This window comes from Pseudocitrobacter vendiensis, assembly GCF_943590815.1.
In the GTDB taxonomy this organism is placed as follows: Bacteria; Pseudomonadota; Gammaproteobacteria; order Enterobacterales; family Enterobacteriaceae; genus Pseudocitrobacter; species Pseudocitrobacter vendiensis.
In genome coordinates this window covers 1-57,071 of sequence record NZ_CALSBS010000010.1, presented here as the reverse complement: position 1 = coordinate 57,071, position 57,071 = coordinate 1, and the positions used below count along the sequence as shown (strand labels likewise).

Below are 57,071 nucleotides of genomic sequence, written 5' to 3'. Positions count from 1 at the left end.
ACGACCATAGTGGTATCATCGAACTGCCGGCTGATGCGCCGATCGGTACCGATATCCGTGAATACCTGAAACTTGATGACAACACCATCGAAATTAGCGTGACGCCAAACCGCGCCGACTGCCTCGGTATTATCGGGGTTGCCCGCGATGTGGCCGTACTGAACAAATTGCCGCTGGTTGAGCCGGAAATCACCCCGGTAGTTGCCACCATCAACGACACGTTACCTATCACCGTTGAAGCCGCAGACGCCTGCCCGCGCTATCTGGGTCGCGTAGTGAAAGGCATCAACGTCAAAGCGCCAACCCCGCTGTGGATGAAAGAAAAGCTGCGTCGCTGCGGTATTCGTTCCATCGACGCCGTTGTTGACGTCACCAACTACGTGCTGCTCGAGCTGGGCCAACCGATGCACGCATTCGATAAAGATCGTATCGAAGGCGGTATTGTGGTGCGCATGGCGAAAGAGGGCGAAACGCTGGTTCTGCTTGATGGTAGCGAAGCGAAACTGAAATCCGATACCCTGGTCATTGCCGACCATGCCAAAGCGCTGGCAATGGGCGGCATCTTCGGTGGTGAACACTCTGGCGTGAATGGCGAAACGCAAAACGTTCTGCTGGAGTGCGCCTTCTTCAACCCGCTGTCTATCACTGGCCGCGCGCGTCGCCATGGTCTGCATACGGATGCCTCTCACCGCTATGAGCGTGGTGTCGATCCGGCGCTGCAGTACAAAGCCCTGGAGCGTGCCACCCGCCTGCTGATGGATATCTGTGGCGGCGAAGCTGGCCCGATTATCAATGTCACTAACGAATCTACGCTGCCAAAACGTGCGACCATCACCCTGCGTCGCAGCAAGCTGGATCGACTGATTGGCCATCATATTGCTGATGACGTGGTGACGGATATTCTCCAGCGTCTGGGCTGTGAAGTGACCGTCGGTAACGACCAGTGGCAGGCCGTTGCGCCGAGCTGGCGTTTCGACATGGAAATTGAAGAAGACCTGGTAGAAGAAGTTGCGCGTCTGTTTGGCTATGACAACATCCCGAACGAGCCTGTGCAGGCCGGTCTGGTAATGGGCAGCCATAAAGAAGCTAACCTGTCGCTCAAGCGCGTGAAAACGATGCTGAATGACAAAGGCTATCAGGAAGTGATTACCTATAGCTTCGTCGATCCGAAAGTGCAGCAACTGATTCACCCGGGCGAAGAAGCGCTGATTCTGCCAAGCCCTATCTCCAGTGAAATGTCCGCAATGCGTCTTTCTCTGTGGAGCGGCCTGCTGACCACCGTGGTCTATAACCAGAACCGTCAGCAGAACCGCGTACGTATCTTCGAAACCGGTCTGCGCTTTGTTCCGGATACCCAGGCTCCGCTGGGCATTCGTCAGGATGTGATGCTGGGCGGCGTGATTTGCGGCAACCGCTACGATGAGCACTGGAACCTGGCAAAAGAGACCGTTGATTTCTATGATTTAAAAGGCGATCTCGAAGCTGTTCTCGATTTGACCGGTAAACTGTCTGATATTCAGTTTAAAGCTGAAGCCAATCCGGCACTGCATCCGGGCCAGTCCGCGGCGATTTATCTGAAAGGTGAACGTATTGGTTTCATTGGGGTTGTTCACCCGGAACTGGAACGTAAACTGGATCTCAATGGTCGTACACTGGTGTTCGAACTGGAGTGGAACAAGCTCGCAGACCGCGTGGTTCCTCAGGCACAGGAGATTTCTCGCTTCCCGGCAAACCGTCGTGATATCGCGGTTGTGGTGGCAGAAAACGTACCGGCTGCGGATGTTTTGGCCGAATGTAAGAAAGTTGGCGTAAATCAGATAGTTGGCGTAAACTTATTTGACGTGTACCGTGGTAAGGGTGTTGCGGAGGGGTATAAGAGCCTCGCTATCAGCCTGATCCTTCAGGATACCAGCCGTACACTTGAAGAAGAGGATATTGCCACTACCGTTGCCAAGTGTGTAGAGGCATTAAAAGAGCGATTCCAGGCATCATTGAGGGATTGAACCTATGGCGCTTACAAAAGCTGAAATGTCAGAATATCTGTTTGATAAGCTTGGGCTTAGCAAGCGGGATGCCAAAGAGCTGGTTGAGCTGTTTTTTGAAGAGATCCGTCGTGCTCTGGAAAATGGCGAACAGGTTAAACTTTCCGGTTTTGGTAATTTTGACCTGCGAGACAAAAATCAACGCCCGGGTCGTAACCCGAAAACGGGCGAAGATATTCCCATTACAGCCCGGCGCGTGGTGACCTTCAGACCCGGTCAGAAGTTAAAAAGCCGTGTCGAAAACGCGACGCCCAAAGAAGAGTAATCTGCACTAACCAAAAAGGCCGCTATGCGGCCTTTTTTCTTTTCCCGCACGTGGAACCACCGTAAAATCAAACACCTCTCTTGCTGGCACATGGACTACTATGCTGGACTACGTACATCTTCAGCAGCGACGCAATCGGCGCTGGCTTATGATACTAGCGCTCACGCTGCTTGTTGCGCTGACGATAAGCCTCTGTGCCGGAGACCGATGGATTGCACCTGGCAGCTGGTTTAGCGCTACCGGAAAGCTCTTTATCTGGCAGATTCGCCTGCCGCGTACCGTTGCGGTTCTCTTGGTTGGGGCCGCGCTGGCGTTGTCGGGCGCCGTAATGCAGGCGCTGTTTGAAAACCCGCTGGCGGAGCCTGGCCTGCTGGGGGTTTCTAATGGTGCAGGCGTCGGGCTGATTGCCGCCGTGATGTTAGGGCAGGGAATGCTACCCGGCTGGGCGCTCGGCCTGTCAGCGATTCTCGGGGCGCTGCTTATTACTTTTATTCTGATGCGTTTTGCCAGACGCCATCTTTCTACCAGTAAACTACTCTTAGCCGGGGTGGCGCTGGGCATTATTTGCAGCGCGCTGATGACCTGGGCCGTTTACTTCTCTACGTCTTTTGATTTACGCCAGCTTATGTACTGGATGATGGGCGGCTTCGGCGGCGTTGACTGGCAACAGAGCTGGCTGATGCTGGGTCTGATTCCTGTTATCGCATGGATTTGCCTGCAATCACAGCCGTTAAATTTACTGGCGCTGGGCGAAACGTCAGCCCGGCAGCTGGGTGTCCCCATCTGGCTGTGGCGTAAACTGTTGGTGATTGCCACCGGCTGGCTGGTTGGAGTCAGCGTGGCGCTGGCGGGCGCAATCGGCTTTGTCGGCCTGGTGGTACCGCATATGCTGCGGCTGTGCGGTCTGACCGATCATCGGGTGCTGCTACCAGCTTGCGCACTGGCAGGGGCCAGCACGTTGCTGGCGGCGGACATCATTGCGCGGCTGGCGCTTCAGGCGGCCGAACTTCCTATCGGTGTTGTGACGGCGACCACGGGAGCGCCGGTCTTTATCTGGCTATTATTGCGTTCTGGGCACTGACGTTCAGTACATATGCTAATGAGGATATTATGGAAAACGCAATTCTGAACATTGAAGTTACAACGATTGATGGTGAAAAAACGACCCTGGAACGTTTCAGAGGGAACGTCCTGTTGATCGTGAATGTGGCATCTAAATGCGGATTAACCCCGCAGTACGAACAGCTGGAAAGCCTGCAAACGTCGCTCGAATATGAAGGCTTTGCGGTGCTGGGATTCCCGTGCAACCAGTTCCTGGGACAGGAGCCTGGGAGTGAAGACGAGATTAAAACGTTCTGCCGCACCACCTACGGCGTGACGTTCCCTATGTTCAGTAAAATCGAGGTTAATGGTGAAGGGCGTCATCCGCTCTATCAGACCTTAACGCGCGCCGCGGCAAAAGCCATTGCGCCGAAGGGAAGCGAGTTTTATGAAAAAATGGCCAGCAAAGGTCGTGCGCCTGCGCAGCCTGGTGACATTCTGTGGAACTTTGAGAAATTCCTCGTTGGCCGCGACGGTCGCGTCGTCGCGCGTTTCTCACCGGATATGACCCCGGAAGATCCGATTCTGATTAATGCGATTCAGAAAGCACTGGTTCTGTAATGACAATGCTGATGCAACTACAAAACGTCAGTGAGGGAGTGCGTTTAACGCAGTTTAGCGCAGAGGTTCACGCTGGCGAGACAATCCACCTCGTGGGGCCGAATGGCGCGGGGAAGAGTACGCTGTTAACCCGCATGGCGGGGTTAAGTTCCGGTAAGGGCACCGTCACGCTAAACGGTAAACCGTTAGACGAATGGACCTCGCTGGAGCTGGCGCAAAAGCGCGCGTATCTTTCCCAGCATCAGTCGCCGCCATTCGCCATGCCCGTCTGGCATTTTCTGCTGTTGCATCAGCATGATAAAACTGAACATACGCTTTGCGCACAGGTAACGGAAGCGCTGGGCCTGGTAGATAAACTGGGCCGTCATGTTAATCAGCTTTCCGGTGGTGAGTGGCAGCGCGTACGGCTGGCAGCGGTTATCCTGCAGATTCATCCATCTGGTAACCCTCATGGTCAACTGCTGCTACTGGATGAACCCATGAACAGCCTCGATGTCGCACAGCAGGCAGCCCTTGATCGTGTGCTGGACACATTGCGTGCTCGCGGTATTGCGATAGTAATGAGCAGCCACGATCTCAATCATACGCTGCGGCATGCTAATCGGGTGTGGTTGTTATCCAAAGGGCAATCAATCGCCAGTGGAACATCGGCTGAGGTATTAACCCCTGATTTACTGTTTAGCGCCTATAATATTTCTTTCCAACGGCTGGACATTGCGGGCCATCAGATGCTGGTTGCGCAGTGAAACGGGTCTGGAAAACAATAGCGAAACATTAAGTATCACTGCTTACTTGCCAGGGAATAAGTAACCGGGCTAAATTATCGGAAAATTAAAAAGAGAGGATTCGCCGGATATGCGATTCTTGATTATTTTTATAGCGGCTTTATTTTTGGCGGGATGTAGTCACCATGCACCGCCTCCAAATCCAAGACTATCTGATTCGATAACCGTAATTGCTAATTTAAACGATCAGTTGCGCAACTGGCACGGTACGCCTTACCGCTATGGTGGGATGAATCGCCGTGGAATTGATTGTTCCGGGTTTGTCTTAACCACTTTCCGCGATAAATTCGAAATGCAGTTACCGCGCGAAACGCGTCAGCAGGCGAAGATAGGCACCGAAATTGATAAAGACGATCTGCTACCCGGCGATCTGGTTTTCTTCAAGACCGGCTCAGGGGATAGCGGCCTCCATGTTGGTATCTATGATACGGATAACCAGTTTATCCATGCATCGACCAGCCAGGGCGTCACGCGATCCTCTTTAGATAACGTATACTGGCGCAAGAAGTTTTGGCAGGCCAGGCGGATTTAATGGGTAAATGACGAAGGGGCGCGATGCCCCTTCGGCGTATTTAAATTAATGGTATTTAAAAAACAAATTACGACTCATTATTGTTTTTGTTAACAATCTGAGGGTTAACTGGGCATGGATTGTATTAATCTATGATTTTCGATTACAATCATTACATTCCAGCGAAGGAATGCAAAAATAAAACGGAAAATGAAAGCAATCCGACTAAAATCAATCGACCTAAATTTATTGTTTTGTGACTTCAGGACCCTTGAAATGACTTATCGAGAAGGGCTGTCGCAATGATTGTAACCCTTGACCGTACATGGCGTTCAGAGCTGTTATTTCTCCCAGCCCGACATGCTAATGGCAAACTGATTGGTTTGAAAGTCGTTGCACATTTTATTGGTGTAGAGAATTCTGTACGTATCCCGACGAATCTCATCCTGCCGAAACTGACGTCTGATGAGGAATTAGTGCTATTTCGCGAAAAGCTCGCGCTGCTTAATACCTGCCAGCTGTTTTTTATTCAGCAGCAACTGACGGCGTGGCTTGCTATTACACCTGCGATTGTTCACGCCTTACTCACGGATGCATTGCTGGCAGCCGAGGTTTCACGTTACCCGTTTGTCGAACTGGTGGTGAGCGAACGCTTCCCAGGGCTCAATCAGCCTGATGATACGCATCCACTCACACTTCTGGCAAAACACTTCCCGCTGGCGTTAGCAAACTTTGGTTCGGGGGAAGCCTCTACGCGCGCTGTGTTTGCTGGATTGTTTCAGCGGATTGTAATCGATCGTCAGTTTGTTCAGCGACAACTGTCTTCTGCATCCTTCGAGCCCTTTATTCGCGCCATCACCACCCAAATTCAACCCTATTGCCAAAGCATCATGATTGCGGGGATTAATACGGAATCCGCGCGTGAACGTGTATTACCTTTTGGTTTCAGCGGCATGCTGGGTGAGCTATGGCCTGCTGTACCAGAATCCTCATTATTAACGCTGGTGCAGGAATAACCCTGCAGATTGCCGGGTGTGTAAACGAGGATTAACTCATACACTACAGACAGGAGGACCTATGACCCTGTCTTTTAATACTCGCTGGCGCGATGAGCTGCCAGGTTTTTACAGCGACCTCAATCCGACGCCGCTACAGAATGCCCGCCTGATATGGCATAACACGCCACTTGCCGATGAACTCGGGATCGAACCCTCTCTCTTTGCGCCTGAACGTGGCGCTGGAGTGTGGGGCGGAGAAGCCTTGCTCCCCGGAATGAAACCGCTGGCGCAGGTGTATAGCGGCCATCAGTTTGGCGTCTGGGCGGGGCAACTGGGCGATGGCCGCGGCATTCTGCTGGGTGAACAGCAACTGGATGACGGCACGTCGGTGGACTGGCATCTCAAAGGTGCAGGCTTAACCCCGTATTCGCGGATGGGCGATGGCCGTGCTGTGTTGCGATCCACACTTCGTGAAAGCCTGGCCTCGGAAGCGATGCATTATCTCGGTATTCCCACCACGCGTGCGCTTTCCATTGTAACCAGTGATACGCCCATCCAGCGTGAAACCGTTGAACAGGGCGCGATGCTCATGCGTATTGCGCAAAGTCACGTTCGCTTCGGCCACTTTGAGCATTTCTACTATCGTCGTGAAATGGACAAGGTCCAGCAACTGGTCGATTTTGTTATTCGCCACCACTGGCCGCATCTTCAGCAGGAAGCGGATCGCTATGCACTCTGGTTCCGTGACGTGGTTACGCGCACCGGGCAGATGATCGCGCGCTGGCAAACGGTCGGTTTCGCGCATGGCGTAATGAATACCGATAACATGTCGATTCTGGGGCTGACGATTGATTACGGTCCGTTTGGCTTTCTTGATGATTACCAGCCGGGCTTTATTTGTAATCATTCAGATTATCAGGGGCGCTACAGTTTTGAGAATCAGCCGGCGGTAGGGTTATGGAACCTGCAACGTCTGGCGCAGTCGCTCTCAGCCTTTATCAATGTCGATACGCTGAATGACGCCCTGGATGGCTACCAGCTTGCATTGTTCACCGAATATGGCGCGCGCATGCGTCAGAAACTGGGGTTATTTACGCAAGAGGTGGGCGATAACGATCTGCTTAACGCGTTGTTTGCACTTATGGCGCGAGAGGGTAGTGATTACACGCGTACTTTCCGTATGTTGAGCGAAACGGAACAGTTAAGCGCCGCATCCCCGTTACGCGACGAGTTTATCGATCGTGCCGCCTTTGATAGCTGGTTTGCGCAGTATCGGGCCCGTATACAGCCTGAAGGCATCGACGATGCGAAACGGCAACAGGCGATGAAGCAGGTGAACCCGGCAATGGTGTTACGCAACTGGTTGGCGCAGCGGGCCATTGAAACGGCGGAGAAGGGCGATTATCAGGAACTCCATCGACTGCACGAAGCCCTGAGAAACCCGTGGGTTGATCGTGACGATGATTATGCTCAACGCCCGCCCGATTGGGGTAAAAGGCTGGAAGTGAGTTGTTCCAGCTGAACAACATGCCGGGGGCGCTGCGCTTGCCTGGCCTGGAAATACACAAGGTAAAAATGTACCCGTTAAATGCCTTGAATTTGTAGGCCTGATAAGCGCAGCGCCATCAGGCAAAAATGGACTCGCTATTTCGTCAATATCAGCTTTCCAGCCTGCGTCTGGCGCAGCAGATACTGCTGACCTTCATGTTCTATCACCACGCGGCCTTCATCACCTAATAACACCTCGCTGTTAACCCGGCGATCGTTATCCTGCGGACGAGGGGTATTGTCCCTGACGGTAACCTGTTCTGCGTTGTCATCCATAAGCGTCATAGAAAAGTAAAATAGTAATAAAAACAACAATGATAAGTATTATCAATAATGAGTAAGCGTGTGCAACCGTTTTTTGTGAAAAGAGATATCTGGAGGGGATAAGAAACTCCCCATCGCGGGTGCGACAGGGAGGAGGGAACTAAAGGCGAGTGGCCACCGCGGCAGCCAGTTTTTCCAGCAGCACTTCGGTATCTTCCCAGCTCAGGCAAGGATCGGTGATGGATTGCCCATAGGTGAGCGGCTGATCCGCGACAATCTTCTGCGCACCTTCGCGCAGGAAACTTTCGGCCATAATACCGGCGATCGCGGTCGAACCGTTGCGTATCTGCTGACAGATATCATCGCAAACATCCAGTTGACGGCGGTGTTGCTTCTGGCAGTTGCCGTGGCTGAAATCGACGACCAGATGTTCCGGCAAATCAAACTGATGCAGCGTATCGCAGGCCGCAGCAATATCGTCGGCGTGGTAATTCGGTTTTTTACCGCCACGCATAATGATATGCCCATAGGGGTTACCGCTGGTCTGGTAGATGGTCATCTGGCCGTTTTTATCCGGAGACAGGAACATATGACTGGCGCGCGCGGCCCGGATCGCATCGACAGCAATACGCGTATTACCATCAGTGCCGTTCTTAAAGCCAACCGGGCAGGAGAGCGCAGAAGCCATTTCGCGGTGGATTTGGCTCTCGGTGGTACGTGCGCCAATCGCGCCCCAGCTAATCAGGTCGGCGATAAACTGACCGGTCACCATATCGAGAAATTCGGTCGCGGTTGGCACGCCGAGAGTATTTACCTGTAACAGCAGTTTTCGCGCGAGCTCAATGCCGTGGTTAACCCGGTAGCTGCCGTTCAGGTCGGGGTCAGAAATCAATCCCTTCCAGCCAACAACGGTACGCGGTTTTTCGAAATAGGTGCGCATCACGATTTCCAGTTGGCCCTGATGCTTCTCGCGCAGGGTTTGCAGACGACGCGCATAATCCATCGCCGCATCCAGATCGTGAATAGAGCAAGGCCCGACAATCACCAGCAAACGACGATCTTCACCATTGAGGATCTTTTCAATCCGCTGACGAGAAGCGGTAACGCTGGCGGCAACATCCGGGGAGACGGGGTAACGCTGAGCAAGTTCAGCAGGCGTAACGAGGCTCTCAATACGAGCAGTACGCAATTCATCGGTCTTATTCATGAGTTTCTCAGAAATTTGTTTCTTCACCAGACAAAACGCCGGGAAGTGATGCACATCACGATAAACCAATCCCGGCTGATTTCAAGAGCGGGGCGTGGTGTGCATTCAATCACAGCGTTATGATAAACAAATTTTCTGCATTGTACTAGTGCGTTAGTACATTCTGCGGCTTAATCCCATGATGTCCATGATTTTGGTAGCAATTTCCTCAACGGAGTAGTTGGTACTGTTAATCCACGGGATTTGATTCTTACGATACAGCGCTTCTACTTCCGCCACTTCCATTCGACACTGGCGCATCGAGGCGTAGCGGCTGTTTTCCCTGCGCTCCTCGCGAATCGCCGCCAGGCGCTCAGGATTTATCGTCAGGCCGAACAGTTTATGCTGCAACGGTTTAAGCGACGCAGGAAGGATCAGATTATCCATATCATCGGCGATGAACGGGTAGTTGGCGGCGCGAATACCGAACTGCATCGCCAGATAGAGGCTGGTAGGGGTTTTTCCACAGCGAGAAACGCCGAGCAAAATAACCTGCGCCTGATCGAGATTGCGCAAAGATATTCCATCATCGTGCGCCAGGGTGTAATCAATTGCCGCAATACGCGCATCGTATTTCAATAGATTTCCAGGGTTTAGCCCGTGGGTTCGATGAGCAATGGGCGTCGGATCGAGCTTAAGCTCTTCCTGAAGCGGAGCAACCAGCGCCTGCACGATATCCTGACAAAATCCCTCACACTGCAAAATGATGTCGCGGATTTCCGGAATGACAATGGAGTAGAAAACCAGCGGGCGTACGCCGGTTTGCTGATAAATCGCGTCAATCTGATCTTTCACCGCGCGGGCGCGGCTTTCACTTTCAATAAACGGCAGAGTAATACTGTTGATAACCACCGGGAACTGCGACATCACCGCGTGGCCCAGCACCTCAGCGGTAATCGCCGTGCCATCAGAAATATAAAAAACCTGCCTGTCGACTGCATTTTCCATTTTAACAATCCAGAAAAGTGAGGTTAATTGTCTGAAAGCATAAATTAAATTCGCAGAAAACCCCACCGCATTTGTCTGATATCTGAAAATGGAACGCTATTTTTATTTTTTATGAAAAGTCTGGTTCATTTTTCTAAATATGCAGATTTTGTCGCGATTTATAACGACTTTCCCACAGAATCAGAGGGTTATCACATTACTGGCATCAATCCTAAAAAAGAAAAAATTAATTTGCTTGAACGATTCACCGTTTTTTTAAATTGTTTAAATATGCCAGGATAATTTGAGTAGTCAGTTGTTTCTTAATCACTGCTTTTTTAATCAAAAAAGGATTGTCTCGATGTCCAACAATGGCTCGTCACCGCTGGTGCTTTGGTATAACCAACTCGGCATGAATGATGTAGACAGAGTTGGGGGCAAAAATGCCTCCCTGGGTGAAATGATTACTAACCTGTCCGATCTGGGTGTCTCGGTCCCCAACGGATTTGCTACCACTGCCGATGCATTTAATCAATTTCTCGACCAAAGCGGCGTGAATCAGCGCATCTATCAACTGTTGGATCAAACCGATATTGATGATGTCACCGCCCTGGCGAAAGCCGGTGCTCAGATCCGCCAGTGGATCATCGACACACCTTTCCAGAGCGAACTGGAAACCGCTATCCGTGATGCGTACAACCAGCTCTCTGCGGATGATGCGTACAACCAGCTCTCTGCGGATGATGCGGACGCATCCTTTGCTGTGCGCTCTTCGGCGACGGCAGAAGATATGCCGGATGCCTCCTTCGCCGGTCAGCAGGAAACCTTCCTCAACGTGCAGGGCTACGACGCGGTACTGGTAGCGGTTAAACACGTTTTCGCCTCGCTGTTTAACGACCGCGCGATCTCATACCGTGTCCACCAGGGTTACGATCATCGCGGCGTCGCGCTCTCGGCGGGCGTTCAGCGGATGGTGCGTTCTGACCTCGCGTCTTCGGGCGTAATGTTCTCCATCGACACCGAATCCGGTTTTGACCAGGTGGTGTTTATCACCTCGGCCTGGGGCCTGGGTGAAATGGTGGTGCAGGGCGCGGTAAACCCGGACGAATTTTACGTCCACAAACCGACGCTGGCGGCTAATCGCCCGTCGATTGTACGCCGTACCATGGGTTCCAAAAAAATCCGTATGGTCTACGCACCGACGCAGGAGCACGGTAAGCAGGTTAAAATTGAAGATGTGCCGCAGGCCCAGCGTGATATTTTCTCGCTGACCAACGATGAAGTGCAGGAGCTGGCGAAACAGGCTGTCCAGATTGAAAAACACTACGGCCGCCCGATGGATATTGAGTGGGCCAAAGATGGTCATACCGGCAAACTGTTTATCGTTCAGGCGCGCCCGGAAACCGTGCGTTCTCGCGGCCAGGTGATGGAGCGTTACACGCTGCATTCACAGGGTAAAATCATTGCTGAAGGTCGTGCTATCGGTCATCGCATTGGCGCGGGCCCAGTAAAAGTTATTCACGACATCAGCGAGATGAACCGCATTGAACCCGGCGATGTGCTGGTGACTGACATGACCGACCCGGACTGGGAACCGATCATGAAGAAAGCGGCGGCGATTGTCACCAACCGTGGCGGGCGTACTTGCCACGCGGCGATCATTGCGCGTGAACTGGGTATTCCGGCGGTCGTTGGCTGCGGTGACGCGACCGAACGCATGAAAGATGACGAGAAAGTCACTGTTTCCTGTGCGGAAGGGGATACGGGTTACGTCTACGCTGACCTGCTCGACTTCAGCGTTAAGAGTTCCAGTGTTGACACCATGCCGGACATGCCGCTGAAGATCATGATGAACGTCGGTAACCCGGATCGCGCATTTGACTTCGCCTGCCTGCCGAATGAGGGCGTTGGCCTGGCGCGTCTGGAATTCATCATCAACCGTATGATTGGCGTTCATCCGCGTGCGCTGCTGGAGTTCGATGACCAGGAACCGGCGCTGCAAAACGAAATCCGCGAGATGATGAAAGGCTTCGACTCGCCAAAAGAGTTTTATGTGGGTCGTCTGACGGAAGGGATCGCGACGCTCGGCGCGGCCTTTTACCCGAAACGGGTGATTGTGCGTCTGTCCGATTTTAAATCGAACGAATACGCCAACCTCGTCGGTGGTGAACGTTACGAGCCGGATGAAGAGAACCCGATGCTGGGCTTCCGTGGCGCAGGACGTTACGTTTCCGAGAGCTTCCGCGACTGTTTCGCGCTGGAATGCGATGCGGTAAAACGCGTGCGTAACGAAATGGGACTGACCAACGTTGAAATCATGATTCCGTTCGTGCGTACCGTTGACCAGGCGAAAGCCGTGGTGGATGAACTGGCGCGTCAGGGGCTGAAACGTGGCGAAAATGGTCTGAAAATCATCATGATGTGCGAGATACCGTCTAACGCCCTGTTAGCCGAACAGTTCCTCGAACATTTCGATGGTTTCTCCATTGGCTCCAACGACATGACGCAGCTGGCGCTGGGTCTTGACCGCGACTCCGGCGTGGTCTCAGAACTGTTTGACGAGCGTAATGACGCGGTTAAAGCGCTACTGTCGATGGCCATCCGCGCCGCGAAGAAACAGGGCAAATACGTCGGTATCTGTGGGCAGGGGCCGTCTGACCATGAAGATTTCGCTGCATGGCTGATGGAAGAGGGTATCGATAGCCTCTCCCTGAACCCTGACACGGTGGTGCAAACCTGGCTGAGTCTGGCGGAATTGAATAAGTAATTGTTTCAACAAGCCCCCGGGGTTATCAACCGCGGGGGCTTTCATATTTCTAACTTATCAGACTCGCCTTAATTTGCGACCGATCACACTCCCGCGAAAAAACCAAAAAACGTAAATCTTCTGCGAAATTAGACAATTGTTGTCGCGGCAACGCTTCTGAATACTGGTTTTACTTAACCTGTTCAGGAGAAGGCTATGACCCCTGTTTATAAAGATCCTCAGCATCCTGTGAGCGCCCGTGTTGCCGACCTGCTGGCACGCATGACCCCCGAAGAAAAATTTGCCCAGATGCATGCCTACTGGCTGGTACTGTCTGAAGACGGTGAGCACCGGGAAAGAAGCGATATGAGCGATGAATTCTCCGGCGTCAGCGAGCAGGCATCGCTGGGCGAACGCTTAATGCTGGGTGTCGGTCAAATCACGCGCCCGCTGGGTACGCATATTGTGGATGCGAAAACGGGCGTGCGCGCGGCCAACCGCCTGCAAAAAATGTTGATGGAAGAGACGCGCCTTGGCATTCCGGCACTGTTCCATGAAGAGTGTCTGGTAGGCTTGTTGTGCAAAGACGCCACCTTATTTCCCTCCTCGCTGAATTACGGTTCTACGTGGGATCCTGAACTGGTCAGACGCGCTGCGCAGCAGATAGGCGAAGAAGCGCGTTCAACTGGCTGTAAACAGGGGCTGGCGCCGGTGCTGGATGTGTCGCGCGATGTGCGCTGGGGGCGTACCGAAGAGACGTATGGCGAGGACCCGTGGCTGGTGGGCGTGATGGCCTGTGCGTATGTTGATGGCTTACAGGGTGAAAAACGTGACGTGCTGGCAACGCTTAAGCACTATGTCGGCCATTCCTTTAGTGAAGGCGCGCGTAACCATGCGCCGGTACATCTGGGCTTTCGTGAGCTGAACGATACCTTCCTGTTGCCTTTCGAAATGGCGGTGAAACTGGCGAATGCGGGTTCGGTGATGCCTGCGTATCATGATATTGATAATCAACCGGGACACAGCGATGCGTTCCTGTTAACCACATTGCTGCGGGAACGCTGGGGGTTTGATGGCATCGTGGTGGCGGATTACGGCGGCGTTAGCCTGCTGCATCAGCACCATGGCGTCAGTGAAGATGCCGCGCACTCGGCAGCTCTGGCTTTCAATGCCGGGCTGGACGTTGAGCTGCCAAAAGATGATTGTGCGCGTCATCTGGCGCAAGCGCTGGAACGCGGGCTGATCAGCATGGCGAAAATTGATGAAATCGTCGCGCGGTTGCTCACCGAAAAATTCCGCCTGGGGTTGTTCGAGCATCCGTACACTGATGAAAACGCCATTTCGCTCCAGTCGCCCGCCACGCGGCAGGCGGCAAGAGAGGTCGCCACGCGGTCAATTACGCTGCTGGAAAATCGTGGCATATTGCCGCTGGCGGGGAAACCGCGCGTGGCGGTCGTGGGGCCGACGGCGGACGATCCGCTGGCGTTGTTGAGCGGCTACAGTTTCCCGGTGCATCTGATTATTAGCGATATGGTGGATAACACCGCGCAGGTCACGACACCGCTGGCGGCACTGCGCACCTATCTGGGTGAAGACAACGTTCGTTACGCTAAAGGCTGTCACATCATCAAAGAACGCCTTGCCGGTGCGCCAGTTTTTCCGGGCGACAGTTCCGGTAAGCCGATGCAATCGTCACCGGTATCTCTCGATATCTCACTGATTGACGATGCCGTAAACGCGGCGCTGGAAAGTGAGGTGGTGATTGCCTGCGTGGGGGATCTCGCCGGGCTGTTCCAGAGCGGAACCGTGGGCGAGGGGTCAGACACCGATAGTTTAACTCTGCCGGGCGTACAGCAGCAGTTGCTGGAAGCACTGGTGGCGACCGGGAAACCGGTAATTGTGGTGATGACGGGAGGACGCCCTTACAACCTGCAAGGGCTGGAGTCGAAAGTGGCGGCGTTTATGCTGGCATGGGCTCCGGGCCAGGAGGGCGGTTGGGCAATTGCTGATGTGTTGACCGGTCGCGCAGAACCACAAGGCAGGCTGGTGGTGAGCATGCCGAAAAGCGCCGGGGCAATGCCGTATTACTACAACCATAAGCTAAAAAGTGGCGGCACACCGTTCGCTTTCCATTTTGGCGCACTGTACCCGTTTGGCTACGGTCTGAGCTGGACAACCTTCGATTATGGCTCTCCGACATTGCTGAGTGAAAACGTGGATATTCACGGCGATGTTACGCTTAGCGTGGCGATAAAAAACAGCGGCGAGCGCAGCGGCAGTGAAGTGGTACAGGTGTATGTGCGCGACAACATCGCCTCAATGGTCAGGCCGCTTCAGGAACTGAAAGCGTTCCAGCGCGTGACACTGGCGCCTGGCGAGTCGGCCACGCTTACTTTCACGATACCGGTGGATATGCTCAATTTTACCAGCCATCAGGGGCAACGCATCGTTGAGCCTGGCGAGTTTGAATTGCAGGTTGGCCGATCCTCCGTGGATATTCAGGGACGAGTAACGCTGAATGTCACCGGCGAGACGCGGGTTCTGCCTGAAATGTGGCGCATGATGAGTCGATGTGATGTGAAGTGATAAAAAAAAGCCCATCGTGGGAGATGGGCAAAGACTACACACAGCAATTCATTGTTTCACTCAGGGGATGTCCATGCTTATAAATCAAGCTATTGATTTATAACCGTGTCCTAATAGTAGGCATGCGACATTTTTACGTCGATCGGATTCGTCTCAATAGTTAAAATAGTGTGAATGATTTTTAGTTAAGGCAGTTACGGATGCCATCATTTGACGGCATCCGTTAACATAACAACGGTTTATTGATAAGAAATGCTTAAGTGGGTGAGCGGGGGGAATTACGCTTTTTTCTCTCCGCTCATATCAAACTGCTGTAACTCTTCCAGAACCTGGTCCGGGTCGGTTGTCGGAGGGGGCACTTCATGCATCCATGCATCAAACAGACGCCAGGAGACTGCCAGCACCACTGGGCCAATAAACAGGCCTATCATGCCAAATGCCACCAGACCACCGATAACGCCAGACAGAATAAGAATCATCGGTAGATCGGCACCCATGCGAATCAGCACCGGACGGATAAAGTTATCCATGGTGCCTACTACGCAGCTCCACACCAGCAGCACGGTGCCCCAGGTGGTATCACCGGTCCAGTAGAGCCAGATGATTGACGGGATCAGGACAATCAGCGGCCCAAGTTGTACCAGGCAGGAAAAAATCATCACGACCGTTAACAGCGTGGCATAGGGTACGCCAGTGATGGCAAGGCCGATACCGCCGAGAATCGCCTGTGTTAACGCGGTAACCACCACGCCCAGCGCGACGGCGCGAATGGCCTGACCTGCCAGCAACACGGCGGCATCACCCCGTTTTGACGCCAGGCGGGTCGCGAAGTAGCGAATGCCAAACGCGACTTTTTCGCCCTGCCAGTAGAGTAGCGCACTAAACAGCAACATTAAGCCGCAGTGAAGCAGGAAGCGGCCAATGTGCGCCGCCTGGCCGACAAACCACGTGGTGGTAGTACCAATATAAGGGCGGACCTTCGCCATAATTGCGCTGCCGCCCATATCCAGCAGGCTGTGCCAGCCCTGATAAAGCTTCGCACCGATAAACGGAATGCTGTTCAACCACGCGAGGTCAGGCAGCTCCAGCGTGCCAGAGGTGATGTCATGCACCAAAGGGGCGCTGCCGTCGACGACGCTATTGACCAGTAAGGCGATGGGGATAACGAACAGTAAAAAAAGCAACAGTGTCATCACCAGAACGGCCAGGCTCCGGCGGCCAAAAAACATGCGCTGCAAACGAAGCAGTACCGGCCAGGTGGCGATAACGATCGTCGCAGCCCAGGCGAAGCCCAGAATAAACGGCTGAATAATCCATAAACAAGCGATGATCATCAGAGCCAAAAACAGCACCGATAGCAGTATTTGCGGTATATCGCGAGGACGTTGAAGCGTACCCATATCTCAAATTTACCTTCTTCTGTACGCCAGAACGCTGGCGCGGCGTAAACCCTTTTATTGATAATAATATCAATCCATTTAAGCGGCCGATTTTGCACTTAAATCTACCGGGCGCATAAGAAAAAAATGTGATACAACGTTGAATGCACTACGCAAACGATTAAACATGCGCTTCGCGCCCATGGCGACGCTGCGCGTGTATAACAACACTAACTATTCAGACAGGGTCAAGCGTCATGATCCCACAGATTTCTCAGGCACCGGGCGTCGTTCAACTGGTGCTGAATTATTTGCAAGCACTGGAGCAACAAGGTTTTACTGGCGATACCGCCACGCGTTATGCCGACCGACTAACCATGGCGACCGATAACAGCGTTTATCAGCTGTTACCGGATGCGGTGGTGTTCCCGCGTTCAACGGCGGATGTGGCCCTGCTGGCCCGGCTGGCGGCAGAAGAGCGCTTTCAGTCGCTCATCTTCACCCCCCGCGGCGGCGGTACCGGCACTAACGGGCAGGCGCTGAACCAGGGCATCATCATTGATATGTCCCGCTATATGAATCGCATCATTGAAATCAATCCCGAAGAGGGTTGGGTGCGGGTTGAAGCCGGGGTTATCAAAGATCAGCTCAATCAATATCTCAAACCGTACGGCTATTTCTTCGCGCCGGAGCTCTCCACAAGCAACCGCGCGACGCTGGGCGGTATGATCAACACCGACGCCTCCGGGCAGGGCTCGCTGGTGTACGGCAAAACCTCCGATCACGTCTTAGGCGTGCGCGCCGTGCTACTGGGCGGCGATATTCTGGATACCCAACCCGTACCGGTGGCGCTGGCGGAAACGCTGGCGAAAGAGCAGTCCGCCTCCGGGCGCATTTACCGCACGGTATTTGAAGGTTGTCGCGCGAATCGTCAGCTCATCATCGATAAGTTCCCGAAACTTAACCGTTTCCTGACCGGTTACGATTTGCGTCACGTCTTCAACGACGAGATGACCGAATTTGACTTAACCCGCATTCTCACCGGCTCAGAAGGTACACTGGCGTTTATTACCGAAGCACGGCTGGATATCACCCCGCTGCCGAAAGTGCGTCGTCTGGTTAACATTAAGTACGACTCGTTCAACTCAGCACTACGCAATGCGCCCTTTATGGTAGAAGCCCGCGCGCTGTCGGTGGAAACAGTTGACTCTAAGGTCCTGAATCTGGCGCGGGAAGACATTGTCTGGCATTCGGTCAGTGAACTGATCGCTGATGTGCCCGATAAAGAGATGCTCGGCCTGAATATTGTTGAATTCGCCGGTGACGATGACGCGCTGATTGAAGAGCAGGTTACCTCGTTATGCCAACGTCTGGACACGCTTATCGCGAATCAGGAAGGTGGCGTGATTGGCTGGCAGCGCTGCAATGAGCTTGACGGCATCGAGCGCATCTACGCGATGCGTAAAAAGGCGGTGGGTCTGTTGGGCAATGCGAAAGGCGCGGCGAAGCCGATTCCGTTTGCCGAAGATACCTGCGTGCCGCCGGAACATCTCGCGGATTACATCGTTGAATTTCGCGCGTTACTCGACAGCCACGGCCTGAGCTACGGCATGTTTGGTCATGTCGATGCCGGCGTGCTGCACGTGCGTCCGGCGCTGGATATGTGTGACCCTCAACAAGAGATTTTAATGAAGCAAATCTCCGATGATGTGGTGGCGCTCACCGCGAAATACGGCGGTCTGCTGTGGGGCGAGCACGGGAAAGGCTTTCGCGCGGAATACAGCCCGGCCTTCTTCGGCGATGCGTTATATGGCGAGCTGCGTAAAGTCAAAGCAGCGTTCGACCCGCTTAACCGCTTAAATCCCGGGAAAATCTGCCCGCCGGAAGGCGTGGATGCGCCGATGATGAAAGTCGATGCGGTGAAACGCGGGACTTTTGACAGGCAAATCCCGATTGCTGTGCGGTCCTCCTGGCGCGGGGCGATGGAGTGTAATGGCAACGGATTATGTTTTAACTTCGATGCCAAAAGCCCGATGTGCCCGTCAATGAAGATTACCAACGATCGTATTCATTCGCCGAAAGGGCGCGCCACGCTGGTGCGTGAATGGCTGCGTTTGTTGGCCGATCGTGGCGTAGATCCCTTATTGCTGGAGAAAGAATTACCGGATAAACGCGCGAGCTTGCGTTCATTGATTGAGCGTACCCGCAACAGCTGGCACGCGCGCAAGGGCGAATACGATTTCTCACACGAAGTGAAAGAGGCGATGTCGGGCTGTCTGGCCTGTAAAGCCTGTTCTACCCAATGTCCAATCAAAATTGATGTGCCGGATTTCCGCGCACGTTTCTTACAGCTTTATCACACGCGTTATCTGCGCCCGGTACGCGATCATCTGGTGGCGACGGTTGAAAGCTATGCGCCGCTGATGGCGCGCGCGCCGAAAACCTTTAACTTCTTTATGAATCAACCGCTGGTACGCAAGCTGTCGGAAAAACACATTGGCATGATTGATTTGCCAATGCTTTCCGCGCCGTCGTTGCAAAAGCAGATGATCTCTCACCGTTCCGCCAATATGACGCTGGAACAGCTGGAAGCGCTAACACCCGAACAAAAAGCGATGACCGTGCTGGTGGTGCAGGATCCTTTCACCAGCTACTACGATGCGCAGGTGGTGGCCGACTTCATTCGTCTGATTGATAAGCTGGGCCTTCAGCCGGTACTGCTGCCATTCTCACCCAATGGTAAAGCGCAGCATATTAAAGGTTTCGTCACGCGCTTTACCAAAACCGCACGTAAAACGGCAGATTACCTGAACCGTGTGGCGGAATTGGGCATTCCTATGGTGGGCGTCGATCCGGCCCTGGTGCTGTGTTATCGCGATGAATACAAGCAAGTGTTGGGCGATAAACGCGGTGATTTCAACGTTATGCTGGTCCATGAATGGCTGCCTCAGGCGCTGGACGGTATTAATAGCCATGAATCCGGCGGCGAGCCCTGGTATTTGTTTGGGCACTGTACCGAGGTTACCGCACTACCTTCCGCGCCAAAACAGTGGGCCACCATTTTTGCCCGGTTCGGCGCGAAGCTGGAAAACGTCAACGTCGGCTGCTGCGGGATGGCGGGAACCTATGGCCACGAAAAGAAAAACCACCAAAACTCGCTGGGGATTTATGCGCTATCATGGCAGCAGGCCATGCAACGCCTGCCGCGTAATCGCTGTCTGGCAACCGGATACTCATGTCGTAGTCAGGTGAAGCGCGTGGAAGGTAATGGCGTTCGCCATCCGTTACAGGCACTTCTGGAGATTATTGGATGATTTGGAGACGACAGACGACCCTCGATGCCCTGAATGCGATGAATGAAGGGACGATGATGGCGCTGCTGGATATTCGCTATGTTGCGTTAACCGATGATGCGCTTGAGGCGACGATGCCCGTTGACCATCGCACCCATCAGCCATTCGGTCTGTTACACGGTGGCGCATCAGTCGTTCTTGCCGAGACACTGGGCTCAATGGCGGGCTATCTCTGTACCGAAGGCGATCAAAAAGTTGTCGGGCTGGAAATCAATGCCAACCACATCCGTTCGGTGCGTAGCGGCCGGGTTCGCGGCGTCTGTAAAGCGATCCACACCGGGCGTCGCAGCCAGGTGTGGCAAATCGAAATCTTCGATGAGGAAGGGCGCTTGTGTTGCACATCGCGCCTGACCACCGCCGTGGTGTAAAACAAATGCAAAAGGCCCAAATCCCTGGGCCTTTTGCTTATTTCGCCGTATCGTCTTTAATCGTTTCGCTCGCGCCGTTCTTCTGAACGGAGGCAATACCTTTCTTCGCCGCGTCCTTGCTCGAGTACATCTCACTGGTGGCGATGGTTTCGTGATTATCGGCCTTCAGTAAAAAATACCACGGTTGCGCAACGTCTTTTTCTGACTTCTTAAGCACATAATAACCCATGATTTCTCCCGATATTGTTGAAGGGGTCATCAATGATTTAGGTCAGATTTAGCGATCCGGCAAGTTTGCGTACCAAGGGTGTGAGCTGAAAGGCACAGAGAGGCCGAAAAACTATCAAATAAATAGGTATTAGCGATGCATGTTTTATTCATCAACCACTTCCAGTAATGACCTCTTCCTAATCTATTATTTTTCAATGTGTTGTAAAAAATTATCTATCCCGGTTGCCTGCAGAATGAGGGTCTATGCTTATAAAAAGCCCTGTAAAACAGGTTCGAAGGTAATACCCCTGTTGTAGATGGGTTGAAGTGATAATCATTATCACTAACATAGTGTTATGCCTTTGATGGCTTAACCGATGAGGTAGACCAATGGAAGTAGATTCTGGAACGTTTGATCCGAATGATTTTGCCTGGCGTGGCCTGACGTTAACGCCTGCGGCAGCAACACAAATTCGCAATCTGGTCAGCAAACAACCGGGTATGCAGGGCGTGCGTCTCGGCGTGAAGCAGACCGGTTGTGCCGGGTTTGGCTATGTGCTGGATACGGTAATAGAGCCCCATGCCGATGACCTGTTATTTGAGTCTGACGGTGCAAAACTGTGGGTGCCTCTTTCGGCGATGCCGTTTATTGACGGCACCGAAGTGGATTACGTGCGCGAAGGACTAAATCAGATATTTAAATTTCATAACCCGAAAGCGCAGAACGAATGCGGCTGCGGCGAAAGTTTTGGGGTATAGGCGGTACGATTATGACGCGCAATACTGAAGCAACTGACGATGTCAAAACATGGTCCGGCGGCCCGCTGAATTACAAAGAGGGCTTCTTCACCCAGTTAAAGACCGATGAACTGGCAAAAGGGGTCAACGAAGAGGTGGTCCGCGCCATTTCAGCGAAACGCAATGAGCCGGAATGGATGCTCGAGTTTCGCCTGAATGCCTTCCACGCCTGGGAGCAGATGAAAGAGCCGCACTGGTTGAAGGCGAACTATGCTTCGCTTAATTATCAGGATTACAGCTACTACTCTGCGCCGTCCTGCGGTAACTGCGATGAAACCTGTGCCTCTGAACCGGGCGCGGTCCAACAGACGGGCGCCAATACCTTCCTCACCGATGAAGTTGAAGCAGCGTTTAACCAGCTTGGCGTACCGGTGCGCGAAGGCAAAGAAGTGGCTGTCGATGCGATATTCGACTCGGTTTCTGTGGCTACCACCTACCGGGAAAAACTTTCTGAGCAGGGCATTATTTTCTGTTCGTTTGGCGAAGCGATCCACGACCATCCTGAACTGGTGAAACAGTATCTGGGCACGGTGGTACCGTCGAACGATAACTTTTTTGCCGCGCTGAACGCGGCGGTGGCATCAGATGGCACCTTTATCTACATCCCGAAAGGTGTGCGCTGCCCGATGGAGCTGTCGACCTATTTTCGTATTAACGCCGAAAAAACCGGTCAGTTTGAACGCACGATCCTGATTGCCGATGAAGGCAGCTATGTGAGCTATATCGAAGGATGTTCCGCCCCGGTGCGTGAAAGTTATCAGCTTCACGCGGCGGTGGTGGAGGTTATCATCCACAAAGATGCGGAAGTGAAATACTCCACGGTACAAAACTGGTTCCCCGGCGATAACAACACCGGCGGTATCCTGAACTTTGTCACCAAGCGCGCCCTGTGCGAAGGCGAAAACAGCAAAATGTCCTGGACCCAGTCGGAAACGGGTTCCGCCATTACCTGGAAATACCCGAGCTGCATTTTGCGCGGTGATAACTCGATTGGCGAGTTCTTCTCGGTGGCGCTGACCAGCGGCCATCAGCAGGCCGATACCGGCACCAAAATGATCCACATTGGTAAAAACACCAAATCGACGATCATCTCGAAAGGGATCTCCGCCGGACACAGCCAGAACAGCTATCGCGGGCTGGTGAAAATCATGCCGACCGCGACCAATGCGCGTAATTACACCCAGTGTGACTCGATGCTGATTGGCCCGGACTGCGGTGCGCACACCTTCCCGTATGTCGAATGCCGCAACAACAGCGCACAGCTGGAACATGAAGCCACCACTTCGCGAATCGGCGAAGATCAGCTGTTCTACTGCCTGCAACGCGGGATCAGCGAGGACGATGCGATCTCGATGATCGTCAATGGCTTCTGTAAGGACGTCTTCTCCGAGCTGCCGCTGGAGTTTGCCGTGGAAGCGCAAAAATTGCTGGCGATAAGCCTTGAACACAGCGTCGGATAAGGATTAAGGGATCTCTATGTTAAGTATTAAAGATTTACAGGTTGCCGTTGAAGATAAAGAAATCCTGCGCGGCTTAAGCCTTGACATAAAGCCAGGGGAAGTGCACGCCATCATGGGGCCGAACGGCTCCGGGAAAAGTACGCTTTCCGCCACGCTCGCCGGGCGCGAAGACTATGAAGTGACCGGCGGCGCGGTCAGCTTTAAGGGGAAAGACCTGCTGGAACTCTCTCCTGAAGATCGCGCGGGGGAAGGCATCTTTATGGCCTTCCAGTATCCGGTGGAAATTCCGGGTGTTAGCAATCAGTTTTTCCTGCAAACGGCGCTGAATGCGGTACGTAAATACCGTGGTCAGGACGCGCTGGATCGTTTTGATTTTCAGGACCTGATGGAAGAGAAAATCAGCCTGCTGAAAATGCCGCAGGATTTGCTCACCCGCTCGGTAAACGTCGGCTTCTCCGGCGGTGAGAAAAAGCGCAATGACATTTTGCAGATGGCGGTGCTTGAGCCAGAGCTGTGCATACTGGATGAAACGGATTCCGGGCTGGATATTGACGCGCTGAAGATTGTGGCAGACGGCGTGAACGCCCTGCGTGACGGTAAACGGTCGTTCATTATCGTCACCCATTACCAGCGCATTCTCGACTACATCAAGCCGGATGTGGTGCATGTGCTTTATCAGGGGCGCATTGTGAAATCCGGCGACTTCACCCTGGTGAAACAACTGGAGGAGCAGGGCTATGGCTGGCTTACCGAATAGCAGTAACGCGCTGCAACAGTGGCATCATCTGTTCGAAGCGCAGGGCGGACAGCGTTCACCGCAGGCGCGTGAACATCTGCAACAGGTGCTGCGCCTCGGGCTGCCCACGCGTAAAGATGAAGACTGGAAATACACCGCGCTGGATAGTTTGCTCAACAGTCAGTTTGTCGCGCCGCGGCTGACCACGCTTGAAGATATTGCGCCCGATTCGCTGGCCTTAACGGTGGATGCGTGGCGTCTGGTGTTTGTCGATGGTCAGTTTGCACCAGGGCTGAGCGATGCGCTGGAAGAGAGCGGGTTTGAGGTTGCCGTTAATAACGAGCGCGAAGCCTTGCCCGGAGCGATTAACGGTGAAATTTTTCTGCATCTCACCGAAAGCCTGGCGGCGACGGTGACGCATATTCGCGTCGCGCGCAATCAACGTCCGGCGAAACCGCTGTTGCTGATGCACATTACGCGGGGGCTGGAGGGTGAGGAAATGAATACCGCCCATTATCGCCACCACATTGCGCTGGGAACCGGGGCGGAAGCCACGGTGATTGAACATTACGTCAGCCTGAATGAACAACGCCACTTTAGCGGCGCACGCTTCACTATGGACGTGGCGGACAATGCGCATTTGCATCATCTGAAGCTGGGTTTTGAAAACCCGCAAAGCTTCCACTTTGCCCATAACGACATTCGTCTGGGTCAGGATGCCAGCGCCCACAGCAGCAGTTTTCTGCTCGGTGCGGCGGTAACGCGACACCACACAAGCACGCAGTTGAACGGTGAAAACACCACCTTACGCCTGAACAGCCTGGCGATGCCGGTCAACACGGAAGTGTGCGATACCCGTACATGGCTTGAGCATAACAAAGGCTATTGCAACAGCCGTCAGCTGCATAAAACCATCGTTAGCGATAAAGGCCGTGCGGTATTTAATGGTCTGATTAACGTGGCGAAACACGCAATCAAAACCGACGGACAGATGACCAATAACAATCTGCTGCTGGGGCGACTGGCTGAGGCGGATACCAAGCCGCAGCTGGAAATTTATGCCGATGACGTAAAATGCAGCCATGGCGCGACGGTGGGACGCATTGATGATGAACAGCTTTTTTATCTGCGTTCGCGAGGGATAAGCGACAGTGACGCGCATAAAATTATTATCTACGCCTTTGCCGCCGGGTTGACGGAAGCCATCGCCAACGATGCGCTAAAACAGCAAGTTCTGGCGCGAATCGGTCAGCGCTTGCCAGGGGGATAGCAATGACATTTTCTGTACAACAGGTACGCGCCGATTTCCCGGTGTTAAGTCGGGAAGTTAATGGTCAGCCGCTGGCGTATCTCGACTCAGCGGCCAGCGCGCAAAAACCCGAGCAGGTGATCCGCGCGGAGGCGGAATTCTACCGTCACGGCTATGCGGCGGTGCATCGCGGTATTCATACGCTGAGCGCTGAAGCAACGCAGCGGATGGAAGAGGTGCGCCAGAAAGCGGCAAACTTCCTTAACGCTCGTTCCGCTGAAGAGCTGGTTTTCGTGCGCGGGACCACCGAAGGAATAAACCTGGTAGCCAACAGTTGGGGCAGTGACAACGTGCGTGCGGGCGACAACATTGTGATTACCGCGATGGAGCACCACGCCAATATCGTACCGTGGCAAATGCTTTGTGCTCGTAGCGGTGCGGAACTGCGCGTGATCCCACTTAACGTCGATGGCACATTGCAGATGGATATTGCGCCGACGCTGTTTGATGAGCGTACCCGGCTGCTGGCAGTAACCCAGGTGTCCAACGTGCTGGGAACAGAAAACCCGGTGGCGGCGCTTATCGCACTGGCGCATCAATACGGCGCGAAAGCGCTCATCGACGGCGCGCAGGCGGTGATGCATCACCCGGTTGATGTGCAGGCGCTGGACTGCGATTTCTACGCCTTTTCGGGCCACAAACTCTACGGGCCGACGGGGATCGGCGTGTTGTATGTGAAAGAAGAAATACTGCAGGCCATGCCGCCGTGGGAAGGGGGCGGCTCGATGATTGCGACCGTCAGCCTGACGGAAGGCACGACCTGGGCGAAAGCACCGTGGCGCTTCGAGGCCGGGACGCCGAATACGGGCGGGATTATTGGACTCGGCGCGGCGTTCGATTATCTCAATGCGCTGGGCCTTGAAGCGGTTGGCGAGTATGAACAAACGCTGATGCGTTACGCTCTGACGTCGCTGGCAGACGTGCCCGATCTCCATCTTTATGGCCCGGCGGATAGACTGGGCGTCATTGCCTTTAACCTCGGCACGCATCACGCCTATGACGTCGGCAGTTTCCTTGATAACTACGGCATTGCCGTGCGCACCGGACATCATTGTGCGATGCCGCTGATGGCGTTCTATCAGGTGCCGGCAATGTGCCGGGCGTCACTGGCGATGTATAACACATTTGAAGAGGTCGACCGTCTGGTGACGGGGTTGCGCCGCATTCATCACTTATTGGGATAACAGGGAGGAACGATGGCTGCTTTACCGGATAAAGAGAAGCTGCTGCGAAATTTTGGCCGGTGCGCGAACTGGGAGGAGAAGTATCTCTACATTATTGAGCTGGGTCAGCGTCTCCCGCCGTTGAGCCCCGAGGCGCATAAACCGGAAAACAGTATTCAGGGCTGCCAGAGTCAGGTGTGGATTGTTGTTTCTCGTAACCGTGAGGGTATGGTCGAATTACAGGGCGACAGCGATGCGGCAATCGTGAAAGGATTGATTGCCGTGGTGTTTATTCTCTACGATCAAATGACGCCGGACGACATTCTCGCCTTTGACGTTCGCCCGTGGTTCAGTCAGATGGCGCTGACCCAACACCTCACGCCCTCGCGCTCGCAGGGCCTGGAAGCCATGATTCGCGCAATTCGCGCGCAAGTTGCTAATTTCAGCTAATATAATATAGACAGCTTTCATACAGTTACGCGAGGCAGGAACCGCCTCGCTGGTCGTTCTGCTTTCTGGCGGTTTGTCAGTGAATGTGAATAAGGAATCCCATATGAAGCGCGCGTCTCTTATAACTCTTAGCATCTTAGCGGCTCTTAGTGCTGTACATAGCGCCTGGGCTGTTGATTATCCGCTGCCTCCGGCCAACAGTCGTCTGATTGGTCAGAACCAAACTTACACGGTTCAGGAGAGCGATCGTAACTTACAGGCCATTGCGCGACGTTTCGATACGGCGGCGATGCTGCTTATTGAAGCTAATAACACCATGGCGCCAGTCCCGAGACCGGGTACGGTCGTGACCATCCCATCGCAGATGCTGCTGCCGGATGCTCCGCGTGAAGGCATCATTGTCAATCTGGCTGAACTGCGGCTTTACTACTTCCCACCGGGAGAAAATCAGGTCCAGGTTTATCCGATTGGTATCGGCTTGCAAGGACTCGAAACACCGGAGATGACGACCCGCATAGGGCAGAAGATCCCAAATCCAACCTGGACGCCTCCTGCAGGCATTCGCGCGCGTTCCGCGGCGAAGGGCATTAATCTGCCTGCCGTCGTCCCCGCCGGGCCGAATAACCCGTTAGGGCGTTATGCGCTGCGTCTGGCTTACGGCAACGGTGAATACCTGATTCACGGTACCAGCGCACCGGACAGCGTAGGGCTGCGCGTAAGTTCAGGCTGCATTCGCATGAACGCACCGGATATCAAAGCGCTGTTCAGCCAGGTTCGTAGCGGCACGCCGGTGCGCGTCATCAACGAGCCGGTGAAATATTCGGTTGAACCAAACGGTATGCGCTATGTAGAAGTTCATCGTCCGCTGTCGCAGAACCCGGAACAGGATACGCAGAACCTGAGCTTCAGGCTCTCCTCTGACTTCACGCAGTTTGCACAGCATGCTGATGTGCGCAAGGAGCAGCTTCAGAAGGCGTTGACGCGTCGGGCGGGGTATCCGGTCGCGGTCAGTGTTGAAAACGGCGCAGCGCGCGCTACAGAGCCGTCATTATCGATGCAGAATGGTCAGCGTGGTGATGCGGTGTCGGAAGGCGAGGTTTCAGGGACGGTAACGCAATAGCGATAGTTAAATCACAGGCAAAAAAAAATGGCGCACAATGTGCGCCATTTTATTACCAGAACTCTTACTTACGGTAAGAGTGAGCCTGGTTGTCCAGACGCTGGTTAGCGCGAGCTGCGTCATCTTTAGCAGCCTGAACGTCGGAACGGATTGCGTTCACGTCGTTGCTCAGCTGGTCAACTTTAGCGTTCAGAGTCTGAACGTCAGAAGACAGCTGATCGATTTTAGCATTGCTGGAGCAACCTGCCAGCAGAGTAGAACCCAGGATTACCGCGCCCAGTACCAGTTTAGTACGATTCATTATAAATACCCTCTAGATTGAGTTAATCTCCATGTAGCGTTACAAGTATTACACAAACTTTTTTATCTTGAGAATATTTTTTTATCCGAAAACCCTTATTTTTTATCGTTCGCTCAAAGAAGCATCGACTTTCACGCTGGTGAAAGAAAAACTCTATGAAAACAGGGGAGTTCCATCGGATTCGTCTTAGATAATTTTAGTTTAAATAGTAAAATCCGATTTGCTTTTTTATTGAGCATGGTGATTAGACGTAATAAAAAAAGCGCCCCGAAGGGCGCTTTTTATTAGCATCTGAAATAGATCTGTAAATTATTACAGTACGTGTACGGATGCAGTATTGGTGGTTCCGCTTGGTACCAGTGCGCCAGAAACCATCACGACAACGTCGCCTTTCTGCGCCAGACCGCTTTCCAGAGCGACTTCTTTACCCAGGCGATAGAAATCATCAGTAGAGGTGATTTCTTTCACCAGCTGCGGCACAACGCCTTTGCTCAGCACCAGCTGACGCGCGGTGGTTTCGTTGGTGGTCAGCGCCAGGATGGTGGCATCCGGGAAGTATTTACGCACTGCGCGAGCAGATTTACCGCCCTGGGTCGCAACGACGATCAGCGGCGCGTCCAGTTTCTCAGCAGTTTCTACCGCGCCACGGCAAACGGCTTCAGTGATGCGCAGTTTACGGCTGTCGTTGTTGAACTCCAGACGGCTGGTCATCACGCGGTCAGTACGTTCGCAGATGGTGGCCATGATGGTCACCGCTTCCAGCGGGTATTTACCTTTAGCGGATTCGCCAGACAGCATAACGGCATCGGTGCCGTCCAGGATGGCGTTAGCAACGTCACCAGCTTCTGCGCGGGTAGGGCGCGGGTTTTTGATCATGGAATCGAGCATCTGGGTCGCAGTGATAACGACTTTACGTGCACGGATACATTTTTCGATGATCATTTTCTGCGCGAAGATAACTTCTTCAACCGGGATCTCAACACCCATGTCGCCACGCGCAACCATGATGCCGTCGGAAGCTTCGAGGATTTCGTCGAAGTTGTTCAGGCCTTCCTGGTTTTCAATTTTGGAGATGATCTGGATCTTCTCGCCGCCGTGCGCTTTCAGGTGCTCACGGATTTCAACAACGTCAGAACGTTTGCGGATGAAGGAAGCCGCGACAAAGTCAACGCCTTGTTCGCAACCGAAGATCAGGTCTTGCTTGTCTTTTTCAGCCAGTGCTGGCAGCGCGATGGAAACGCCCGGCAGGTTAACGCCTTTGTTTTCGCCCAGGTCGCCGTTGTTCAGCACTTTACAGATAACTTTGTTACCTTCGATAGCGGTAACTTCCATGCCGATCAGACCATCGTCAACCAGAACGGTGTTGCCAACGGACAGGTCGGTAGTGAAACCTTCATAGGTTACCGCAACGATTTCGTTGTTACCGACGACAGATTTGTCAGTGGTGAAGGTGAAAGTCTGGCCTGCTTTCAGGGAGACGTCGTTGCCGCCTTCCAGTTTGATGGTACGGATTTCCGGACCTTTGGTATCCAGCAGGATAGCGGCTTTCTGGCCGGTTTTCTTCATCACGTTGCGCAGGTTCTGGATGCGCTGACCGTGTTCAGCATAGTCGCCGTGGGAGAAGTTCAGACGCATAACGTTCATGCCCGCATCGAGCATTTTGCCTAACATCTCTTCGGATTCGGTTTTCGGACCGATGGTGCAAACAATTTTGGTCTTTTTCATGACAGTCTTAGTCTTTAAGTTGAGTAAGTTGAGAAGGATATGGGAATCTCGCTCCATAAGCGCACAGCCACGGAGTCAAACCTGTGTTACGAAACTTGCGACGCCACGCCATCATAAGGATAGGTGACATCAAAAAAGCGTGCAGAGGAAAGTGTGCTAGTGGTTCAGCAAACTGAAGGGTACGATAATTATGTTGGTTATTAATACAGTTCAATGAGCTGAAACCATTCAAGAAAGAATCGGCGCGTATTATACGGTGTAACATCACAAAAAGAAAATAAAAACAGCGTTTCAAAATTCGAAAGATTAACATTAACAAAATAAAAACCTTTCCAGTAAGGTATTATAACACTGTGGTAAGATTTATTGATGAATTCCTCGCCGCAAAAGGCTGTTTTACGCTGAAAAGAGAGGCACATTCATCAATTTGATTTATATTAAATTTGAATCAATAATGTTTTGATTATTAATGGAAAACAGGGAGCGCGCACAATGGGGAATCTGAGTAAAGACGAGGTTCTGTACCAGGAGATGTGTCGAGTGGTCGGTAAAGTTGTGCTCGAAATGCGCGATTTGGGCCAGGAACCGAAACATATTGTGATTGCAGGCGTTGTGCGTACGGCGCTGGCGAATAGCAAAATACAGCGTTCGGCGCTAACGCGTGAAGCCATGGAAAAGGTGATTAAAGCACTGGCAGGGCAGTAACCCCACCAGGCAGTGCGCTCAGGCAATCACAAACCGTAGCACCGCTTTAACGGCAATATCGCTGTGATGCGCAATTAACGCTTCGTCATCAATTTCCGGCAACGGGCCATCCAGATACAGGCTATTAAAACTGTAAAAGTTGGAGACCTGATAAAAGCTGAAGCTACTGATGAGGCGGTGCACATCGCGCGCTTCCACGCCGGGCTGAAAAATCGTCTGCTGCTGACCGCGATGTAAAATATTCTCCAGCAGCGAAAGTGCGCTCTTATTCACCCGCTTAAAGTCATCGGACGATAACAACCATTTCCCTCGTTGCATATTCTCCATGCAGATAATCCGCATGTAATCGGCGTGCGTGGCGTGATAACGCACGCTCCATTTCACCAGTTGCACCAGCGCTTCGACCGGCGGCACATTTTCGAGCCCCAGCTGCTGTTCCGTTTCGCGTATACGCGCATAAACGTGCTGCAACACAGCCTGATAAAGCTGCTCCTTCGTTTTGAAGTAGTACACCACCATGCGTTTGGTCGTTTGCGCTTCTCCGGCAATTTGTTCCATACGCGCCCCGGCGAGCCCATGTTCAGCGAAAACGGCGATCGCGGCGGTAAAAATCCTGTCTTTCAGAGACTGTGCTTCATCGTGAGCAACGGCGGACATAGCAACTCCTGTTTTTTCTCAAGAACAAAAAATACACACAATGATCACAATTTAGCAACCGAATCTGGCGTAAATGAACCAAATGATTCATATTCATTTCATCTCTTCATTCACACAGGGCGAAACCTATGCTGCGCTCCATTGCTACCGTTTCCATTTCCGGGACGCTGCCTGAAAAACTGAGCGCCATTGCGGCGGCGGGCTATCAGGGCGTTGAAATCTTTGAAAACGATCTGCTCTATTATACCGGTACGCCCGCCGATATCCGAATGCTCGCCGACGATCTGGGCTTAAAAATTACCTTATTCCAGCCATTTCGTGACTTCGAAGGCGCAAGTCGCGAACAGTTTGCCGCCAATCTGGCACGGGCGAAACGTAAATTCGCGCTGATGCATGAACTGGGGTGCGACACCATGTTGCTGTGCAGCAATGTCTCACCGAACTGCTCGGCGGATGTTGACCTGCAGGTTGCCGACCTGCGGGCGCTGGCGACGCTGGCGGAGCAGGAAAACATCCATATTGGCTACGAAGCGCTGGCCTGGGGGACACACGTCAATCGCTGGTATCAGGCGTGGGAGCGTGTCAAAGCGGTCAATAGCCCGGCGATGGGGATTGTGCTGGACAGTTTTCACGTGCTGTCGCTTGGGGATAATCTCACGCGCCTGAATGAGGTGCCACTGGAGAAAATCACCTTCCTGCAACTGGCAGATGCCCCACTAATGAAGATGGATGTGCTGGAGTGGAGCCGCCATTTTCGCTGCTTCCCCGGTCAGGGCGAGCTGCCGCTGATTGAATTCGCAACCGAACTGACGCGCCGTGGCTATCGCGGCCCCTGGTCGCTGGAAATTTTTAACGACGGTTTTCGCGGCTCGCCCAACGGCGCGACGGCGAAAGATGGGTATCGCTCTCTGCTGTGGCTGGAGGAGCAAACCCGCATGGCGCTGAGTAAAAGCGATGCGGATCTGTTTGTCACCGAGCCGTTGCCACAATGGCTCGGTATGGAATTTATCGAGTTTACCGCCAGCGCCGCTGAGGCGAAAAAGCTGGGCGCGATGCTGGCGGGAATGGGATTTCGCCAGACCGGGATGCACCGTTCTAAGCAGGTGGCGCTGTGGAGCAATGGCGATGCGCGGGTCATCATCAACTATCAACCGCACAGCTGGGCGGATCACTTCTATCAACGTCACGGCGTCTCTCTTTGCGCGATGGCGTTGCGCGTCAGCGATAGCGCGGCAGTGATTGCCCGGGCACGTGCGTACGGCTACGCCACCTGGCAAGGGGAAGTCGGCCCGAATGAAAGCACCATTCCGGCGGTGTGTGCGCCGGACGGAAGCCTTATCTATCTGGTTGATGAGAAACAGAATATCTACACCCAGGACTTCACCCTGACGCCTGATGACAACCCTGAGGGTTTTACGGGCATCGATCATCTGGCGCTGGGTATGGAAGCCGACAGTCGCGATAACTGGGTGATGTTCTTTCGTTCGGTATTTGGTTTTGAGCTTGAGCACGAACAAACCATGCTCGACCCGTACGGGCTGGTGCGCAGTCTGGCGGTGCAAAGTCCGCAGGGCAATATTCGCTTTGCACTCAATATTTCGCAAAGCCGCGCCACGCAGATTGCGCGCTCTGTCGCCTGTTATCAGGGCGCGGGCTTGCAGCACGCCGCTTTTTCCTGCCGCGATTTACCGGCAATGCCGCCATTCTCCACGGCTATTTCGCTGCCTGTTCCGGCGAACTATTACGAAGATCTTGTGGCGCGTTTTGGTCAGCCGGAAGGGATGGCTACCCTGCAACAGCAGCAAGTTCTTTATGACCGCGATGCGCAGGGCGGTGAGTTTTTCCATCGCTATAGCTGGCCGTTCAGTGAAGGGCGCTTCTTTTTCGAATTGACCGAAAGGCGAGGCGGTTATGACCAGTACGGGGCCGTCAATGCCGCCGTACGCCTTTCGGCAATGCAGTACCGTCAGATGCTGTAACTGTACCATCCGGTTCACTCCGGGCGTAAGACCATAACAATAAAACATTCATCTGCACTCTACAACGACAGGTAAGCCCTATGAACACATATAGCCATAATCGCGTGGCAACCGCTGAGGCGGTGGCGGCAGTTCCCCGCTCACGGCGTCGTATTGGTATTTTGACGCTGCTGGCCGCGGGTACCATGATCAACTATCTCGACAGAACGGTTTTAGGTATCGCCGCCCCACAACTGACGCAAGAGCTGGGGATTGGCGCGGCAATGATGGGGATTGTTTTCTCTGCATTTGCCTGGACCTACGCGCTGGCGCAAATTCCTGGCGGCATGTTCCTTGACCGCTTTGGCAACAAAGTCACCTATTTCCTGGCGCTGAGTTTCTGGTCGCTGTTTACCCTGCTGCATGGTTTCGCGATTGGCCTGAAAACGCTGCTGCTGTGCCGTTTCGGCCTCGGCGTGAGCGAAGCGCCATGCTTCCCGGTCAATAGTCGGGTCGTCAGCGCCTGGTTCCCGCAGCAGGAGCGCGCGCGTGCCACGGCGGTGTATACGGTGGGGGAATACCTCGGGCTGGCCTGCTTCGCACCATTACTGTTCTGGATAATGGACGGTTTTGGCTGGCGAACATTGTTTATTACCGTTGGTCTCTTTGGGCTTCTATTTGCACTGGTGTGGTGGCGCTGTTATCGGGAACCGCACGAAGATAAATATCTTAGCGATCAGGAGCGAGACTACATCGCCGCAGGCGGCGGTATTACCACCGGAACGGAGAAAAAAACGCATTTCAGCTGGCCGCTGGTGCGCCAGCTATTGAGCAAACGGCAAATTCTCGGGGCCAGTATTGGGCAATTTGCCGGTAACACGGTGCTGGTCTTCTTCCTGACCTGGTTCCCCACTTATCTGGCAACCGAACGCCATATGCCGTGGCTGAAAGTGGGCTTCTTTGCCATTCTGCCGTTCCTGGCGGCGGCGGGCGGCGTGATGTTCGGCGGCTGGGTATCGGACAAAATCCTCAAAGCCACGGGCAGCGCCAACCTTGGCCGCAAACTGCCGATCGTGGTGGGGCTGCTGATGGCAAGCTGCATCATCACCGCTAACTGGCTGGAGAGCGACACGGCGGTGATCCTGGTGATGTCCTTCGCGTTCTTTGGTCAGGGAATGGTCGGGCTTGGCTGGACGCTTATCTCCGATATGGCGCCCAAAGGACTCGGCGGCCTCACCGGCGGGTTGTTTAACTTCTGCGCTAACCTCGCGGGCATTCTGACGCCGCTGGTGATTGGTTTTATCGTCGCCGCCTTCGGCAACTTCTTCTATGCGCTTATCTATATCGGCGGGGCCGCGCTGCTCGGCGTGGTGGCGTATCTCTTTATTCTTGGTGATGTAAAACGTATTGAACTGGATGTTGCGCAAGGAGAAACAGATGCAAATTAGTGGTTACACGCGGTTAATTGCCCATCTGGGGTATCCGACGGAAGGCTTCAAAGCGCCGATGATCTACAACCCGTGGTTTGAAAATCAGAGGGTGGATGTCAAAGTGGTGCCGGTGGGCGTCACGCCCGAGGACTACGCGGATTTCGTCCCGACACTGTTCAAAATGACCAATATTGCCGGAGCGCTGGTCACCATGCCGCACAAAGTGGCGACCTGCGCGCTCATGGCGCGTCTGAGCCCGACAGCGGCCATAGCCGGCGCGTGCAACGCCATTCGTCGTGAGGCGGATGGCTCGCTTACTGGCGAAATGTTCGATGGCGATGGTTTCGTACGCGGTATTCAGCGCAAAGGCTTCCAGACAAGAGGTGCCCGCGCGCTGGTGGTGGGTAGCGGCGGGGTGGGCTCGGCGATTGCCGCTTCTTTAGCGGCGGCAGGCGTTGCGGCGCTAACCTTGTATGACAACCGCGCGGAAATGGCGACGGCGCTTGCCACGCGTTTACAGGCGCATTATCCCCGGCTGAAAATCACCCTGATGGCGAACGATCCTTCCGGGCATCAACTGGTGGTGAACGCCACGCCGCTTGGGATGAGCCTGGATGATCCGCTGCCGCTGCCCGCAGAATTGCTCACACCAGAGATGTTCGTTGGTGAAGTGGTGATGAAGCAGGCTGTCACGCCATTGCTGGCGATGGCGAAAGCGCGTGGCTGTACGACTCAGCAGGGCACGGATATGCTGTTTGAAATGATCCCCGCGTATCTCGATTTCTTCCATCTCCCCGTGGCAACGCCGGAGCAATTGCGCGCACTGGCTCAAATCGACTGATGATGCTTGTGCCTGATGGCGCTACGCTTATCAGGCCTACGGGATCGTCCTTCTTGTAGGCCGGGCAAGCGCAGCGCCCCCGGCATTTTTACGGGCTGCGCATTGCGCATAATCCCGCTAAAATATCCGTTTTTCCGCTGGAATTTGTTATGCCATCCCCCTTAACACTTTTCGCCGCAGGCAGCCTGAAGCGCGCATTTATTCCCCTGATTGAATACTTCACTGCGCAAACCGCTATCCCGGTGAATCTGAATTTTGGCCCTGCCGGGCTGCTGCGTGAGCGCATCGAAGCGGGCGAGGCGTGCGATGTATTTGCTTCGGCCAATGTGCAGCATCCACAGACGCTTATTGCTCAGGGACGGGCGCGGGAAAGCCAGATTTTTGCTCGCAACACGCTAATTCTGACCGCGCGCCGCCACCTCCAAGGCGACGCATTAACACTTCTGCGCAACCCTGCGTTGCGACTGGCGACCTCCACGCCAGGCTGCGACCCTTCAGGTGATTACACCTGGCAGTTGTTTGAAAATCTTAACAATCTTGAGCCTGGCCTCGGTGAGGCATTGAAATCCCGCGCGAAGCAACTGGTCGGCGGACGCGACTCGCTGAGCATTCCGTCTGGCGAGATCGCCAGTAAATGGTTACTGCAACAGGATCTTACCGATCTGTTTATTGGCTATGCGCACTACGCCGCCGCTTTAACGCACGACGAGGCTCTGCGGGTGGTTGCGCTTCCGCAGGCGCAGAACATTTGTTGTGATTACCATGCCGCACGGCTGGCTGAATGTGAAAATGCGCAGACACTTTATGCCTTTATCTTTGCGGATGTTGGGCAGCGTTACCTGCGCGACGCGGGATTTTTAGCGGTGAATTGAAAACAGCGGCGCCAGCACCGGGCATGCGTAATCAGTAAGCTGGATTTTGCGCACCGGCAGGCCATACGCGAGTTGCAGGTTTTCTTCCTGAACGATGTCGGATGTTACACCTGCCAGCCACTCGCCGTTGGGCAACAGCAGCAACGTGTGGCTGGCGATTTGCAACGCATGAGTGGGATCATGCGTGGTGAACACCACCGTGCGCGACTGACCGTGTGCAAGGTTACTGATCAGCTGCAACACGGTTTGCTGATTGGCGAGATCCAGCGCCGAGCAGGGCTCATCGAGCAAAATATTCTGACTGGCGCTGACCAGCGCGCGGGCAATCATCACCAGTTGCTGCTGACCACCGGAAAGGGCGTGGAACAGCGTATCGGCCAGATGCGCAATATTGAGCTGCACCAGCGCCTGCATCACCTGTTGCTCATCCTCCTGTTTGGGTTGCGCAAACAGGGCGATGTGCCGCGCCCGGCCCATCAGCACCACATCGCGCACCTGCCAGGCAAACGCCGGACGAAAAGATTGCGGCACAATGCCTACGCCGCCACGCACGTGTACGCTGCCAGATATTGCCCGCAGCACGCCGGTCACCGTGTCGAGCAACGTGCTCTTCCCGCGCCCATTCGCCCCCAACACTGCCCAGATTTCACCGGGCCGGCAATCGAGTGTCATCGGGGAAAACAACGGCTGCTGATGACCATATACCAGTGCATTCAGAGAAAGTGACGCGGTCATGAGCGGTCTCCTCGACGGGCGTTGCGCACCAGTAACAGGGTAAACAGCGGCGCGCCAATCAATGCGGTCAGAATGCCGATAGGGATCTCCGCCGCCGTCAACGTGCGCGCGACATCATCCACCACAATCATAAAACTGGCACCCACCCAGAACGCGGTTGGCAGCAGGCGACGGTGATCCGCACCCGCCAGCAAACGGGCCAGATGGGGAATCACCAATCCCACCCACGCAATACTGCCGCTTACCGCTACCTGTGCGGCAACCAGTAACGCGCAGCACACCAGCACGCCGCGACGCAACGGTGTGACATTCACACCCAGGGCGCGTGCATCTTTATCGTCGAGTGACAGTAAATTAATGCGCCAGCGCAGTTTAAACAGGACCGCGGCGGCCAGAGCGACCGGAAGCGCGAGCATCAGCGTTTTGTGCCAGTTTGCCGTCGCAAAGCTGCCGAGCAGCCAGAACACGATGTTGGGCAGCGTCTCTTCCGTATCGGCGAGATACTGCATCAGGCTTACCAGTGCGGCAAAGAAACCGCTGAGGATGATCCCGGCGAGGATCAAAATCAGCGTGTTGTCTCGCCCCTGTAGCGCAGCGATGAGATAGACCAGGCACAGCGCCAGCAGGCCAAAGAAGAACGTGGAACCCATCATCAGCGGGGCGCTGAATCCCAATAAAATCGCCAGCGTACCGCCGAACGCTGACCCGGAAGTGACGCCGATAATATGTGGATCGACCAGCGGGTTCTGGAACACGCCCTGGAGCGTGGCGCCGCACAATCCCAGCGCGCCGCCCGCCAGCAGCGCCATCAACACGCGCGGCAAACGCACGGACCAGACTATCTGCTGCGCGATATCCGCAGGCGCATTGGGATGAAACAGCTGCCAGAGCACATCGCGCAGGGGCAGAGGATACTGACCAAAGCAAAGGGACACCACGGCAAGAAAAAGGGTGAGCAGCATCAACCCACCCTGAAGCGCCAGCGGCTGGCTACGGTTGAGCATGCGGCTGCCAACGGGTGCGGTAGAAACGTTGATAATAATCCTGAGCCTGGGCATCAACATCGATGTTTTTGTAACGCTCTGGATAGAGTTTTTTCGCCATCCACAATTCGCCAATCGCCAGCGCTTCCGGCATTGGGTAGCCCCAGGCTTTGGCGTATTCTGGCATCAGCCAGACGCGATGATTTTTCACGGCATCAATGGCCTGCCATTGTGGGTCAGTGGTGATTTCTTTAACCACTTCCGGGTAGCGATCCTGCACGAAAATGACCTGCGGGTTCCACTGTAATACCTGCTCCAGCGACACCTGACGCGCGCCTTTCACTGTCGCCGCGGCGACGTTCATCGCCCCCGCGTGTTGCATCATCAACCCGGTATATTTTCCGGAGCCATAGGTGTTGAGATCCGGGTTGGCCATATAGACGCGGACTTTTTTGTCTTCGGGAATATCCGCGACCGGCGCATTGAATTTCTGGCGCGCGTTAAAAGTGTAGCGGATCAGTTCGTCTGCCTGTTTCTCGCGATTCACCACCTCGCCAATCAGGCGAATACCCTGTTTCAGCCCTTCGTCATAGGCGTGTTCTTCATCCGCCATCGTCGGGTTCATTTTGTTTTTTTCACCGGCGGCATCTTCACGCAGCGAAATTGCGACAACCGGGATGCCCGCGTTTTGAATCTGCTGGATCATCGCCGCAGGCGCATAGTTGGCGACGAATACTACCTGCGGGCGCAGCGCCAGCAGACTTTCGATATTCACCTGCGTCAGGTCGCCGGGCATGGGCAGAGAGGAGAGTGTCGGCATAAAGCGTGCGAAATCGGGGCCGAGTTGTTTTTTCCAGCTACTGAGTACGCCAACCACGTCTTTACCGGCATCTAACTGCACCAGCAGATTAAGCGTCTGGTGCTGGAGTACCACCACGCGGTTAACGGTATCGGGCAGGGTGACCTGACGGCCAAGCTGGTCGGTGAGAGTGCGTTCCGCCTCGGCGGGTGAAACAACGGCAAACGTGGCGCAGAGCAGCGCGATGCCGGGGAGCAGACGTTTTACATTCAACATGAAGTGGCTCTGAGAGAAGGGGAATTTCGATGTGTATTTGAATATATAACGATAGGGATTGCAAATGGTTGTGCGGGAGGTACCTATTAATTTCCGGGGGATGGTGCGCGATGGGGCCCTCACCCTGGCAAAACCGCACTTGCTTAAACTTTGGCACGATCGGTTCCCTCTCCCTGCGGGAGAGGGTTAGGGTGAGGGATGCTCGTAGATAATCTCCTCCTCTTCCATGCGCTCCTCAATCTGTTTCGCTACCCGCTGTAACGCACTCAAATGCTTCGCCGCCGCCTGTTCAATGGTCATCGCTTTGGCGATATACACCAGATTCAGACAACCCATTACCCGGCCCTGGCTGCGCACCGGCACGGCGATGGAGGCGATTTTTTCCTCCTGCTGCCAGCCGCCAAAGTTCTCGCCATAACCATTATGGCGCGTGCGTTCCAGAATTGATGCCAGCTTCTCGGGTTCGCGCGCCAGCTGGTATTCCGCTTCCGGGCGGCCTGCCAGCATGTCGATTATCGGCTGGCGGTCGTGCTCGGCGGAAAACGCCAGCCAGGTAATACCCGACGCGGTCAGCAGCAGCGGCAGGCGGCGACCCACCATGGCACGGTGAAAAGAGAGACGGCTAAAGCGGTGGGTGGTTTCGCGCACCACCATGGCGTCAACGTCGAGCGTAGTTAAATCAGTCGGCCAAATGACCTCGCGCAATAATTCGCCAAGTAATGGTGTTGCAAGTGCAGAAATCCAATGTTCGTCACGAAATCCTTCACTCAGCTGACGAACTTTCATCGTCAAACGGAAGCTGTCATCGGACAAACTGCGGCGAACGTAGCCTTCATCCTGAAGCGTTTCCAGCAGTCGCCGAACGGTGGTGCGATGCAGGCCGCTAAACTCAGCCAGCGTCGCGGTTGATGCACCCCCATCGAATTTATTTAACAAATTTAATAACAATAACCCTCGGGTTAATCCGCGTACTGTTTTGTATTCCGTCGTCTCGTTGTTCTTCATATTTCCTGACAATTATATAGTTAAAACAACTGTGTGCACTAAGTGCACCTCTGAGCCTGTTTTGATTGTAGCCTAAATTACCGGACATATACTGAGCGCATTATAAAAAAATGTTCACATCAAATTAACAAATGGCGGCGCGGGCGTATCCGTACCGGTCATTTGGTCCGAGAAGTGAGGTAATGACATGACAACGATAAATCCCGATATCCAGCCTGCCGTTCAGCAGTCCGCTCAGGTCGCCATTATTGGCGCGGGCCCGGTTGGCCTGATGATGGCGAACTACCTTGGGCAGATGGGCGTCGAGGTACTGGTGGTTGAGAAGCTCGACAAACTGATCGACTACCCGCGCGCCATCGGTATTGACGATGAAGCGCTGCGCGCTATGCAGTCGGTCGGCCTGGTGGAGAACGTGTTGCCGCATACCACGCCGTGGCATGCGATGCGTTTCCTGACGCCGAAGGGTCGCTGCTTTGCCGATATTCAGCCGATGACCGACGAGTTTGGCTGGTCGCGGCGCAATGCCTTTATTCAGCCGCAGGTCGATGCGGTGATGTATGAAGGGCTATCGCGTTTCCCGAATGTGCGAGTGCTTTTCTCGCGCGAGCTGGAAGCGTTTAGTCAGAATGGTGACAGTGTCACGATTAATCTACAAGGCCCGGAAGGCCAGCGCGAAACGGTGAAAGCCGACTGGCTGGTTGCCTGCGATGGTGGGGCGAGCGTGGTGCGTCGTACGCTCAATGTGCCGTTTGAAGGCAAAACTGCGCCGAATAAATGGATAGTGATTGATATCGCCAACGACCCTTTATCGACACCGCACATTTACCTGTGCTGCGACCCGGTGCGCCCTTATGTCTCTGCCGCGCTGCCGCATGGCGTACGCCGTTTCGAGTTTATGGTAATGCCTGGCGAAACCGAAGAACAACTGAGCGAACCGCACAACATGCGTCAGTTGTTGAGCAAAGTGTTGCCGAATCCTGATCACGTCGAACTGATTCGCCAGCGCGTTTACACCCACAACGCGCGCATTGCCGAACGTTTCCGCGTTGATCGCGTGCTGCTGGCGGGCGATGCCGCACACATCATGCCCGTCTGGCAGGGTCAGGGTTACAACAGCGGGATGCGCGACGCCTTCAACCTCGCCTGGAAACTGGCGCTGGTGGTGAACGGTAAAGCGGGCGACCGTCTGCTCGACACCTACCAGCAGGAGCGTCGCGATCATGCCAAAGCGATGATTGATTTATCCGTTACCGCTGGAAACGTTCTCGCCCCGGCAAAACGCTGGCACGGCAACGTGCGTGATGGCATCTCCTGGTTGCTGAACTACATCCCGCCGGTAAAACGTTACTTCCTTGAAATGCGCTTTAAACCGATGCCGCAGTATCGTGAAGGGGCGCTGGTGATGGCCCCTGGCGCCAAAAACTCCCCGGTCGGCAAGATGTTTATTCAGCCGAAAGTGACCCGCGAAAGCGGCGAGGTGACGCTGCTGGATGACGTGATTGGCGCGAACTTCGCCATTATCGGCTGGGGCTGTAACCCGCTGTGGGGCATGAGCGAGCAGCAAATTGCCCGTTGGCGCGCATTGGGTACGCAATTCATTCAGGTCGTGCCAGAGGTTCAGATCCACACCCCGCAGGACAACGTCGACGGCGTGATTCGCTTAGGCGATACGCAAAACCGCCTGAAAACCTGGTTCGCCGCCCAGGACGCGTCGCTGGCGGTTATTCGCCCGGACCGCTTCGTCGCCGCGCTGGCCATCCCGCAAACGCTGGGTAACCAACTTAATCAGCTTGCCAGCGTCATGGCGTTGCAAGCCGTTTCATCCTCCGCTCCTGTTGAAAAGGTGGCCTGATATGAACGCATATCTGCATTGTCTCTCCCACACGCCGCTGGTCGGCTATGTCGACCCGGCACAGCCGGTACTGGATGAAGTGGATGGCGTGATTGCCGCCGCGCGCGAACGCATTGCCGCTTTTGACCCGGAACTGGTGGTGCTGTTTGCCCCCGATCACTACAACGGTTTCTTCTACGACGTGATGCCGCCGTTCTGCCTGGGCGTTGGCGCGACGGCGATTGGCGACTTTTCCAGCGCGGCGGGGGAACTGCCGGTGCCGACGGATATCGCGGAAGCTTGTGCGCACTACAGCATGAAAAACGGTATCGACCTGGCGGTGTCCTACTGCATGCAGGTGGACCACGGTTTTGCCCAGCCGCTGGAGTTTCTGTTAGGCGGTCTGGATTCTCGCCCGGTGCTGCCGATCTTCATTAACGGTGTCGCCACGCCGCTGCCAGGTTTCCAGCGTACCCGCATGATGGGGGAAGTGATTGGCCGTTTTCTCACCACGCTCAACAAGCGTGTGCTGATTCTGGGTTCTGGTGGGTTATCGCATCAACCGCCAGTGCCGGAGCTGGCGAAGGTCGATGCGCATATGCGCGACCGCCTGCTGGGCAGCGGGAAGCATCTGCCGCCGGATGAGCGCGAGCTGCGTCAGCGCCGCGTTATCGAAGCCGCCGAGAAGTTTATTGAAGATCAGAAAAGCCTGCATCCGCTTAACCCGGTCTGGGATAACCAGTTTATGACGCTACTTGAGCAGAAGCGTTTGGGCGAACTGGATGCTGTCAGTAATGAAGAGCTTTCGGCCATTGCCGGGAAATCTACTCACGAAATTAAGACCTGGGTTGCCGCGTTCGCCGCGCTGTCGGCCTTTGGCGACTATCGCACCGAGGGGCGTTACTACCGCCCAATCCCTGAATGGATTGCCGGTTTCGGTTCCCTCAGCGCCCGTTCACAGAATTAAAGCAGGAGAAAACAATGACCTATCAACCGCAAACCGAAGCCGCAACCAGCCGTTTCCTGAATGTTGAAGAGGGCGGCCAGACGCTGCGCATCCATTTTAACGATTGTGGGCAGGGCGATGAAACCGTCGTCATGCTGCACGGGTCTGGCCCCGGTGCAACGGGCTGGGCGAACTTTAGCCGTAATATTGACCCGCTGGTGGAAGCCGGGTACCGCGTTATCCTGCTCGATTGCCCTGGCTGGGGGAAGAGCGACACCATTATTAACAGTGGTTCCCGTTCTGACCTGAACGCCCGCATTCTGAAAAGCGTAGTAGATCAACTGGATATCCAGAAGGTGCATCTGCTGGGCAACTCCATGGGCGGGCACAGTGCGGTGGCGTTTACCCTGACCTGGCCGGAGCGCGTCGGCAAACTGGTACTGATGGGCGGCGGTACGGGCGGGATGAGCCTGTTCACCCCGATGCCAACGGAAGGCATCAAGCTGCTGAACGGCCTGTATCGCGAACCGAATATCGACAACCTGAAGAAGATGATGAACATCTTCGTCTATGACCCGAGCGATCTGACCGAAGCGCTGTTTGAAGCGCGTCTCAACAACATGCTGGCACGTCGCGATCATCTGGAAAACTTCATTAAGAGCCTGGAAGCCAACCCGAAACAGTTCCCGGACTTTAGCCCGCGCCTTGCGGAAATTAAAGCACCGACGCTGATTGTCTGGGGCCGCAACGACCGCTTTGTTCCAATGGATGCGGGCCTGCGTCTGCTTTCCGGCATTAACGGTTCAGAGCTGCATATCTACCGCGACTGTGGTCACTGGGCCCAGTGGGAACATGCAGAATCCTTCAACCAGCTGGTGCTGGATTACCTCAACCGCGAATAAGGAGCCGTCATGACCACGTCGTCACTTGAACAACTGGCCGCCGCCCTGCGCGAGGCCGAACAAACCGGGCAGGCTATTGCGCCCCTGCGCGACATTATCGGCCTTGATAATGCCGAAGCCGCCTATGCCATCCAGGCCCTTAATGTGGAAAACGCGGTGGCGAAAGGCCGTCGCGTGGTCGGGCGCAAAATCGGCCTGACCCATCCGAAAGTGCAGCAACAGTTGGGGGTTGACCAGCCGGATTTCGGCACGCTGTTCGCCGATATGTGTTACGGCGACAACGACACCATTCCGTTTGACCGCGTGATGCAGCCGAAAATTGAAGCAGAAATTGCACTGGTGCTGAACCGCGATTTGCAAAACGCCGATACCACCTTTGATGAGCTATACGGCGCTATTGAATGGGTGTTGCCCGCGCTGGAAGTGGTGGGTAGCCGCGTGCGCGACTGGTCAATTAAGTTTGTCGACACGGTGGCGGACAACGCGTCCTGTGGCGTGTACGTCATCGGTAGCCCGGCGATGCGCCCGGCAGGGTTAGATCTGAAAAACTGCACCATGCGTATGACGCGTAATAACGAAGAGGTGTCCAGCGGGCGCGGCAGTGAATGCCTGGGGCATCCGCTTAACGCCGCCGTCTGGCTGGCGCGCAAGATGGCGAGCCTCGGAGAACCGCTGCGTGCAGGTGACATCGTGCTGACCGGCGCATTGGGCCCGATGGTCGCCATCAATCCCGGCGATCGTTTCGAGGCACTTATTGAAGGTATTGGTTCTGTGGCAGCCACGTTCTCTGCCGCACAAGAAGGAAGTCAGTCATGAGTAAGATAAAAGTCGCCATCATCGGTTCAGGTAATATCGGCACCGATCTGATGATCAAAATTTTGCGTAACGGCAAGCACCTTGAGATGGCGGTGATGGTCGGGATTGACCCGGAATCCGACGGCCTTGCACGTGCGCGTCGCATGGGCGTCGCCACCACCCATGAAGGCGTCAATGGCCTGATGGCCATGCCGGAATTCGCCGATATTGATATCGTCTTTGACGCTACCAGCGCCGGGGCGCACGTTAAAAACGACGCTGCGCTGCGCGCAAAGAAACCCAATATTCGCCTGATTGACCTGACGCCTGCGGCAATTGGCCCGTACTGCGTGCCGGTGGTGAATCTCGATAAAAACCTCAGTCAGGGCAACGTCAATATGGTGACCTGCGGTGGCCAGGCGACCATTCCAATGGTGGCGGCAGTTTCCCGCGTGGCGAAGGTCCATTACGCAGAAATTATCGCCTCGATTTCCAGTAAATCTGCCGGGCCGGGCACACGCGCCAATATCGATGAATTTACCGAAACCACCTCGCAGGCCATTGAAGTGGTGGGCGGCGCGGCGAAAGGCAAAGCCATCATTATTCTCAACCCGGCAGAGCCGCCGGTGATGATGCGTGACACGGTGTATGTGCTGAGCGAGGACGCCTCGCAAATCGAAATTGAAGCGTCGATTGAAGAGATGGCCGCAGCCGTGCAGGCGTATGTGCCGGGGTATCGCCTGAAGCAAAAAGTCCAGTTTGAAATTATTCCGCAGGATAAACCGGTGACTATTCCGGGTATCGGTCAGTTCTCCGGGCTGAAAACAGCGGTGTATCTGGAAGTCGAAGGCGCGGCGCACTATCTGCCCGCCTATGCCGGAAACCTCGATATCATGACCTCAGCGGCGATGTCGACGGCGGAAAAAATGGCGCAAACCATGGTGAAAGCAGCAGGAGAAGTCGCATGAACGGTAAAAAACTCTATATCTCCGACGTCACGCTGCGTGACGGCATGCACGCCATTCGCCATCAGTATTCATTAGACAATGTACGCCAGATTGCCAAAGCGCTGGATGACGCGCGAGTGGACTCCATCGAAGTGGCGCACGGCGATGGTTTACAGGGTTCCAGCTTTAACTACGGCTTCGGCGCGTACAGCGACATTGAATGGATTGAAGCTGCCGCCGATACGGTGAAACACGCCAAAATCGCCACCTTACTGATTCCGGGCATCGGCACGCTGCATGACCTGAAAGCCGCTTATCAGGCTGGCGCGCGCGTGGTGCGCGTGGCGACCCACTGCACTGAAGCGGATGTCTCCGCACAGCATATCGCGTTCGCGCGTGAGCTGGGCATGGATACCGTCGGCTTCCTGATGATGAGCCATATGACCACGCCGGAAAATCTGGCGAAACAGGCGAAGCTGATGGAAGGCTACGGCGCAACCTGCATCTATGTGGTTGATTCCGGCGGCGCGATGAACATGAACGATATTCGCGACCGTTTCCGCGCACTGAAAGCGGTGCTCAAGCCGGAAACGCAAACCGGGATGCACGCACACCATAACCTGAGCCTTGGCGTGGCAAACTCGATCGTGGCGGTGGAAGAGGGGTGTGACCGTATTGACGCAAGCCTGGCGGGAATGGGTGCAGGGGCAGGGAATGCGCCTCTGGAAGTGTTTATTGCCGCAGCGGATAAGCTCGGCTGGGATCACGGCACCGATCTGTACGCGCTGATGGCGGCGGCAGACGATCTGGTGCGTCCGTTACAGGATCGCCCAGTGCGTGTTGACCGTGAAACGCTGGCGCTCGGTTATGCCGGTGTGTATTCAAGCTTCCTGCGTCACAGTGAAGTGGCGGCGCAGCGCTACGGCCTGAGCGCGGTGGATATTCTGGTTGAGCTGGGTAAACGCCGGATGGTTGGCGGCCAGGAAGACATGATCGTCGATGTGGCGCTCGACCTGAAAGCCAAAGCGTAAAACATAACAAGAAAGCTTCGCCCGCCCGGCATGATGCCCGGCGGGCGCGTTTGCAAGGAAAAAATGCGCGGCTGGCAACGTATCAGCCGCCTTTCACCTGTCACCCTCGCAAAGGTAACGCTATGTCGAACATCGCCTCTACACCTGCAACGTCACGCCTGATACTGACTATCGGGCTCTGTTTTTTGGTCGCCCTGATGGAAGGGCTTGATTTACAGGCGGCAGGCATTGCCGCAGTCGGTATCGCCCAGGCTTTTTCGCTCGATAAAATGCAGATGGGCTGGATTTTTAGCGCCGGGATACTGGGTTTGCTGCCCGGCGCGCTGGTCGGCGGAATACTTGCCGATCGTTATGGGCGTAAACGCATTCTGCTGGGTTCGGTGGTGCTGTTTGGTCTCTTTTCGATAGCCACTGCGCTGGCGTGGAGTTTTCCATCGCTGGTCTTTGCGCGTCTGATGACCGGCGTGGGGCTGGGTGCTGCGCTACCTAACCTGATTGCCCTGACCTCTGAAGCGGCAGGCCCGCGTTTTCGCGGCACGGCGGTGAGCCTGATGTACTGTGGCGTGCCGATTGGTGCGGCTCTGGCGGCGGCGCTGGGGTTCAGCGGCCTGGCGCAGGCGTGGCAAACCGTATTCTGGGTTGGCGGCGTGGTGCCGTTGCTGCTGGTGCCCTTGCTGATGCGCTGGTTGCCCGAATCGCAGGCTTTCACCCATCAACAAACGTCATCTCCCGCGCCGCTGCGCGCGTTACTCGCGTCGGGGACGGCATCGTCCACGTTACTGCTGTGGCTCTGTTACTTCTTTACCCTGCTAGTTGTGTACATGTTGATTAACTGGCTGCCAATACTGCTGGTCGATCAGGGCTTTAGTGGCTCACAGGCGGCGGGCGTGATGTTTGCTCTGCAAATCGGCGCAGCGGTGGGGACGCTTGTTCTCGGTGCGCTGATGGATAAACTGAGCCCAATGCGCATGTCGCTGCTGATTTACAGCGGGATGCTGGCCTCGCTGCTGGCGCTGGGCTCGGCGGAATCACTGAGCACGATGCTGCTTTCCGGCTTTGTCGCTGGGCTGTTTGCAACAGGCGGGCAGAGCGTACTGTATGCGCTGGCACCACTCTTTTATCGCACCGAAATCCGCGCCACGGGCGTGGGTACGGCGGTAGCGATTGGCCGACTGGGGGCGATGAGCGGCCCGCTGCTGGCCGGAAAAATGCTGGCGCTGGGTACCGGCACGGTGGGGGTGATGGCAGCCTCCGCGCCGGGGATCGTTTTAGCGGGCGTGGCGGTTTTCTGGTTAATGAATCGACAGAAGCAAGCATCCACCGCGATCGAAGCTTCTTAAGCGCAATTTTACCGGGCGGCGCAATGCTGCCCGGCCTATCAATTTCCCACTGTTTTGACCCTCTTGCCGGGGTTTTTCCGAGTTAATACAATAAAAAACGTAATCAGGTTGAAAGACAACGAGTAAGTCGCTCATACTCTTACCCAGTCTCCCGTGCATCAGAAAAGCCTGAAGATCAATAACAGGAATTCGCACGGTCGCATAATTAAGGAATCCCTCATGGCAGAAGAAACTATTTTCAGCAAAATTATTCGTCGCGAAATCCCGTCGGATATCGTTTATCAGGATGAGCTGGTTACCGCGTTCCGCGATATCTCCCCACAGGCGCCGACTCACGTTCTGATCGTGCCTAATATCCTGATTGCCACCACTAATGACGTGGCGCCTGAACACGAACAGGTGCTGGGCCGCATGGTGGCCGTGGCGGCAAAAATTGCCCGCGACGAAGGCATTGCTGATGATGGCTATCGTCTGATCATGAACTGCAACCGCCACGGCGGGCAGGAAGTCTTCCATATTCATATGCATCTGCTGGGCGGTCGTCCGCTCGGGCCGATGCTGGCTCATAAAGGTTAAGTGATGAAAGCAGGCTTTTCAGCTGCGCTATTGGCTGCATTTTTGCTGGCTGGTTGTGGCTCGCAACCGGAAATTCCGGTGGGCGATCAGCAAACGCTGGTGATGGAATCGAATGTTCTGGCCGCCGGGATCAGCGCGGAAAAGCCTGAACTGACGCGGTCGGAAATTCAGGCGACCGCCAGCGCGAAGTTGTTCAATGAAAGGCGTGAACCTGTCACCCTTCATTATCGTTTTTACTGGTATGAAGCCAGAGGACTGGAAATGCACCCGCTTGAAGCGCCGCGTACCGTCACCATCCCGGCTATGGGATCGGTCACGCTGTACGGCAGCGCCAGCAGCTTGGGCGCACATAAAGTCCGACTTTATCTTTATTTGTAAGGGGTAAACCGGAATGACTACATTGCGTCGCTATGCGTTAATCTCGGCACTGGCTGTCCTGCTCTCCGGGTGCGTGGTGAAACAAGAACAACCTGCACCAGTGGAAGAGGCGAAGCCGACACCGCAACAGCCAGTCGAACCGCAGCAGCCGGTACCGACGGTGCCTTCTGTTCCGACGATCCCGCAGCAGCCTGGCCCTATTGAGCATCAGGACCAACAGCCGTCGCAGCCTGCGCCTCGTGTACGTCACTATGACTGGAATGGCGCGGTACAGCCGATGGCAGGCAAAATGTTGCAGGCGAGCGGCGTGAACGCGGGCAGCATTCTGCTGGTCGATAGCGTGAATAACCGCACCAACGGAACGTTAAACGCGGCGGAAGCGACAACGGCGCTGCGTAACGCACTGACCGGCAACGGTAAATTCACCCTGGTTTCCGCGCAGCAACTGGCCGTTGCCAAACAGCAGCTTGGCCTGTCGCCGCAGGATAGTCTCGGTTCACGTAGCAAAGCGATGGGTATTGCCCGCAACGTCGGCGCACAGTATGTACTGTATAGCAACGCCACCGGCAACGTGAATTCCCCGGTACTGAAAATGCAGCTGATGCTGGTGCAGACGGGCGAAATTATCTGGTCAGGTAGCGGTGCCGTTTCGCAACAATAAGCTTACGCGTGATGCGATTCTGTCACGCTATTTCCCGCACTATCATCTCGTCACCAGCCCTGATTATTCAGGGCTGAGCGGGAGTAGCTGTATCATCGCCTGCGGTGAGCAGCAGCGAGTTTTGCGCCAGCATCACACGGCGCAGGTCCGCGAATTTCACTTCTTGCGTCAGTATCACGCGCTCACGCGTTTACCCGCCACGCTCGCCCCGAAGCCGGTTTTTTATACATCAGGCTGGATGGCCGTTGAATTTTTCAGCGGAGAGGTGAAAAGCGTGCTGCCGCCCCCTCGCCAACTGGCGTCTCTCCTGTATCATCTGCATCAGCAGCCGCGTTTTGGCTGGCGCGTAACGGTGCTACCGTTGCTGGAACGCTACTGGCAGCAGTGCCACCCTGCGCGACGCACACCGTTCTGGCTGCGCACGTTGCATCGCCTACAAAAGCAGCGAGAGCCGCAGCCGCTGCGCCTTTCGCCATTGCATATGGATGTTCACGCGGGCAACATTGTGCATACCCCTGTCGGGTTGCGGCTGATTGACTGGGAGTATGCCGGGGACGGCGACATCGCGCTGGAGCTGGCGTCGGTGTGGATGCACGACGCGCGTCAACGCCGTGACTACAGCGATGCGTACGCAGCACAGGCGAGCATTGCGCCAGGCGTGCTTTGGCAACAGATTTTACGCTGGCGGCCCTGGGTGTTAATGCTCATGGCGGGCTGGTATGAGTGTCGCTGGCAGCAAACCGGCGACCGACAATTTATCACGCTGGCAGATGAAATTTGGTGTCAGTTAAAGGAAAAACGATAAGAGAGGTCAGTGTGGGTCCGGTAATGTTGGATGTAGAAGGCTACGAGCTGGATGCGGAAGAGCGCGAGATTCTGGCGCATCCGCTGGTGGGCGGCCTGATTTTATTTACCCGTAACTATCATGATCCGGCGCAGCTACGCGAACTGGTGCGCCAGATCCGCGAGGCGTCGCACAATCATCTGGTGGTGGCGGTCGATCAAGAAGGTGGCCGGGTACAGCGTTTCCGTGAAGGCTTTACTCGCCTGCCTGCAGCACAATCTTTTGCCGCCGTACTCGGCGAGAAAGAGGGCGGACGCCTGGCGGTTGAGGCCGGTTGGCTGATGGCCAGCGAAATGATCGCCATGGATATTGATATCAGCTTTGCCCCGGTGCTGGACGTCGGGCATATCAGCGCCGCGATCGGCGAGCGCTCTTATCATGCGGATCCGCAAAAAGCGCTGACGATGGCGCGTCACTTTATCGACGGTATGCACAGCGCCGGTATGAAAACCACCGGCAAACACTTCCCGGGTCACGGCGCAGTCACCGCTGATTCACATAAAGAGACGCCGCGCGATCCGCGTCGCGAAGCCGACATTCGCGCGAAAGATATGGCGGTGTTCCAGACGCTGATTACGGAAAACAAACTCGATGCCATTATGCCTGCGCACGTCATCTACAGCGACGTAGACCCGCGCCCGGCAAGCGGCTCGCCGCACTGGCTCAAAACCGTGTTGCGCGGTGAGTTAGGCTTCGATGGCGTGATTTTCTCTGACGATTTGTCGATGGAAGGCGCGGCGATTATGGGCAGCTACGCCGAGCGCGGTCAGGCATCGCTGGATGCGGGTTGCGATATGATCCTGGTCTGCAATAATCGTAAAGGCGCGGTCAGCGTTCTTGATAACCTGTCGCCGATCAATGCTGAACGTGTTACGAAATTGTATCATAAAGGTTCATTTACGCGTCAGGCGTTGAGGGATTCCGCCCGCTGGAAGACCGTCAGCGCGCAACTGGAACAGCTCCATGAACGCTGGCAGGACGTGAAGGCAGGCCATTAACCCTCCCGACAAGGGAGTTGTGGTGAGGATCAAATGATTATCTATTTGCACGGTTTTGACTCGAATAGCCCAGGCAACCATGAAAAAGTGTTGCAGCTTCAGTTTATCGACCCGGATGTGCGGTTGATTAGCTACAGTACGCTGCATCCAAAACATGACATGCAGCATCTGCTGAAAGAAGTGGACAAAATGTTGCAGCTCAACGTTGACGATCGCCCGCTGATTTGTGGTGTGGGGCTCGGTGGCTACTGGGCGGAACGCATCGGCTTTTTATGCGATGTGCGTCAGGTTATCTTTAACCCGAACCTGTTCCCTAACGAGAACATGGACGGGAAGATTGACCGCCCGGAAGAGTATGTTGATATTGCCACCAAGTGTGTGAACAACTTCCGCGAGAAAAACCGCGACCGCTGCCTGGCGATCCTTTCCCGGAAGGATGAGGCGCTCGACAGCCAGCGTTCGGCACAGGAACTGCATCACTTTTATGAAATTATCTGGGATGACGTTCAGGGGCATAAATTCAAAAGTATCTCGCCACATCTGCAACGTATCAAAGCCTTTAAAACCTTAGGCTAAAACTGTTTTATCACGCCCCGTTCTGGGGCGTGAAATGTTAAATTTCCCTCGCTTTTTACTTCTTTTATCCACAAAAAATCCCATGAAACGCTAAAGTTGCTTAACTTCTGCGCGGTAAAACTTGATGCACATCAAATTTGGTATGACCAATGCACCGTTCATGTTATTCTTCTTGCTGCTGAATGGTTTCTGGATAGTAACTTGTTGTTAGTTAAGAGCTATTTTAATAACTTTTAATTAACAATTGGTTAATAATTTTTAAGGGGGTCACGTGACTACACCAATCAAAAGAATCGTTATTGTGGGTGGTGGCGCTGGCGGCCTGGAACTGGCTACTCAACTGGGTAGAAAGCTTGGCCGGAGCAAAAAAGCGAAAATTACGCTGGTGGACCGTAACCACAGCCATCTGTGGAAGCCGCTGCTGCATGAAGTGGCAACCGGTTCGCTGGATGAAGGCGTGGATGCGCTGAGCTACCTGGCGCACGCGCGTAACCATCACTTCCAGTTCCAGTTGGGCTCAGTGATGGACATCAACCGTGAAGCGAAAACTATCACCATCGCAGAACTGCGTGATGAGAAGGGTGACCTGCTGGTGCCGGAACGTAAGCTGGCTTATGACACACTGGTGATGGCGTTGGGCAGCACCTCCAATGATTTCAACACGCCCGGCGTGAAAGAGCACTGCATCTTCCTCGATAACCCGCATCAGGCGCGTCGTTTCCACCAGGAGATGCTGAACCTGTTCCTGAAATATTCAGCGAACCTTGGTGCGAACGGTAAAGTCAACATCGCCATTGTTGGCGGCGGGGCAACGGGCGTCGAGCTGTCAGCCGAACTGCACAACGCGGTGAAACAGCTGCACAGCTACGGCTATAAAGGCCTGACCAACGACGCGCTGAACGTCACGCTGGTGGAAGCGGGCGAACGCATTCTGCCTGCGCTGCCGCCGCGTATTTCCGGCGCCGCGCATAACGAGCTGACCAAAATGGGCGTACGCGTCCTCACGCAGACCATGGTCACCAGCGCTGATGAGGGTGGCCTGCATACCAAAGACGGCGAATATATTCAGGCCGACCTGATGGTGTGGGCAGCGGGCATTAAAGCGCCAGACTTTATGAAAGAGATTGGCGGCCTGGAAACCAACCGTATCAACCAACTGGTGGTTGAGCCGACGTTGCAGACCACGCGCGATGCAGACATTTTTGCCATTGGTGACTGTGCGTCCTGCGCGCGTCCGGAAGGCGGTTTTGTGCCGCCGCGCGCTCAGGCTGCGCACCAGATGGCAACCTGTGCACTGAATAACATTCTGGCGCAGATGAAGGGCAAAGAGCTGAAACCGTATTCTTATAAAGATCACGGCTCGCTGGTTTCACTTTCGAACTACTCGACGGTCGGCAGCCTGATGGGCAACCTGATGCGCGGTTCGATGATGGTTGAAGGTCGCATCGCACGTATGGTGTATATCTCACTCTATCGTATGCACCAGATTGCGCTGCACGGCTATATCAAAACCGGCCTGATGATGTTGGTCGGTAGCATCAACCGTGTTATCCGCCCGCGCCTGAAACTGCACTAATGTCACATGCCGGCCCGACATTCAGTCGGGCCGTTTACAGCAGATTGTTCGCTGACTAACGGAAATTCCCGCTAAGACTCCTCTGAATCGCACTGGTTTGTGGTTTTATCTCGCACTTTTCATCCGCTTTCTCATTTGCTTACCCCCTCGTCAAGTTGCAGAATTGTTAGTATCAGCAACAAAGGAGGATTTCCCGTGAATAAATCGATGTTGGCGGGTATAGGGATTGGCGTTGCAGCCGCGCTTGGCGTGGCGGCAGTCGCCAGCCTTAACGTGTTTGACCGTGGCCCGCAGTATGCGCAGGTGATTTCGGCTAAACCCATCAAGGAAACCGTGAAAACCCCGCGCGAAGAGTGCCGCAATGTAGCCGTGACCCATCGCCGCCCGGTACAGGATGAAAACCGGATTACCGGTTCCGTGCTCGGTGCTGTCGCTGGCGGCGTGATTGGTCACCAGTTTGGTGGCGGACGCGGTAAAGATGTTGCCACGGTGGTAGGGGCATTAGGCGGCGGCTACGCCGGGAATCAGATCCAGGGCTCGATGCAGGATAATGATACCTACACCAGCACCAAGAAACGCTGCAAAACCGTGTATGACAAATCCGAGAAAATGCTTGGGTATGACGTGACGTATAAAATTGGCGACCAGCAGGGGAAAATTCGTATGGATAAAGATCCGGGAACGCAAATTCCGCTGGATAATAATGGCCAATTGGTCCTGACTAACAAAACGTAAAAATAGCGTTAATGTTGTTTTAGCCCCTCATTCGCTCAGGCTGAGGGGCTTTTTTTTGTCTGAATGTTGAGGTGCTCTTTATGGAATCTGAAATATAGTTGGAATGCTGAAGTATCACACCGGGCAGGAGGGCGTTTTTGTAGAATGCAGTTGTGCAGAATACCGCGTGAGCGCTTCAGGGTAGGGCGGTAGCGTGGGAAGGTGGATGGCTAATTTCTTTTAATGAATATTTAAACTTTAACTATCTATGCAGTTATTATTTCGTTGGTGCATGAATGCCGATAATTAATTTGATATTCACATGAAACGCTGACTCGGCAATTTGACAGGTGACAGGATGTTTATAAGATACGTAATATTCATTATTATGATGGCCTGGTGGCAGCCATTATTTGCTTATGATATATCTGAAGATTATTCTGTGCATTACAGATACGGGATGCCAGATTGGGATAGTAAGTTGAATCAAACAGAGGTTTACCCTCGGGTGTGGCCTACAATGGTAGACTACTATGATTATTATGATGATCTTTCAGCGTATGCCGTTTTCCAATATTACACTATCAGTAAAAAGGAGAGCAACTATGGGAAAGGAAAGAACAAAGTTTATCTTCATCTTGCCGTTCGTCAGCAAAAATCTATTGTGAAAGCTACAACGACTATATCCAATAAAAGTCATAGATCGTTTTATGTTCACAGGTTGACACTTCCTCTGCGCGCTAATGGAGGGGCTTATAATTCTTTATGTAGCGGTATTTTTATACCGAAAATGAATAACATTCAATTAGATTTTTTTAAAAAAACAAAATGCAGATTTGGCGATTGGCTAGATAAATCCGTTTGGCACGAGGTATTACCTGGTACATCGTTCTCCTTCGAGACCGCAATGAACTATTACTATGCTTTTTTGCCAGGTATTCATCGTTATGATATAGGAACGGTAGAGTTTACAATAGTTAATAACGAATGGTTTACGGAGCAACGGATATATAAATATTTACTTTCCATTATGAACTGGCGAGCAGAGAGAGTGTGTCTTCACCCTATAGATAAGATAACGTACGGTATAGCTGCGTGGCAGGTTAAAAATATCTGTGGCGTTTATTATGGGAATGGTCTATTTCAGGATTTTATAGAACGTTTTAATTATCATGGTGGTAATAAGAATATTTTTAAAATAAGATCTAATCAGGTGAATGTTACTATTGATGGTGATGTAGCTGCTTCTCCTTATTTGTTGAGAAATGATTAGTGTTAACTCATTATAATTGAATTGTATATATCTTGGTGATTATTACCTCACTCTGTGAATTTTATGCTGATGGCAGTTCCGTTATTAATCCTGCCAGTAATAACGTATTCTGTTTTGGAGCCTAAAATGGATGAAAAATATGCACTTAAAATTGTAGTAGATAAATTGTTAGGTGATGATTCAATACCTGTCAGACTAAGGTTGAACAAAGAATATACCTCAAATGAAATAGAGTCTTTGTATCAGGCGCTTGATTTTCTGGCTGAATATTATACCGAACACGCTATGGTGCCTAAGCTACTTTCTCTTGCACTAACGGATGTGTATGGCATGTTCTCATTCAGAGTGGGTATCTATAGTGAAGATAAATGTAGAGAACTTGAAGATATTGGTATCAAATTACAAGATATGGCAATTGATATTTTCACAAGATAATTCAGGTATTAAACAGCAAATGGTAATTAATGAAACAAGAATGCAATAAAGTGGTGAACCTTGAAGCTTATCAATTGGTTGGATTGATGAGATGGCGGTTCGCAACAATGTGCTAATGATGAATTACATTTCCTTTGATTAAGAGCTGAAAATCAAGTGTGATGGCGTTATTTCATTGAAAGTTGATTTTCCGTGTTTATTGCAAAAATATGGTGATATTTATGCTGGGAATATGGTTGATGTCAGCCATGAATATCGAATTTTAGACAGTAAACAATATTTTGATTATTACTATGATAATTATGATAAGACACCTTTCATTATCATAAAATTAGAGGGGGATTATACGATCAAAGTTATCTGTGTAAGTGTGCCTATTGACTGTAATAATTAAAATAGATGGGATGATGGAAATGTTTTATCGTTGTCCGAGTGAGCAGTAGTCATTATCAAAAACATACTTAGCCAACCAGTGTTACTGAAGCATTAGACTCATCAGGAACACCTATTTCAACGTTAGCAGGAAAGATGTAAAAATCTGATGATGTAAAATATGTGCATGTCACGAGGAAAAGATGCGTATTTTTATTATAGCGCTAACATTAATGGCACCGTTCTATACTTATAGCGGAAAAGTACCTGATTCTAAATCAAACGAAAATGGGCAATGGGTAGCGCAATCAACCGCCTCTATCAATAATTTAAGTGAAGAACAAAAATTAGCACTTGAGGATAAATCAAAAAAAGGGGATGCTGAAGCATCATTTCGACTTTATAGATATTATTGCTTTACTATGAATGATATCAATGGACAGATGAAATATTTAAAGATATCAGCCTCCCAGGGTAACATTGCAGCACAGTATAATTATGGTGTTTCTTTATCCGATGTAAATCCTGTCTTCTCAAAGTATTATGATTTGGATGAGGCTATTTATTGGATAAAGCTCGCTGTTAAAAATGGTGATAATCATGCAAAAAGCAAACTTGAAGAACTCAACAAATTAAAGGGGAAGTAATTATTATTAGAAATAA

55 protein-coding genes and 1 other RNA gene (1 of these 56 running past the window's edge) are annotated in these 57,071 nt (G+C 53.7%); 42 read left to right on the top strand and 14 right to left on the bottom strand.

Annotation, left to right across the window (positions count from 1 at the left end; translation table 11 throughout):
* The 8 genes from pheT to selO all read left to right on the top strand — a co-directional run.
* Positions 1 to 2,003: the 3' portion of a phenylalanine--tRNA ligase subunit beta gene (gene pheT / locus NMC31_RS12565; RefSeq protein WP_253898126.1), read on the top strand. Its footprint begins 385 nt before the window's first position; the window shows 2,003 of its 2,388 coding nt (coding positions 386–2,388); the start codon falls outside the window, past its left edge; the stop codon is at positions 2,001 to 2,003.
* 4 nt (positions 2,004 to 2,007) lie between these two features.
* Complete coding sequence (gene ihfA / locus NMC31_RS12560; protein ID WP_003030571.1) at positions 2,008 to 2,307, top strand: integration host factor subunit alpha; 300 nt, start codon at positions 2,008 to 2,010, stop codon at positions 2,305 to 2,307.
* Between the two features lie 100 nt (positions 2,308 to 2,407).
* Positions 2,408 to 3,388 carry a vitamin B12 ABC transporter permease BtuC gene (gene btuC / locus NMC31_RS12555; protein ID WP_253898125.1) on the top strand — a complete coding sequence of 327 codons (981 nt, stop codon included), beginning with the start codon at positions 2,408 to 2,410 and terminating at the stop codon, positions 3,386 to 3,388.
* 29 nt (positions 3,389 to 3,417) lie between these two features.
* The gene (locus NMC31_RS12550; protein ID WP_253898124.1) at positions 3,418 to 3,969 is read left to right on the top strand and encodes a glutathione peroxidase; all 552 of its coding nucleotides are present in this window, start codon (positions 3,418 to 3,420) and stop codon (positions 3,967 to 3,969) included.
* The gene (gene btuD, locus NMC31_RS12545; RefSeq protein WP_253898123.1) at positions 3,969 to 4,715 is read left to right on the top strand and encodes a vitamin B12 ABC transporter ATP-binding protein BtuD; all 747 of its coding nucleotides are present in this window, start codon (positions 3,969 to 3,971) and stop codon (positions 4,713 to 4,715) included. The genes NMC31_RS12550 and btuD overlap by 1 nt, the downstream gene beginning before the upstream one ends.
* 109 nt (positions 4,716 to 4,824) lie before the next feature.
* The gene (locus NMC31_RS12540) at positions 4,825 to 5,286 is read left to right on the top strand and encodes a C40 family peptidase (protein ID WP_015964185.1); all 462 of its coding nucleotides are present in this window, start codon (positions 4,825 to 4,827) and stop codon (positions 5,284 to 5,286) included.
* Between the two features lie 281 nt (positions 5,287 to 5,567).
* Positions 5,568 to 6,281: an EAL domain-containing protein gene (locus NMC31_RS12535; RefSeq protein WP_253898122.1), complete on the top strand. Its 714-nt coding sequence runs from the start codon at positions 5,568 to 5,570 to the stop codon at positions 6,279 to 6,281.
* Between the two features lie 61 nt (positions 6,282 to 6,342).
* Complete coding sequence (gene selO, locus NMC31_RS12530; RefSeq protein WP_253898121.1) at positions 6,343 to 7,785, top strand: protein adenylyltransferase SelO; 1,443 nt, start codon at positions 6,343 to 6,345, stop codon at positions 7,783 to 7,785.
* Positions 7,786 to 7,907: 122 nt separating this feature from the next.
* Here the strand turns inward: selO and hemP are convergent, their stop codons facing one another.
* The 3 genes from hemP to ppsR form a co-directional block, all read right to left on the bottom strand.
* Entirely contained in the window at positions 7,908 to 8,096 is a 189-nt protein-coding gene (hemP, locus tag NMC31_RS12525) for a hemin uptake protein HemP (RefSeq protein WP_436650196.1), read from the bottom strand.
* A gap of 139 nt (positions 8,097 to 8,235) precedes the next feature.
* A complete protein-coding gene (gene aroH, locus NMC31_RS12520; RefSeq protein WP_015964189.1) occupies positions 8,236 to 9,282 on the bottom strand; it encodes a 3-deoxy-7-phosphoheptulonate synthase AroH in 1,047 nt (348 codons plus the stop codon).
* Between the two features lie 153 nt (positions 9,283 to 9,435).
* Entirely contained in the window at positions 9,436 to 10,269 is an 834-nt protein-coding gene (gene ppsR, locus NMC31_RS12515) for a posphoenolpyruvate synthetase regulatory kinase/phosphorylase PpsR (RefSeq protein WP_149462683.1), read from the bottom strand.
* Positions 10,270 to 10,609: 340 nt separating this feature from the next.
* On the opposite strand from ppsR, the gene ppsA reads away from it, so the two are divergent.
* Both ppsA and NMC31_RS12505 read left to right on the top strand, forming a co-directional pair.
* Positions 10,610 to 13,015 carry a phosphoenolpyruvate synthase gene (ppsA, locus tag NMC31_RS12510; RefSeq protein WP_253898119.1) on the top strand — a complete coding sequence of 802 codons (2,406 nt, stop codon included), beginning with the start codon at positions 10,610 to 10,612 and terminating at the stop codon, positions 13,013 to 13,015.
* Positions 13,016 to 13,210: 195 nt separating this feature from the next.
* Positions 13,211 to 15,580, top strand: coding sequence for a glycoside hydrolase family 3 N-terminal domain-containing protein (locus NMC31_RS12505; protein WP_253898118.1), 2,370 nt, complete (start codon positions 13,211 to 13,213; stop codon positions 15,578 to 15,580).
* On the opposite strand, the gene rprA is transcribed toward NMC31_RS12505, so the two are convergent.
* Together rprA and ydiK are read right to left on the bottom strand one after the other, a co-directional pair.
* An RNA gene (gene rprA / locus NMC31_RS12500) (antisense sRNA RprA) lies at positions 15,580 to 15,687 on the bottom strand. The two genes, NMC31_RS12505 and rprA, sit on opposite strands and share 1 nt — an antisense overlap.
* Before the next feature lie 171 nt (positions 15,688 to 15,858).
* A complete protein-coding gene (ydiK, locus tag NMC31_RS12495) occupies positions 15,859 to 16,980 on the bottom strand; it encodes an AI-2E family transporter YdiK (protein WP_253898117.1) in 1,122 nt (373 codons plus the stop codon).
* Positions 16,981 to 17,216: 236 nt separating this feature from the next.
* On the opposite strand from ydiK, the gene ydiJ reads away from it, so the two are divergent.
* A complete protein-coding gene (ydiJ, locus tag NMC31_RS12490; RefSeq protein ID WP_253898116.1) occupies positions 17,217 to 20,273 on the top strand; it encodes a D-2-hydroxyglutarate dehydrogenase YdiJ in 3,057 nt (1,018 codons plus the stop codon).
* Positions 20,270 to 20,680, top strand: coding sequence for a 1,4-dihydroxy-2-naphthoyl-CoA hydrolase (menI, locus tag NMC31_RS12485; protein ID WP_149462678.1), 411 nt, complete (start codon positions 20,270 to 20,272; stop codon positions 20,678 to 20,680). The genes ydiJ and menI overlap by 4 nt, the downstream gene beginning before the upstream one ends.
* 37 nt (positions 20,681 to 20,717) lie before the next feature.
* Here menI and NMC31_RS12480 read toward each other — a convergent pair whose 3' ends face one another.
* Positions 20,718 to 20,909 (bottom strand): YegP family protein, encoded by a 192-nt coding sequence (locus tag NMC31_RS12480; protein ID WP_253898115.1) that lies wholly within the window; start codon positions 20,907 to 20,909, stop codon positions 20,718 to 20,720.
* A 371-nt stretch (positions 20,910 to 21,280) separates the two neighbouring features.
* Between NMC31_RS12480 and sufA the strand changes: the two genes are divergently transcribed.
* The 7 genes from sufA to ldtE all read left to right on the top strand — a co-directional run bounded on the left by sufA (position 21,281) and on the right by ldtE (position 27,926).
* Entirely contained in the window at positions 21,281 to 21,649 is a 369-nt protein-coding gene (gene sufA, locus NMC31_RS12475) for a Fe-S cluster assembly scaffold SufA (RefSeq protein ID WP_149462676.1), read from the top strand.
* Positions 21,650 to 21,660: 11 nt separating this feature from the next.
* On the top strand, positions 21,661 to 23,148 hold the full coding sequence (gene sufB, locus NMC31_RS12470; protein ID WP_149462675.1) for a Fe-S cluster assembly protein SufB: 1,488 nt from the start codon (positions 21,661 to 21,663) through the stop codon (positions 23,146 to 23,148).
* A 16-nt stretch (positions 23,149 to 23,164) separates the two neighbouring features.
* Complete coding sequence (sufC, locus tag NMC31_RS12465) at positions 23,165 to 23,905, top strand: Fe-S cluster assembly ATPase SufC (protein ID WP_253898114.1); 741 nt, start codon at positions 23,165 to 23,167, stop codon at positions 23,903 to 23,905.
* The gene (gene sufD / locus NMC31_RS12460; protein WP_253898113.1) at positions 23,886 to 25,154 is read left to right on the top strand and encodes a Fe-S cluster assembly protein SufD; all 1,269 of its coding nucleotides are present in this window, start codon (positions 23,886 to 23,888) and stop codon (positions 25,152 to 25,154) included. The genes sufC and sufD overlap by 20 nt, the downstream gene beginning before the upstream one ends.
* Positions 25,155 to 25,156: 2 nt before the next feature.
* Positions 25,157 to 26,377, top strand: a complete 1,221-nt coding sequence (gene sufS / locus NMC31_RS12455) for a cysteine desulfurase SufS (RefSeq protein WP_253898112.1) — start codon at positions 25,157 to 25,159, stop codon at positions 26,375 to 26,377.
* Between the two features lie 12 nt (positions 26,378 to 26,389).
* Positions 26,390 to 26,806 (top strand): cysteine desulfuration protein SufE, encoded by a 417-nt coding sequence (sufE, locus tag NMC31_RS12450; RefSeq protein ID WP_253898111.1) that lies wholly within the window; start codon positions 26,390 to 26,392, stop codon positions 26,804 to 26,806.
* Positions 26,807 to 26,909: 103 nt separating this feature from the next.
* Positions 26,910 to 27,926: a L,D-transpeptidase LdtE gene (gene ldtE, locus NMC31_RS12445; protein ID WP_253898110.1), complete on the top strand. Its 1,017-nt coding sequence runs from the start codon at positions 26,910 to 26,912 to the stop codon at positions 27,924 to 27,926.
* Positions 27,927 to 27,990: 64 nt separating this feature from the next.
* Here the strand turns inward: ldtE and NMC31_RS12440 are convergent, their stop codons facing one another.
* The 3 genes from NMC31_RS12440 to ynhH form a co-directional block, all read right to left on the bottom strand.
* Positions 27,991 to 28,227 (bottom strand): major outer membrane lipoprotein, encoded by a 237-nt coding sequence (locus tag NMC31_RS12440; protein WP_007374746.1) that lies wholly within the window; start codon positions 28,225 to 28,227, stop codon positions 27,991 to 27,993.
* A gap of 312 nt (positions 28,228 to 28,539) precedes the next feature.
* Positions 28,540 to 29,952, bottom strand: coding sequence for a pyruvate kinase PykF (pykF, locus tag NMC31_RS12435; RefSeq protein WP_149462669.1), 1,413 nt, complete (start codon positions 29,950 to 29,952; stop codon positions 28,540 to 28,542).
* 7 nt (positions 29,953 to 29,959) lie between these two features.
* A complete protein-coding gene (ynhH, locus tag NMC31_RS26285) occupies positions 29,960 to 30,217 on the bottom strand; it encodes a protein YnhH (RefSeq protein ID WP_436650259.1) in 258 nt (85 codons plus the stop codon).
* Positions 30,218 to 30,444: 227 nt separating this feature from the next.
* On the opposite strand from ynhH, the gene fumD reads away from it, so the two are divergent.
* Positions 30,445 to 30,657: a fumarate hydratase FumD gene (gene fumD / locus NMC31_RS12430; protein ID WP_253898109.1), complete on the top strand. Its 213-nt coding sequence runs from the start codon at positions 30,445 to 30,447 to the stop codon at positions 30,655 to 30,657.
* Between the two features lie 18 nt (positions 30,658 to 30,675).
* Here fumD and NMC31_RS12425 read toward each other — a convergent pair whose 3' ends face one another.
* Positions 30,676 to 31,314 (bottom strand): TetR/AcrR family transcriptional regulator, encoded by a 639-nt coding sequence (locus NMC31_RS12425; protein WP_149462667.1) that lies wholly within the window; start codon positions 31,312 to 31,314, stop codon positions 30,676 to 30,678.
* Positions 31,315 to 31,442: 128 nt separating this feature from the next.
* Here NMC31_RS12425 and NMC31_RS12420 point away from each other — a divergent pair, with 128 nt between their 5' ends.
* The 4 genes from NMC31_RS12420 to NMC31_RS12405 all read left to right on the top strand — a co-directional run bounded on the left by NMC31_RS12420 (position 31,443) and on the right by NMC31_RS12405 (position 36,415).
* The gene (locus NMC31_RS12420; RefSeq protein ID WP_253898108.1) at positions 31,443 to 33,293 is read left to right on the top strand and encodes a bifunctional sugar phosphate isomerase/epimerase/4-hydroxyphenylpyruvate dioxygenase family protein; all 1,851 of its coding nucleotides are present in this window, start codon (positions 31,443 to 31,445) and stop codon (positions 33,291 to 33,293) included.
* 80 nt (positions 33,294 to 33,373) lie between these two features.
* Entirely contained in the window at positions 33,374 to 34,720 is a 1,347-nt protein-coding gene (locus NMC31_RS12415; protein ID WP_253898107.1) for an MFS transporter, read from the top strand.
* Entirely contained in the window at positions 34,710 to 35,543 is an 834-nt protein-coding gene (locus tag NMC31_RS12410) for a shikimate dehydrogenase family protein (RefSeq protein ID WP_253898106.1), read from the top strand. Before NMC31_RS12415 ends, NMC31_RS12410 begins: the two co-directional genes overlap by 11 nt.
* Before the next feature lie 149 nt (positions 35,544 to 35,692).
* Positions 35,693 to 36,415 (top strand): substrate-binding domain-containing protein, encoded by a 723-nt coding sequence (locus tag NMC31_RS12405; RefSeq protein WP_253898105.1) that lies wholly within the window; start codon positions 35,693 to 35,695, stop codon positions 36,413 to 36,415.
* On the opposite strand, the gene NMC31_RS12400 is transcribed toward NMC31_RS12405, so the two are convergent.
* The 4 genes from NMC31_RS12400 to NMC31_RS12385 all read right to left on the bottom strand — a co-directional run bounded on the left by NMC31_RS12400 (position 36,401) and on the right by NMC31_RS12385 (position 40,213).
* Positions 36,401 to 37,150 carry an ABC transporter ATP-binding protein gene (locus tag NMC31_RS12400; RefSeq protein ID WP_253898104.1) on the bottom strand — a complete coding sequence of 250 codons (750 nt, stop codon included), beginning with the start codon at positions 37,148 to 37,150 and terminating at the stop codon, positions 36,401 to 36,403. The two genes, NMC31_RS12405 and NMC31_RS12400, sit on opposite strands and share 15 nt — an antisense overlap.
* Positions 37,147 to 38,154 (bottom strand): FecCD family ABC transporter permease, encoded by a 1,008-nt coding sequence (locus tag NMC31_RS12395; RefSeq protein WP_253898103.1) that lies wholly within the window; start codon positions 38,152 to 38,154, stop codon positions 37,147 to 37,149. Before NMC31_RS12395 ends, NMC31_RS12400 begins: the two co-directional genes overlap by 4 nt.
* Complete coding sequence (locus tag NMC31_RS12390) at positions 38,141 to 39,208, bottom strand: ABC transporter substrate-binding protein (protein ID WP_253898102.1); 1,068 nt, start codon at positions 39,206 to 39,208, stop codon at positions 38,141 to 38,143. Before NMC31_RS12390 ends, NMC31_RS12395 begins: the two co-directional genes overlap by 14 nt.
* Before the next feature lie 186 nt (positions 39,209 to 39,394).
* A complete protein-coding gene (locus NMC31_RS12385; RefSeq protein ID WP_149462660.1) occupies positions 39,395 to 40,213 on the bottom strand; it encodes a DNA-binding transcriptional regulator in 819 nt (272 codons plus the stop codon).
* A 187-nt stretch (positions 40,214 to 40,400) separates the two neighbouring features.
* On the opposite strand from NMC31_RS12385, the gene NMC31_RS12380 reads away from it, so the two are divergent.
* The 18 genes from NMC31_RS12380 to NMC31_RS12295 all read left to right on the top strand — a co-directional run bounded on the left by NMC31_RS12380 (position 40,401) and on the right by NMC31_RS12295 (position 57,055).
* Complete coding sequence (locus NMC31_RS12380) at positions 40,401 to 42,065, top strand: bifunctional 3-(3-hydroxy-phenyl)propionate/3-hydroxycinnamic acid hydroxylase (protein ID WP_253898101.1); 1,665 nt, start codon at positions 40,401 to 40,403, stop codon at positions 42,063 to 42,065.
* Between the two features lies 1 nt (position 42,066).
* Positions 42,067 to 43,011, top strand: a complete 945-nt coding sequence (gene mhpB / locus NMC31_RS12375) for a 2,3-dihydroxyphenylpropionate/2,3-dihydroxicinnamic acid 1,2-dioxygenase (protein WP_253898100.1) — start codon at positions 42,067 to 42,069, stop codon at positions 43,009 to 43,011.
* A 14-nt stretch (positions 43,012 to 43,025) separates the two neighbouring features.
* Positions 43,026 to 43,892: a 2-hydroxy-6-oxonona-2,4-dienedioate hydrolase gene (gene mhpC / locus NMC31_RS12370; protein WP_253898099.1), complete on the top strand. Its 867-nt coding sequence runs from the start codon at positions 43,026 to 43,028 to the stop codon at positions 43,890 to 43,892.
* A gap of 9 nt (positions 43,893 to 43,901) precedes the next feature.
* Positions 43,902 to 44,708, top strand: a complete 807-nt coding sequence (gene mhpD, locus NMC31_RS12365; RefSeq protein ID WP_253898098.1) for a 2-keto-4-pentenoate hydratase — start codon at positions 43,902 to 43,904, stop codon at positions 44,706 to 44,708.
* Positions 44,705 to 45,655 carry an acetaldehyde dehydrogenase gene (gene mhpF, locus NMC31_RS12360; protein WP_149462655.1) on the top strand — a complete coding sequence of 317 codons (951 nt, stop codon included), beginning with the start codon at positions 44,705 to 44,707 and terminating at the stop codon, positions 45,653 to 45,655. Before mhpD ends, mhpF begins: the two co-directional genes overlap by 4 nt.
* Positions 45,652 to 46,665, top strand: coding sequence for a 4-hydroxy-2-oxovalerate aldolase (gene mhpE / locus NMC31_RS12355; RefSeq protein ID WP_149462654.1), 1,014 nt, complete (start codon positions 45,652 to 45,654; stop codon positions 46,663 to 46,665). Before mhpF ends, mhpE begins: the two co-directional genes overlap by 4 nt.
* Positions 46,666 to 46,787: 122 nt before the next feature.
* A complete protein-coding gene (gene mhpT, locus NMC31_RS12350) occupies positions 46,788 to 48,005 on the top strand; it encodes a 3-(3-hydroxy-phenyl)propionate transporter MhpT (protein WP_253898097.1) in 1,218 nt (405 codons plus the stop codon).
* 219 nt (positions 48,006 to 48,224) lie between these two features.
* Positions 48,225 to 48,581, top strand: coding sequence for a purine nucleoside phosphoramidase (gene hinT, locus NMC31_RS12345; RefSeq protein ID WP_253898096.1), 357 nt, complete (start codon positions 48,225 to 48,227; stop codon positions 48,579 to 48,581).
* Between the two features lie 3 nt (positions 48,582 to 48,584).
* A complete protein-coding gene (locus tag NMC31_RS12340; protein WP_015964224.1) occupies positions 48,585 to 48,959 on the top strand; it encodes a YcfL family putative periplasmic lipoprotein in 375 nt (124 codons plus the stop codon).
* 22 nt (positions 48,960 to 48,981) lie between these two features.
* Entirely contained in the window at positions 48,982 to 49,620 is a 639-nt protein-coding gene (gene lpoB, locus NMC31_RS12335) for a penicillin-binding protein activator LpoB (RefSeq protein WP_253898173.1), read from the top strand.
* Positions 49,601 to 50,425: a thiamine kinase gene (thiK, locus tag NMC31_RS12330; protein ID WP_253898095.1), complete on the top strand. Its 825-nt coding sequence runs from the start codon at positions 49,601 to 49,603 to the stop codon at positions 50,423 to 50,425. Before lpoB ends, thiK begins: the two co-directional genes overlap by 20 nt.
* Before the next feature lie 11 nt (positions 50,426 to 50,436).
* Positions 50,437 to 51,462, top strand: coding sequence for a beta-N-acetylhexosaminidase (nagZ, locus tag NMC31_RS12325; protein WP_253898172.1), 1,026 nt, complete (start codon positions 50,437 to 50,439; stop codon positions 51,460 to 51,462).
* Positions 51,463 to 51,495: 33 nt separating this feature from the next.
* Positions 51,496 to 52,038: an alpha/beta hydrolase YcfP gene (ycfP, locus tag NMC31_RS12320; RefSeq protein ID WP_149462650.1), complete on the top strand. Its 543-nt coding sequence runs from the start codon at positions 51,496 to 51,498 to the stop codon at positions 52,036 to 52,038.
* Between the two features lie 271 nt (positions 52,039 to 52,309).
* Positions 52,310 to 53,614 carry an NAD(P)/FAD-dependent oxidoreductase gene (locus NMC31_RS12315; RefSeq protein ID WP_015964229.1) on the top strand — a complete coding sequence of 435 codons (1,305 nt, stop codon included), beginning with the start codon at positions 52,310 to 52,312 and terminating at the stop codon, positions 53,612 to 53,614.
* Positions 53,615 to 53,809: 195 nt separating this feature from the next.
* Complete coding sequence (locus NMC31_RS12310; RefSeq protein ID WP_253898094.1) at positions 53,810 to 54,349, top strand: glycine zipper 2TM domain-containing protein; 540 nt, start codon at positions 53,810 to 53,812, stop codon at positions 54,347 to 54,349.
* Between the two features lie 337 nt (positions 54,350 to 54,686).
* Complete coding sequence (locus NMC31_RS12305; protein WP_253898093.1) at positions 54,687 to 55,601, top strand: hypothetical protein; 915 nt, start codon at positions 54,687 to 54,689, stop codon at positions 55,599 to 55,601.
* A gap of 126 nt (positions 55,602 to 55,727) precedes the next feature.
* A complete protein-coding gene (locus NMC31_RS12300) occupies positions 55,728 to 56,036 on the top strand; it encodes a hypothetical protein (RefSeq protein WP_253898092.1) in 309 nt (102 codons plus the stop codon).
* Positions 56,037 to 56,641: 605 nt separating this feature from the next.
* Entirely contained in the window at positions 56,642 to 57,055 is a 414-nt protein-coding gene (locus tag NMC31_RS12295; RefSeq protein ID WP_436650257.1) for an SEL1-like repeat protein, read from the top strand.
* The last annotated feature ends 16 nt before the right edge of the window (positions 57,056 to 57,071 follow it).

What these genes read in the sequence shown, in the direction of transcription:
- ihfA (WP_003030571.1), top strand. Translation starts at nt 2,008, where the DNA reads ATGGCGCTTACAAAAGCTGAAATGTCAGAATATCTGTTTGATAAGCTT.
- btuC (WP_253898125.1), top strand. Translation starts at nt 2,408, where the DNA reads ATGCTGGACTACGTACATCTTCAGCAGCGACGCAATCGGCGCTGGCTT.
- NMC31_RS12550 (WP_253898124.1), top strand. Translation starts at nt 3,418, where the DNA reads ATGGAAAACGCAATTCTGAACATTGAAGTTACAACGATTGATGGTGAA.
- btuD (WP_253898123.1), top strand. Translation starts at nt 3,969, where the DNA reads ATGACAATGCTGATGCAACTACAAAACGTCAGTGAGGGAGTGCGTTTA.
- NMC31_RS12540 (WP_015964185.1), top strand. Translation starts at nt 4,825, where the DNA reads ATGCGATTCTTGATTATTTTTATAGCGGCTTTATTTTTGGCGGGATGT.
- NMC31_RS12535 (WP_253898122.1), top strand. Translation starts at nt 5,568, where the DNA reads ATGATTGTAACCCTTGACCGTACATGGCGTTCAGAGCTGTTATTTCTC.
- selO (WP_253898121.1), top strand. Translation starts at nt 6,343, where the DNA reads ATGACCCTGTCTTTTAATACTCGCTGGCGCGATGAGCTGCCAGGTTTT.
- hemP (WP_436650196.1), bottom strand. Translation starts at nt 8,096, where the DNA reads ATGACGCTTATGGATGACAACGCAGAACAGGTTACCGTCAGGGACAAT.
- aroH (WP_015964189.1), bottom strand. Translation starts at nt 9,282, where the DNA reads ATGAATAAGACCGATGAATTGCGTACTGCTCGTATTGAGAGCCTCGTT.
- ppsR (WP_149462683.1), bottom strand. Translation starts at nt 10,269, where the DNA reads ATGGAAAATGCAGTCGACAGGCAGGTTTTTTATATTTCTGATGGCACG.
- ppsA (WP_253898119.1), top strand. Translation starts at nt 10,610, where the DNA reads ATGTCCAACAATGGCTCGTCACCGCTGGTGCTTTGGTATAACCAACTC.
- NMC31_RS12505 (WP_253898118.1), top strand. Translation starts at nt 13,211, where the DNA reads ATGACCCCTGTTTATAAAGATCCTCAGCATCCTGTGAGCGCCCGTGTT.
- ydiK (WP_253898117.1), bottom strand. Translation starts at nt 16,980, where the DNA reads ATGGGTACGCTTCAACGTCCTCGCGATATACCGCAAATACTGCTATCG.
- ydiJ (WP_253898116.1), top strand. Translation starts at nt 17,217, where the DNA reads ATGATCCCACAGATTTCTCAGGCACCGGGCGTCGTTCAACTGGTGCTG.
- menI (WP_149462678.1), top strand. Translation starts at nt 20,270, where the DNA reads ATGATTTGGAGACGACAGACGACCCTCGATGCCCTGAATGCGATGAAT.
- NMC31_RS12480 (WP_253898115.1), bottom strand. Translation starts at nt 20,909, where the DNA reads ATGGGTTATTATGTGCTTAAGAAGTCAGAAAAAGACGTTGCGCAACCG.
- sufA (WP_149462676.1), top strand. Translation starts at nt 21,281, where the DNA reads ATGGAAGTAGATTCTGGAACGTTTGATCCGAATGATTTTGCCTGGCGT.
- sufB (WP_149462675.1), top strand. Translation starts at nt 21,661, where the DNA reads ATGACGCGCAATACTGAAGCAACTGACGATGTCAAAACATGGTCCGGC.
- sufC (WP_253898114.1), top strand. Translation starts at nt 23,165, where the DNA reads ATGTTAAGTATTAAAGATTTACAGGTTGCCGTTGAAGATAAAGAAATC.
- sufD (WP_253898113.1), top strand. Translation starts at nt 23,886, where the DNA reads ATGGCTGGCTTACCGAATAGCAGTAACGCGCTGCAACAGTGGCATCAT.
- sufS (WP_253898112.1), top strand. Translation starts at nt 25,157, where the DNA reads ATGACATTTTCTGTACAACAGGTACGCGCCGATTTCCCGGTGTTAAGT.
- sufE (WP_253898111.1), top strand. Translation starts at nt 26,390, where the DNA reads ATGGCTGCTTTACCGGATAAAGAGAAGCTGCTGCGAAATTTTGGCCGG.
- ldtE (WP_253898110.1), top strand. Translation starts at nt 26,910, where the DNA reads ATGAAGCGCGCGTCTCTTATAACTCTTAGCATCTTAGCGGCTCTTAGT.
- NMC31_RS12440 (WP_007374746.1), bottom strand. Translation starts at nt 28,227, where the DNA reads ATGAATCGTACTAAACTGGTACTGGGCGCGGTAATCCTGGGTTCTACT.
- pykF (WP_149462669.1), bottom strand. Translation starts at nt 29,952, where the DNA reads ATGAAAAAGACCAAAATTGTTTGCACCATCGGTCCGAAAACCGAATCC.
- ynhH (WP_436650259.1), bottom strand. Translation starts at nt 30,217, where the DNA reads ATGTTACACCGTATAATACGCGCCGATTCTTTCTTGAATGGTTTCAGC.
- fumD (WP_253898109.1), top strand. Translation starts at nt 30,445, where the DNA reads ATGGGGAATCTGAGTAAAGACGAGGTTCTGTACCAGGAGATGTGTCGA.
- NMC31_RS12425 (WP_149462667.1), bottom strand. Translation starts at nt 31,314, where the DNA reads ATGTCCGCCGTTGCTCACGATGAAGCACAGTCTCTGAAAGACAGGATT.
- NMC31_RS12420 (WP_253898108.1), top strand. Translation starts at nt 31,443, where the DNA reads ATGCTGCGCTCCATTGCTACCGTTTCCATTTCCGGGACGCTGCCTGAA.
- NMC31_RS12415 (WP_253898107.1), top strand. Translation starts at nt 33,374, where the DNA reads ATGAACACATATAGCCATAATCGCGTGGCAACCGCTGAGGCGGTGGCG.
- NMC31_RS12410 (WP_253898106.1), top strand. Translation starts at nt 34,710, where the DNA reads ATGCAAATTAGTGGTTACACGCGGTTAATTGCCCATCTGGGGTATCCG.
- NMC31_RS12405 (WP_253898105.1), top strand. Translation starts at nt 35,693, where the DNA reads ATGCCATCCCCCTTAACACTTTTCGCCGCAGGCAGCCTGAAGCGCGCA.
- NMC31_RS12400 (WP_253898104.1), bottom strand. Translation starts at nt 37,150, where the DNA reads ATGACCGCGTCACTTTCTCTGAATGCACTGGTATATGGTCATCAGCAG.
- NMC31_RS12395 (WP_253898103.1), bottom strand. Translation starts at nt 38,154, where the DNA reads ATGCTCAACCGTAGCCAGCCGCTGGCGCTTCAGGGTGGGTTGATGCTG.
- NMC31_RS12390 (WP_253898102.1), bottom strand. Translation starts at nt 39,208, where the DNA reads ATGTTGAATGTAAAACGTCTGCTCCCCGGCATCGCGCTGCTCTGCGCC.
- NMC31_RS12385 (WP_149462660.1), bottom strand. Translation starts at nt 40,213, where the DNA reads ATGAAGAACAACGAGACGACGGAATACAAAACAGTACGCGGATTAACC.
- NMC31_RS12380 (WP_253898101.1), top strand. Translation starts at nt 40,401, where the DNA reads ATGACAACGATAAATCCCGATATCCAGCCTGCCGTTCAGCAGTCCGCT.
- mhpB (WP_253898100.1), top strand. Translation starts at nt 42,067, where the DNA reads ATGAACGCATATCTGCATTGTCTCTCCCACACGCCGCTGGTCGGCTAT.
- mhpC (WP_253898099.1), top strand. Translation starts at nt 43,026, where the DNA reads ATGACCTATCAACCGCAAACCGAAGCCGCAACCAGCCGTTTCCTGAAT.
- mhpD (WP_253898098.1), top strand. Translation starts at nt 43,902, where the DNA reads ATGACCACGTCGTCACTTGAACAACTGGCCGCCGCCCTGCGCGAGGCC.
- mhpF (WP_149462655.1), top strand. Translation starts at nt 44,705, where the DNA reads ATGAGTAAGATAAAAGTCGCCATCATCGGTTCAGGTAATATCGGCACC.
- mhpE (WP_149462654.1), top strand. Translation starts at nt 45,652, where the DNA reads ATGAACGGTAAAAAACTCTATATCTCCGACGTCACGCTGCGTGACGGC.
- mhpT (WP_253898097.1), top strand. Translation starts at nt 46,788, where the DNA reads ATGTCGAACATCGCCTCTACACCTGCAACGTCACGCCTGATACTGACT.
- hinT (WP_253898096.1), top strand. Translation starts at nt 48,225, where the DNA reads ATGGCAGAAGAAACTATTTTCAGCAAAATTATTCGTCGCGAAATCCCG.
- NMC31_RS12340 (WP_015964224.1), top strand. Translation starts at nt 48,585, where the DNA reads ATGAAAGCAGGCTTTTCAGCTGCGCTATTGGCTGCATTTTTGCTGGCT.
- ycfP (WP_149462650.1), top strand. Translation starts at nt 51,496, where the DNA reads ATGATTATCTATTTGCACGGTTTTGACTCGAATAGCCCAGGCAACCAT.
- NMC31_RS12305 (WP_253898093.1), top strand. Translation starts at nt 54,687, where the DNA reads ATGTTTATAAGATACGTAATATTCATTATTATGATGGCCTGGTGGCAG.
- NMC31_RS12300 (WP_253898092.1), top strand. Translation starts at nt 55,728, where the DNA reads ATGGATGAAAAATATGCACTTAAAATTGTAGTAGATAAATTGTTAGGT.
- NMC31_RS12295 (WP_436650257.1), top strand. Translation starts at nt 56,642, where the DNA reads ATGGCACCGTTCTATACTTATAGCGGAAAAGTACCTGATTCTAAATCA.